The organism is uncultured Allobosea sp., from assembly GCF_945957345.1.
Taxonomy (GTDB): Bacteria; Pseudomonadota; Alphaproteobacteria; order Rhizobiales; family Beijerinckiaceae; genus Allobosea.
The window spans coordinates 1-55,626 of record NZ_CAMFKW010000024.1 but is presented as its reverse complement, the minus strand read 5'-3'; the positions used below and the strand labels follow the sequence as shown (position 1 = coordinate 55,626).

The 55,626-nt window shown below is 66.6% G+C and carries 53 protein-coding genes (1 of these 53 only partly in view); 13 read left to right on the top strand and 40 right to left on the bottom strand.

Annotated elements, in window-relative coordinates; genetic code table 11:
• The 10 genes from Q0Q36_RS13620 to Q0Q36_RS13575 all read right to left on the bottom strand — a co-directional run.
• Positions 1–152, bottom strand: the 5' portion of a protein-coding gene (locus Q0Q36_RS13620) for an ABC transporter permease (RefSeq protein ID WP_293798703.1). The gene continues 727 nt to the left of window position 1, outside the view; the window shows 152 of its 879 coding nt (coding positions 1–152); its start codon is at positions 150–152; its stop codon lies off the left edge, out of view.
• Between the two features lie 40 nt (positions 153–192).
• Positions 193–1,731, bottom strand: coding sequence for an ABC transporter substrate-binding protein (locus Q0Q36_RS13615; protein ID WP_293798702.1), 1,539 nt, complete (start codon positions 1,729–1,731; stop codon positions 193–195).
• A 32-nt stretch (positions 1,732–1,763) separates the two neighbouring features.
• The gene (locus Q0Q36_RS13610; protein ID WP_293798701.1) at positions 1,764–3,278 is read right to left on the bottom strand and encodes a M81 family metallopeptidase; all 1,515 of its coding nucleotides are present in this window, start codon (positions 3,276–3,278) and stop codon (positions 1,764–1,766) included.
• A 167-nt stretch (positions 3,279–3,445) separates the two neighbouring features.
• Positions 3,446–4,405 carry an ABC transporter ATP-binding protein gene (locus Q0Q36_RS13605; RefSeq protein WP_293798700.1) on the bottom strand — a complete coding sequence of 320 codons (960 nt, stop codon included), beginning with the start codon at positions 4,403–4,405 and terminating at the stop codon, positions 3,446–3,448.
• Entirely contained in the window at positions 4,402–5,214 is an 813-nt protein-coding gene (locus Q0Q36_RS13600) for an ABC transporter ATP-binding protein (protein WP_293798699.1), read from the bottom strand. The genes Q0Q36_RS13605 and Q0Q36_RS13600 overlap by 4 nt, the downstream gene beginning before the upstream one ends.
• Positions 5,211–6,065: an ABC transporter permease gene (locus Q0Q36_RS13595; protein WP_293798698.1), complete on the bottom strand. Its 855-nt coding sequence runs from the start codon at positions 6,063–6,065 to the stop codon at positions 5,211–5,213. Before Q0Q36_RS13595 ends, Q0Q36_RS13600 begins: the two co-directional genes overlap by 4 nt.
• Before the next feature lie 8 nt (positions 6,066–6,073).
• Positions 6,074–7,015 (bottom strand): ABC transporter permease, encoded by a 942-nt coding sequence (locus Q0Q36_RS13590; RefSeq protein WP_293798697.1) that lies wholly within the window; start codon positions 7,013–7,015, stop codon positions 6,074–6,076.
• Positions 7,016–7,049: 34 nt separating this feature from the next.
• Entirely contained in the window at positions 7,050–8,645 is a 1,596-nt protein-coding gene (locus Q0Q36_RS13585) for an ABC transporter substrate-binding protein (protein ID WP_293798696.1), read from the bottom strand.
• 215 nt (positions 8,646–8,860) lie between these two features.
• Entirely contained in the window at positions 8,861–10,165 is a 1,305-nt protein-coding gene (locus tag Q0Q36_RS13580) for an alanine racemase (protein ID WP_293798695.1), read from the bottom strand.
• Complete coding sequence (locus tag Q0Q36_RS13575) at positions 10,156–11,616, bottom strand: M81 family metallopeptidase (RefSeq protein WP_293798694.1); 1,461 nt, start codon at positions 11,614–11,616, stop codon at positions 10,156–10,158. Before Q0Q36_RS13575 ends, Q0Q36_RS13580 begins: the two co-directional genes overlap by 10 nt.
• A gap of 186 nt (positions 11,617–11,802) precedes the next feature.
• Between Q0Q36_RS13575 and Q0Q36_RS13570 the strand changes: the two genes are divergently transcribed.
• Together Q0Q36_RS13570 and Q0Q36_RS13565 are read left to right on the top strand one after the other, a co-directional pair.
• Entirely contained in the window at positions 11,803–13,287 is a 1,485-nt protein-coding gene (locus Q0Q36_RS13570; protein ID WP_293798693.1) for a M81 family metallopeptidase, read from the top strand.
• 129 nt (positions 13,288–13,416) lie between these two features.
• Complete coding sequence (locus Q0Q36_RS13565; protein ID WP_293798692.1) at positions 13,417–15,810, top strand: heavy metal translocating P-type ATPase; 2,394 nt, start codon at positions 13,417–13,419, stop codon at positions 15,808–15,810.
• 166 nt (positions 15,811–15,976) lie between these two features.
• Here Q0Q36_RS13565 and Q0Q36_RS13560 read toward each other — a convergent pair whose 3' ends face one another.
• Complete coding sequence (locus Q0Q36_RS13560; protein ID WP_293798691.1) at positions 15,977–16,330, bottom strand: hypothetical protein; 354 nt, start codon at positions 16,328–16,330, stop codon at positions 15,977–15,979.
• A gap of 556 nt (positions 16,331–16,886) precedes the next feature.
• On the opposite strand from Q0Q36_RS13560, the gene Q0Q36_RS13555 reads away from it, so the two are divergent.
• The 3 genes from Q0Q36_RS13555 to Q0Q36_RS13545 all read left to right on the top strand — a co-directional run bounded on the left by Q0Q36_RS13555 (position 16,887) and on the right by Q0Q36_RS13545 (position 20,067).
• Positions 16,887–17,042 (top strand): DUF1127 domain-containing protein, encoded by a 156-nt coding sequence (locus Q0Q36_RS13555; protein ID WP_082009515.1) that lies wholly within the window; start codon positions 16,887–16,889, stop codon positions 17,040–17,042.
• Positions 17,043–17,226: 184 nt separating this feature from the next.
• The gene (trmFO, locus tag Q0Q36_RS13550) at positions 17,227–18,633 is read left to right on the top strand and encodes a methylenetetrahydrofolate--tRNA-(uracil(54)-C(5))-methyltransferase (FADH(2)-oxidizing) TrmFO (protein ID WP_293798690.1); all 1,407 of its coding nucleotides are present in this window, start codon (positions 17,227–17,229) and stop codon (positions 18,631–18,633) included.
• Between the two features lie 123 nt (positions 18,634–18,756).
• Entirely contained in the window at positions 18,757–20,067 is a 1,311-nt protein-coding gene (locus Q0Q36_RS13545) for an MFS transporter (RefSeq protein WP_293798689.1), read from the top strand.
• 18 nt (positions 20,068–20,085) lie between these two features.
• Here the strand turns inward: Q0Q36_RS13545 and Q0Q36_RS13540 are convergent, their stop codons facing one another.
• The 5 genes from Q0Q36_RS13540 to yajC all read right to left on the bottom strand — a co-directional run bounded on the left by Q0Q36_RS13540 (position 20,086) and on the right by yajC (position 24,406).
• Positions 20,086–20,973, bottom strand: coding sequence for a phytoene/squalene synthase family protein (locus Q0Q36_RS13540; protein ID WP_293798731.1), 888 nt, complete (start codon positions 20,971–20,973; stop codon positions 20,086–20,088).
• A gap of 89 nt (positions 20,974–21,062) precedes the next feature.
• Positions 21,063–21,440 carry an MTH938/NDUFAF3 family protein gene (locus tag Q0Q36_RS13535; protein ID WP_293798688.1) on the bottom strand — a complete coding sequence of 126 codons (378 nt, stop codon included), beginning with the start codon at positions 21,438–21,440 and terminating at the stop codon, positions 21,063–21,065.
• 23 nt (positions 21,441–21,463) lie between these two features.
• Positions 21,464–22,423: a protein translocase subunit SecF gene (gene secF, locus Q0Q36_RS13530; protein ID WP_293798729.1), complete on the bottom strand. Its 960-nt coding sequence runs from the start codon at positions 22,421–22,423 to the stop codon at positions 21,464–21,466.
• A gap of 33 nt (positions 22,424–22,456) precedes the next feature.
• Entirely contained in the window at positions 22,457–24,067 is a 1,611-nt protein-coding gene (gene secD / locus Q0Q36_RS13525) for a protein translocase subunit SecD (RefSeq protein WP_293798687.1), read from the bottom strand.
• A gap of 63 nt (positions 24,068–24,130) precedes the next feature.
• Positions 24,131–24,406 (bottom strand): preprotein translocase subunit YajC, encoded by a 276-nt coding sequence (gene yajC / locus Q0Q36_RS13520; protein ID WP_293798727.1) that lies wholly within the window; start codon positions 24,404–24,406, stop codon positions 24,131–24,133.
• A gap of 341 nt (positions 24,407–24,747) precedes the next feature.
• Between yajC and Q0Q36_RS13515 the strand changes: the two genes are divergently transcribed.
• Positions 24,748–25,632, top strand: a complete 885-nt coding sequence (locus Q0Q36_RS13515; protein ID WP_293798686.1) for an ATP-binding protein — start codon at positions 24,748–24,750, stop codon at positions 25,630–25,632.
• Between the two features lie 213 nt (positions 25,633–25,845).
• Here the strand turns inward: Q0Q36_RS13515 and Q0Q36_RS13510 are convergent, their stop codons facing one another.
• The 16 genes from Q0Q36_RS13510 to Q0Q36_RS13435 all read right to left on the bottom strand — a co-directional run bounded on the left by Q0Q36_RS13510 (position 25,846) and on the right by Q0Q36_RS13435 (position 42,813).
• Complete coding sequence (locus Q0Q36_RS13510; RefSeq protein ID WP_293798685.1) at positions 25,846–27,138, bottom strand: LysM peptidoglycan-binding domain-containing M23 family metallopeptidase; 1,293 nt, start codon at positions 27,136–27,138, stop codon at positions 25,846–25,848.
• Between the two features lie 139 nt (positions 27,139–27,277).
• A complete protein-coding gene (locus Q0Q36_RS13505; protein ID WP_293798684.1) occupies positions 27,278–27,739 on the bottom strand; it encodes a hypothetical protein in 462 nt (153 codons plus the stop codon).
• A gap of 57 nt (positions 27,740–27,796) precedes the next feature.
• Positions 27,797–28,459, bottom strand: a complete 663-nt coding sequence (locus Q0Q36_RS13500) for a methyltransferase domain-containing protein (protein ID WP_293798683.1) — start codon at positions 28,457–28,459, stop codon at positions 27,797–27,799.
• A gap of 19 nt (positions 28,460–28,478) precedes the next feature.
• Positions 28,479–29,240: a 5'/3'-nucleotidase SurE gene (surE, locus tag Q0Q36_RS13495; RefSeq protein WP_293798682.1), complete on the bottom strand. Its 762-nt coding sequence runs from the start codon at positions 29,238–29,240 to the stop codon at positions 28,479–28,481.
• A 3-nt stretch (positions 29,241–29,243) separates the two neighbouring features.
• Entirely contained in the window at positions 29,244–30,665 is a 1,422-nt protein-coding gene (serS, locus tag Q0Q36_RS13490) for a serine--tRNA ligase (protein WP_293798681.1), read from the bottom strand.
• Positions 30,666–30,867: 202 nt separating this feature from the next.
• Positions 30,868–31,680 (bottom strand): twin-arginine translocase subunit TatC, encoded by an 813-nt coding sequence (gene tatC, locus Q0Q36_RS13485; protein ID WP_293798680.1) that lies wholly within the window; start codon positions 31,678–31,680, stop codon positions 30,868–30,870.
• The gene (gene tatB, locus Q0Q36_RS13480; protein WP_293798679.1) at positions 31,677–32,393 is read right to left on the bottom strand and encodes a Sec-independent protein translocase protein TatB; all 717 of its coding nucleotides are present in this window, start codon (positions 32,391–32,393) and stop codon (positions 31,677–31,679) included. The genes tatC and tatB overlap by 4 nt, the downstream gene beginning before the upstream one ends.
• A 46-nt stretch (positions 32,394–32,439) precedes the next feature.
• Positions 32,440–32,685: a twin-arginine translocase TatA/TatE family subunit gene (locus Q0Q36_RS13475; protein ID WP_293798678.1), complete on the bottom strand. Its 246-nt coding sequence runs from the start codon at positions 32,683–32,685 to the stop codon at positions 32,440–32,442.
• Between the two features lie 81 nt (positions 32,686–32,766).
• Entirely contained in the window at positions 32,767–33,894 is a 1,128-nt protein-coding gene (locus Q0Q36_RS13470; RefSeq protein ID WP_293798677.1) for an ABC transporter ATP-binding protein, read from the bottom strand.
• Between the two features lie 162 nt (positions 33,895–34,056).
• A complete protein-coding gene (gene scpB, locus Q0Q36_RS13465) occupies positions 34,057–34,752 on the bottom strand; it encodes an SMC-Scp complex subunit ScpB (protein WP_293798676.1) in 696 nt (231 codons plus the stop codon).
• Entirely contained in the window at positions 34,749–35,579 is an 831-nt protein-coding gene (locus Q0Q36_RS13460; RefSeq protein WP_293798675.1) for a ScpA family protein, read from the bottom strand. Before Q0Q36_RS13460 ends, scpB begins: the two co-directional genes overlap by 4 nt.
• Positions 35,580–35,627: 48 nt before the next feature.
• Positions 35,628–36,638, bottom strand: a complete 1,011-nt coding sequence (gene nagZ, locus Q0Q36_RS13455; protein WP_293798674.1) for a beta-N-acetylhexosaminidase — start codon at positions 36,636–36,638, stop codon at positions 35,628–35,630.
• Between the two features lie 117 nt (positions 36,639–36,755).
• Positions 36,756–37,850, bottom strand: coding sequence for an ABC transporter substrate-binding protein (locus tag Q0Q36_RS13450; RefSeq protein ID WP_293798673.1), 1,095 nt, complete (start codon positions 37,848–37,850; stop codon positions 36,756–36,758).
• Positions 37,851–38,080: 230 nt separating this feature from the next.
• Positions 38,081–39,655, bottom strand: coding sequence for an SPOR domain-containing protein (locus tag Q0Q36_RS13445; protein WP_293798672.1), 1,575 nt, complete (start codon positions 39,653–39,655; stop codon positions 38,081–38,083).
• A 102-nt stretch (positions 39,656–39,757) separates the two neighbouring features.
• Positions 39,758–41,524 carry an arginine--tRNA ligase gene (gene argS / locus Q0Q36_RS13440; protein WP_293798671.1) on the bottom strand — a complete coding sequence of 589 codons (1,767 nt, stop codon included), beginning with the start codon at positions 41,522–41,524 and terminating at the stop codon, positions 39,758–39,760.
• Positions 41,525–41,559: 35 nt separating this feature from the next.
• Complete coding sequence (locus Q0Q36_RS13435) at positions 41,560–42,813, bottom strand: deoxyguanosinetriphosphate triphosphohydrolase (RefSeq protein ID WP_293798670.1); 1,254 nt, start codon at positions 42,811–42,813, stop codon at positions 41,560–41,562.
• 86 nt (positions 42,814–42,899) lie between these two features.
• Here Q0Q36_RS13435 and Q0Q36_RS13430 point away from each other — a divergent pair, with 86 nt between their 5' ends.
• Entirely contained in the window at positions 42,900–43,250 is a 351-nt protein-coding gene (locus Q0Q36_RS13430) for an iron-sulfur cluster assembly accessory protein (RefSeq protein WP_293798669.1), read from the top strand.
• A gap of 44 nt (positions 43,251–43,294) precedes the next feature.
• On the opposite strand, the gene Q0Q36_RS13425 is transcribed toward Q0Q36_RS13430, so the two are convergent.
• Complete coding sequence (locus tag Q0Q36_RS13425; RefSeq protein WP_293798668.1) at positions 43,295–44,170, bottom strand: HD domain-containing phosphohydrolase; 876 nt, start codon at positions 44,168–44,170, stop codon at positions 43,295–43,297.
• Between the two features lie 21 nt (positions 44,171–44,191).
• Here Q0Q36_RS13425 and Q0Q36_RS13420 point away from each other — a divergent pair, with 21 nt between their 5' ends.
• Positions 44,192–44,461: a hypothetical protein gene (locus Q0Q36_RS13420; protein WP_293798667.1), complete on the top strand. Its 270-nt coding sequence runs from the start codon at positions 44,192–44,194 to the stop codon at positions 44,459–44,461.
• 90 nt (positions 44,462–44,551) lie between these two features.
• Here the strand turns inward: Q0Q36_RS13420 and Q0Q36_RS13415 are convergent, their stop codons facing one another.
• Complete coding sequence (locus Q0Q36_RS13415; protein WP_293798726.1) at positions 44,552–45,103, bottom strand: cold-shock protein; 552 nt, start codon at positions 45,101–45,103, stop codon at positions 44,552–44,554.
• A gap of 268 nt (positions 45,104–45,371) precedes the next feature.
• Here Q0Q36_RS13415 and Q0Q36_RS13410 point away from each other — a divergent pair, with 268 nt between their 5' ends.
• Entirely contained in the window at positions 45,372–46,001 is a 630-nt protein-coding gene (locus Q0Q36_RS13410; protein WP_293798666.1) for a LysE family translocator, read from the top strand.
• Here Q0Q36_RS13410 and Q0Q36_RS13405 read toward each other — a convergent pair.
• Entirely contained in the window at positions 45,998–46,753 is a 756-nt protein-coding gene (locus tag Q0Q36_RS13405) for a Sir2 family NAD-dependent protein deacetylase (RefSeq protein ID WP_293798665.1), read from the bottom strand. The genes Q0Q36_RS13410 and Q0Q36_RS13405 overlap by 4 nt on opposite strands.
• A gap of 106 nt (positions 46,754–46,859) precedes the next feature.
• Between Q0Q36_RS13405 and Q0Q36_RS13400 the strand changes: the two genes are divergently transcribed.
• On the top strand, positions 46,860–48,044 hold the full coding sequence (locus Q0Q36_RS13400) for an aminotransferase (protein WP_293798664.1): 1,185 nt from the start codon (positions 46,860–46,862) through the stop codon (positions 48,042–48,044).
• Between the two features lie 121 nt (positions 48,045–48,165).
• Here the strand turns inward: Q0Q36_RS13400 and Q0Q36_RS13395 are convergent, their stop codons facing one another.
• The 4 genes from Q0Q36_RS13395 to Q0Q36_RS13380 form a co-directional block, all read right to left on the bottom strand.
• A complete protein-coding gene (locus Q0Q36_RS13395) occupies positions 48,166–48,558 on the bottom strand; it encodes a hypothetical protein (RefSeq protein ID WP_293798663.1) in 393 nt (130 codons plus the stop codon).
• A gap of 95 nt (positions 48,559–48,653) precedes the next feature.
• Positions 48,654–50,183 (bottom strand): UxaA family hydrolase, encoded by a 1,530-nt coding sequence (locus Q0Q36_RS13390; protein ID WP_293798662.1) that lies wholly within the window; start codon positions 50,181–50,183, stop codon positions 48,654–48,656.
• A gap of 203 nt (positions 50,184–50,386) precedes the next feature.
• The gene (locus Q0Q36_RS13385; protein WP_293798661.1) at positions 50,387–50,878 is read right to left on the bottom strand and encodes a class I SAM-dependent methyltransferase; all 492 of its coding nucleotides are present in this window, start codon (positions 50,876–50,878) and stop codon (positions 50,387–50,389) included.
• 292 nt (positions 50,879–51,170) lie between these two features.
• On the bottom strand, positions 51,171–52,385 hold the full coding sequence (locus Q0Q36_RS13380) for a diguanylate cyclase (protein WP_293798660.1): 1,215 nt from the start codon (positions 52,383–52,385) through the stop codon (positions 51,171–51,173).
• A gap of 285 nt (positions 52,386–52,670) precedes the next feature.
• On the opposite strand from Q0Q36_RS13380, the gene Q0Q36_RS13375 reads away from it, so the two are divergent.
• The 3 genes from Q0Q36_RS13375 to Q0Q36_RS13365 all read left to right on the top strand — a co-directional run bounded on the left by Q0Q36_RS13375 (position 52,671) and on the right by Q0Q36_RS13365 (position 54,624).
• A complete protein-coding gene (locus tag Q0Q36_RS13375; protein WP_293798659.1) occupies positions 52,671–53,390 on the top strand; it encodes a L,D-transpeptidase in 720 nt (239 codons plus the stop codon).
• Between the two features lie 88 nt (positions 53,391–53,478).
• Positions 53,479–53,790 (top strand): hypothetical protein, encoded by a 312-nt coding sequence (locus tag Q0Q36_RS13370; protein WP_293798658.1) that lies wholly within the window; start codon positions 53,479–53,481, stop codon positions 53,788–53,790.
• A 156-nt stretch (positions 53,791–53,946) separates the two neighbouring features.
• Positions 53,947–54,624: a L,D-transpeptidase gene (locus tag Q0Q36_RS13365; protein WP_293798657.1), complete on the top strand. Its 678-nt coding sequence runs from the start codon at positions 53,947–53,949 to the stop codon at positions 54,622–54,624.
• 87 nt (positions 54,625–54,711) lie between these two features.
• Here Q0Q36_RS13365 and Q0Q36_RS13360 read toward each other — a convergent pair whose 3' ends face one another.
• Complete coding sequence (locus Q0Q36_RS13360; RefSeq protein ID WP_293798656.1) at positions 54,712–55,302, bottom strand: SCO family protein; 591 nt, start codon at positions 55,300–55,302, stop codon at positions 54,712–54,714.
• Positions 55,303–55,626: the final 324 nt, after the last annotated feature.

Here is a 55,626-nt window from a genome sequence, read left to right as displayed (position 1 = left end):
GCGACGCTCTGCGAGAGCGGATCGAAGGGCAGCACGGTTGCGAAAGCCGCCGCAAGCGCCACCAGCGCGAGGAAGCCGAGCCCCAGGGCCGCACCGCGCCGGGCCAGCAGCCGGCCCAGCAGGCCTTTCAGCCGGGCAAGCGTCTCCGTCATCGCCGGCCGCCGTGCTGGCGCCCGGCCTCGCCACGCAGCGTCATTTGAAGCCGATGGTGCGGGCGACGAAGAGGTTGTCGATATCGAGCGTCACGCCGCCAACCTTGTCGGAGGCGACGATCAGGCCGACATCGTAGGAATTGGTGGGGATGCCGAAGGCCTCTGCGACCATGACCTTGTTGAGATTGTCATAGGCCGCCTTGACCTCGGCCACTCCGCCCGAGGCGCTATCGACCCTGGCGATCGCCGCGACATAGTCGGGATGCGGATGCGGGTCCTTCAGGATTGGGTTGCCCGAGGTGCGGTAGATCGAGTTGGTGGCGACGCGCGACGGGAATTTCTGGACATTGCCGACGGCGCCGAAGGTTGCCGCGAAATCGCCGCCGAGCAGCGCAGTGACGTATTCCGCGCCCTGCCGCATGTCGAGCTCGATGGGGATGCCGACCTTCTGCAGCGAGCCCTGCACGATCTGGCTGATCGCGACGGACGGCTCGTCGCTGCCGTTGACCAGCAACTTCCAGTTCTTCATCTCGTCGGCGGAGAGGCCGGAATCCGCGATCAGCTTCTTCGCCTTATCGAGATCATAGGCATAGGTCTTGGTGTAGCTCTCGTCATAGGCCGGGCTCGCCGGCGCCCAGGGCAGTGCCACGACCTTGCCCATGCCGGCATAGCCGACGCGCAGGATGCTCGCCCGGTCCATCAGGAAGTTGAAGGCCTGCCGGAACGCCTTGTTGCGGAACGGTCCGCGCGTCGAGTTGATGCGGAAGACCTGCACCAGCGGCCCGGGTCCGGCGAAGACCTGGAAGCCGGCATTCTTGAGCCGGACCGCGCTGCGCGACGAGCCGTTATAGACGATGTCGACCGCGCCCGATTCCAACGCCGCGCTCGCCGAGGCGTCCTCGCTGAACACCGTGAAGACGAGATCCTGCGCGATCGGCTGCTTCTCGCGCCAGTATTTCGGATTGGCCTTGAGTGTCAGGCTCTGACCAACCGCGCGGTTGACCAGCGTATATGCGCCCGTGCCGGCCGGCACGGTCTCGACGGTGTCGATGCCCTTGGGATCGATCGGCAGCAGGAACTGCAGCAGGTCGAGGATCTGCCGCTCCGGCACCGGCGCCTTGAAGTTGATCGTCACCGTCGCATCGTCCGGCGCAGACCAGTCCTTGACGATCGACATCGTCGCGAACACGTTCTTGCCGCGCTTGGGATCGGCGCCCTTCTGCAGGGTTGCCAGCACGGAATCCGATTTGAACGGCGTGCCGCTATGGAAGGTCACGCCACTGCGCAGCTTCAGCGTCACCGAGGTCTTGTCGGGCGCGATCGTCCATTCAGTCGCCAGGCTCGGCTCCGGCTTCCCTTCCGGCGTGTATTCGATCAGGCTGTCATAGAGGTTCTTGATGACGTGGAAATTCACCGTCGAGAGCTGCTGCGGATCGTAATTCGCCAGCTCGCTCAGCACGGCGACGCGCAGCCTCCCGCCCTTGAGCTGCTGGGCGGAGGCCGGCAACGCTCCCGCCAGGGACGCGCCCGCCAGCGCGAGGCTGGCCATGCCGAATTGACGTCGCGACAGCTTTGTCATGGCTTTCCCCTTTGTTTTGCTTTGGTTTCGTCTCAGCTCTTCCCCGCTCCCGGCTGGGACGAGTGTGCCCGCCAGTCGCTTATTGTCTCCAACGGATAGACCGGGCGCGGAATCCGCTGCCACGGCAGGGTGAACACGTCCGATTGCCCCGGCCCGCGCGTATCGGCGCGGACGAGCCCGGAGGCGATGCGGTCGAAATACTGGAAGTTCGAGGCCGTCTTGAGCACGGCCATCTTGTAGTCGGAAAGGTCGATGCCGAAGGCCTCGTAGACATCGGGCACATTGCCCGCGACGCCGCGCAGTTCCGAGATCAGCAGAGTCACCGGCCCGACATCGAAGACCGCGACTCGGCCCATGTCGACCTCCGGCTGATGGTTGAAGTTCAGCGGGATCGAGCCGCCGCCGAGCTTCCTGACCTTGCCCGTCACGGTCAGCGGCTTGAAGAAGGCCGTCGCCGCGTCGCCACCGAGCGGCAGCGTCACCTCGGCGCCCTCGCCCGCCGCAGTCAGCGTCGCGACGGCCTTCGGCGAAATCAACGGGATCAGCGCCTTGCTCTTGATGCCAAGCCGCAGCATCGATTCCAGCAGCAGGTTGCTGTCGCCAGCCGCTCCGCCGAAGACGGTGTCGCCGGTATCGCTGACCACGACCATGCCGCGCTCGGCCGTATCGGCCTTGCGCACGGCATCGTCGATAGAGACGGCCTCGCGCACCTGGAAGTCGTCGCGCATCGACCAGGCGAGATCGGCGAGTTCATCCGCCAGTTTCTCGGCCAGCGCCTGGTCACCATCGGTGACGACGATGGTCGACCAGCCGCCCTCGGCCACATCGAGCCAGGGCTGCATCGGATAGTTCGAGGCTTGCAGGACGCGCCGGTCGGCCTCGATGGCGCGGGCCCTGTCGAACCAGATCTTCATCGGCCCCTTCGAGGTCAGGAACTGTTCCTGATGCGAGAGCAGCGGGATCTTGCGCCACGCCATCACCGGCCTGGACTTCTCTGTGAGGATGCGCAGCAGCACCTCGGTCCCGACCTTGCCAGCGTCGAACACGTCATGCGGTTGCGTGCGGTACCCAACGACGGCCGTGGAGTTGGCCATGATCTTGTGGGTGACGTTGGCATGGTGATCGAGCACGAGCAGGATCGGCACATCCCGCCCAAGAATCTTGCGGCAAAGCTCGATCTGCTCGCCTTCGACATCGTCGATGCCCTCGGCCGCACAGGCCCCGTGCAAATGCAGGACGAGTCCGTCGATCGGCCCTGCCGTATTCAGCCCCGCCCGTATCTTCGCCTGGAAGAAGTCGAAGGCCTCGCGCGAGATGCGCCCGCCCGCCACGGCCCAGGCCCGGATGATCGGGATCGTCTCGATGTCGAGCCCGCTCTCCTTCACCGCCGCGTAATGCCCGCCGATCTGGCCGATCTCGCCGAACTGCCGGGCGATCTCCTCGCCCTCGACGAGGCCGAACGCCTCGAAATCGGCGAGCGTCGTCAGTAGCGGATTGAAGTCGTTCGTCTCCTGAACGATGTGGATCAGCGCCAGACGCACAGACATCCTCCCGGATTGCGACCGCTGCTCCGGCAGATGCCGGGCAAAGCGGTTTGTCGGACTTCAGGGCATCGTTCCGGGCCACTTCTTCAGCCCGGCCTCATCGTCAAAAGCGTAGTTGCGTCAAATATTTCGCGTCAAGGATTGCATGTTCCACCTGAAGGAACATCCAGTCACACAGCCGCGCTTCGCTCCTTCGGCCAGTACCGGCAGGAGATACCGTGCCCCGGCGCGACCTCATGCCATTCGGGCGTCCCATCCCGCGCATGATCGGCACCATGAATGCAAGAGCCGCCATCGCCATCGAGAAAGCGCAGATCGGGCGGCGGCCGCCGCAACCGCCCCCGCTGGAGCACGGGATCGGGCACCGGCACAGCGTCGAGCAGGAGCTGCGTGTAAGGGTGCGCCGGGCTGTCATAGACCTGCGCTGCGCTGCCCATCTCGACGATGCGCCCACGGAACATCACGGCGACGCGATGCGCCATCTCGCGGACGATCGCGAGGTCATGCGCGATGAAGAGATAGGACAGGCCGAGCTTCTCCTGCAGCGATTGCAGGAGCGCGACGATCTGCGCCTGCGTGCGCACATCCAGCGCCGAGACCGGCTCGTCGCAGACGACGAAATCGGGATTGACCGCGAGCGCGCGGGCGATAACGACGCGCTGACGCTGCCCGCCGGAGAACTCGTGCGGATAGCGCTGCATCATCGCTGGGTCGAGATTGACCAGCTCCAGTAGCTCTTTGACGCGCTCGCGGATGCGGTTTGCCGGCACCGAGCGATGAACCTGCAAGGGCTCGCTCAGGATCTGCCCGATCGTCATGCGCGGATGCAGGCTGGAATAAGGGTTCTGCAACACGAACTGCATATGCCGGCGCATCCGGCGCAACTCACCGGAGCGCATCGCCATCAGCTCCTGTCCCAACAGCCTGACCGAGCCCTCGCTCGCCTTCTGGAGCTGGAGGATGGCGCGCCCGGCCGTGGTCTTACCCGAGCCGGACTGGCCGACGAGTCCGAGCGTCTGGCCCGGCGCGATCTCGAAGGAGAGGCGCTCGACCGCCTTGACCGGCGGCGCCCCGCGCCGCGCCGGGAACAGCACCGAGAGATCGCGAACCTGAAGCAGCGGCTCCGTCATCGCGCCGCCCCCGCTCCTTGCAGCCGTGGCACCGCATCAAGCAGCGCCCGCGTATAGGCATGCTGCGGCTCGGCGAAAACGGTGTCGACCGGCCCGGCCTCGACGATCTCGCCGCGATACATCACGTTCACCCGGTCGACCATGCCGGCAACGACGCCGAAATCATGGGTGATCAGCATCAGCGCCATGCCACGCTCCTCCCGCAACCGCATCAGCAGGCGCAGGATCTGCGCCTGCACGGTGACGTCGAGCGCCGTCGTCGGCTCGTCGGCGATCAGCAGGTCCGGTTCGCAGGAGATCGCGATGGCGATCAGCACGCGCTGGCGCTGCCCGCCCGAAAACTGATGCGGGAAATCGTCGATCCGCCGTGCCGGATCGGGAATGCCGACGAGAGCGAGCAATTCGATGCTGCGCTCACGCGCCTCCTTCCCCGACAAGCCGAGATGGCGGCGCAGCATGTCGCCCATCTGCGCGCCGATGCTCATCACGGGGTTGAGCGAGGTCATCGGGTCCTGGAAGACCATGGCGATGCGCCGGCCGCGCAGGTCGCGCATCTCGTCCTCGCCGAGCCCGAGCAGCTCCTGCCCCCAGAAGGCGACGGAACCGCCGAGCCCGATCGAGGCCCCCTCGGGCGCGAGCCGCATCAGCGCCTTGGCGGTGACGCTCTTGCCGCAGCCGGATTCGCCGACGAAGCCGACCGCCTCGTCGGCATTGATGTCGAAGGAGATGCCGCGCACCGCCTGGATCACCTCGCGGCGGGTGGTCACGGTCGCGGTGAGGTCGCGCACCCTGAGCAGCGGGGAGGTCATCGCACGCTCCCCACATCGAGAACCTCGCGCAAGCCATTGGCGATGATGATGAAGGTCAGCGTCGCGAAGACGATCGCCAGCGCCGGCCCGACCACCGTCAAGGGCGCGAGCTCCATGAACTGACGCGCTTCCGAGAGCATGCCGCCCCAGTTCGGATCGGGCGGCGGCGGGCCGAGGCCGAGGAAGGAGAGCGCCGTCACCGTGAAGATCGTCTGCGACAACGTCAGGCTCGTCGCGACGAGGATCGGCGAGACCACGATCGGCAGGATATGGCGCAGCACAAGCCGCATCTCGCTCATGCCGACGCTGCGCGCCGCCTCGACATGGTCCCATTGCTTGACGCTGAGCACCGGCGCCCTGACCACCCGCGCCATGGCCGGCGTGTAGACGATGGCGATGGTCAGGATCAGGTTGGGCACGGTCGGCCCCAGCGCCGCCACCACCGCGATCGCCAGCAGCAGAACCGGGAAGGCGAAGACGACATCGAGCAGGCGCATGATGATATCGTCGATGCGCCCGCCGAGATAGCCGGCCGCGAGCCCGAGGATCAGCCCAGCCACCAGCGCGACCAGCACGGCCGAGACCGTGATGAGCAGCGTCGTCCGGCCGCCGACGATCAGGCGGCTCAACACATCGCGCCCGATCGAATCCGTGCCGAGCCAATGCGCAGCACTGGCCGGCGCCAATGAATCCGGCGAGGTGGCCGAAGGACTGTAGGGCGCGAGGAGCGGCGCGAAGATCGTCAACACCAGCATCGCTGCCAGCATGGCGAGACCAAGCCCGAGCAGCAGCCAGCCCTGCGTGATCCCTGCCCGCTTGCGCGCCGCCACGACCGACACGCTGTCCTGCATGGCCCCGCTCACATCTGCACCCGTGCGTCGACGCGGGCATAGGCGATGTCGATCATCGTATTGACGAGGACGACGATGCCGGCCGCGACCAGCACGATCGCCTGGATCACCGGATAGTCGCGGTTGTTGATGGAATCGAACAGGTACTGGCCCATGCCGGGAATGGCGAAGATGGTCTCGACCAGAATGCTGCCGCCGAGCAGCGCCGCGATCTTGAGGCCGGCGGCCGTGATGACCGGCGTCAGCGCGTTGCGCATCAGGTAGTCGCGCAGGATCGCGGCCGGCGTCAGGCCCTTGGCGCGGGCGACCATGACGAAATCCTGGCTGGCGACCTCGAGCACGGCAGCCCGCGTGTTCTCGGCGATCGTTACCGAGACCGCGAGCGCCAACGCGAAGGCCGGCAGCAGCAGGCTGGCGAGATTGCCGAGCGGGCTCTCAAGAAAGGGCGTGTAGCCGAGCACCGTGATCTCCGGGAAATAAAGCCCGAAAAGCAGCACGATCAGCGTCGCCACGACATAGTTCGGCACCGCCAGCATCAGCCCGTTCCAGAGCCGGACAAGCCAGTCGGCCGCGCCGCGCAAGCGCGCCGCCGCGAGCCCGGAAGCGACGCCCATCACGGCGGCAATGACCGCGGCGAGCAGCGTGAGCTGGACGGTGACGGCAAGCCGGCTGAGCAATTCCCCGAGCACCGGCTGCCTGGTGACGAAGGACCTCCCGAAATCGCCGGTCAGCGCAGACCCGAGCCAGTGCAGGTATTGCGCCATCAGCGGCTGATCGAGACCGAGGTCGCGCCGGATCGTCGCCAGGACTTCGGGCGCGACACTCTGCGAGCCTGCCGCGGCGATGGCGAAATCGCCGGGGATGGCCCGCATCAGCATGAAGGCGACGAAGGAGACACCGAGCAGGATCGCGGCCATCCAGGCGAGACGCCCGAGGACGAAGCGCGTCATCGACAGAGCTCCGCCGTGAGGCGGCAGGCCGAACCTATTTCTTCAGCCATGTCGTACGCACGAAAGAGCGGATATTCGCGGCGAGGGGCACATAGCCCTGAACGTAGTTCCACCAGATCTCCCAGCGCAGCGGATACTGGTAGATCTGGATGACATAGGCGTTCTCGGCGATGCGTTTCTGGATCGCCTGGTTCTTGGCTGCGCGCTTGGGCACGTCGAGCTCGGACCGTGCCTCGGCGATCATCTTGTCCAGTTCGGGATCATTCGAGCCCATCGCCTTGCCGTAGCCGCTGGTCGAGGTGATGTACTGGAAAATGCCATCCGGATCGGGCGTCCAGGACAGCGCGACCGAGAGCAGCGTCGGCCAGTCGCCGCTCGCCCATTTGGCCAGGAGCGGCGCGGTCTCCATCGGCACCAGCTTCACGGTGATGCCGGCCGCCTGCCATTGCTGCTGCAGGATCTGCGCGCAGGCAACGTCCAGAGGATTGGCCGCGACGACGATATAGTCGCCGAGATCGATCCCGTTGGGATAGCCGGCCTCGGCCAGCAGCGCCTTCGCCGCCGCCGGGTCGTGCTTGTAATAGGGCAGTTCGCTCACGCCGTCATAGCCGCCGACCTGGCTTTCCGGGATCATCGCACCAACCTTGCCGGCGCCGCCGAGCACGGTGTCGAGGCAGGCCTTGCGATCGGTCGCGAGGCTGAGCGCGCGACGCACCTTCACGTCGTTCAGGGGCTTGGCCTTCATGTTCAGCCAGATCGGGAAGGTCCGCGAGGTCTGGCCGGGCGCCGAAACGAAATTCTGCGAGGCCCGCGCGATCGCGGTCGCGACCTTCGGGTCCTTCACCCAGGTCATGTCGATGGCGCGCGAGCGCAGCGCCGAGGTCAGCGTCGCCTGATCCTTGTAGAACTTGAAGACCACCTTCGCGAGATAGGGTTCGCCCTTCTCGTAATAGCCGTCGAAGCGCGTCAGCGAGAATTGCTGGTTCGGCTGATAGGCCTCGAAAGCGAAAGGCCCTGTACCGACCGGCTGGGTCGCGAGGTTCTCGACGCCGGCCGGCACGATGGCGCCGTTCGGGTTGCTGGCGAGATTGCCGAGGAAGGCCGCATCGGTCGCGTTGAGCTGGAACTTCACCGTGAAAGGATCGACCACCGTCACCGACTCGACGCTGGAATAGAGCGCCTTGAGCCGGCTGCCCGTCGCCGGGTTCATGATCCGGTCGAAGGTATGCTTCACATCGGCGGCGGAGAAATCCTTTCCGTTATGGAATTTCACGCCCTGCCTGAGCTTGAAGACATAGGTCTTCGCATCGGGCTGCTCGTAGCCCGCCGCCAGATCGGGCTCGACCTTCATCTGGGCGTTCCAGCGCAGCAGGCCGGTATAGAGCAGGCTGGTGAAATCGTAGGACGAGAAGGCGTTGACCGTGACCGGGTCGAGCCCGATCGGGTCGGCATCGGCACCGATCGTCAGCGTGCCACCCGCAACCGGGGCCTGAGCCTGAGCCAGGCTGCTCCACAGGCCGGGCGCCAACAACGCCGCGCCGCCCACCGTCAGCAGTTGCAGCAGGCTGCGCCGGCATAGGCCTTCAGCGACATCGGTTTCGTCGGCCATGGGCAATGGCGGTGTCGTCACGAACGATCCTCCCAGCATCCTGCTTGCCGGCCAAGCTGGCCGATTTCGCGCGAAACCGGAGCCGGCTTTCGCCGTGCTTCCCGTCATCGCCGCTTGGCCCGTCTCGTCCGCGCCGCGGATGGCGGGCCTTCCCTCTGTGAGATGCAGGCTAGGAACGGCCTGAATTCACGTCAAGGATTGCAGGTTTCACCAGAAGGAACAGATTCGGAAGCGCGTCAGAAGAAGGTCCGAATTGCGCCGGTGACGGTCCAGTCGTCGTCGACCAGCATCAGCACCGCCCATTTGTCGAAAGTCGTGCAGGGATGGCCGATGCCGAAGGCGACCATGTCGCCGACCTGCAGCGGGCTCTCCTCAGGCGTGCCGAGATGGCAATGCTGGTCGTTGAGCCCGAGCACGGTATGGCCGGCCGGCATCGGCTCCGGCCGCTTCATCACCCCACCCGGCCGATACCAGCGCAAGGGCACCGGCATGCCGGAATCGAACGAGATGTCGCGCTTGCCGACAGTGAGCAGGCTGCGCCCGCGCTCAGGCCGCGACTGGACATAGGCCCAGACTTCGAGCGCCGGCTCCAGCCCGCCCGAAGGCAGCTTCAGGCTGGTCTCCAGCGTGATCCGCCGAAATGCTGCCGAATAGGCCGTCGAATCATGGGTCAAGTAGCAGCCGGAGCGCAGCACCTTGACGATCGGCCGCTTGAAGGCGGCGGCGTTGAACGCCTCGCCGACCCGGTCGAACAGCGAGGTTCCGCCGGCGGAGAGCACCATCGGCTCCGGCCCCAACAACCCCTCGCCCTCCGCAGCCGCCGCAACCGCGACGACCTCGCCGAGCAATCGATCGGCGCCGGCCGTGTCGCTATGCAGGCCCTCGAAACATTCGAATCCGGCGAGCCGCAGGCCCGGCGCGCCCGCGACGGTCCGCGCCACGGCCAGCGCCTCCTCACGAGTCCGCGCACCCGTGCGTCCACCCATGAAGCCGATTTCGACGAAAATGCGCAGCGGATTGGCACCCGCATGCCCCTTCGCCGCCTCCGCCAGCAGGCCAACCCCGGCGACGCTGTCCGCGAGACAATAGAGCTCGAAGCCCGGCTCGCGCAGCGCCTCGAAACAGGCCGTGATTTCCTGCCGCCCGATCGGCTGGTTGGCGAGGATGACGCGCTTGACGCCAAAATGCCGGGCGACAGCCAGTTGCTGCATCGTCGCGACGGTGATCGCCCAGGCGCCATCGGCGATCTGCAGGTCGAAGAGCTGCGGCGCCATCGTGGTCTTGCCATGCGGCGCGATCAGCAGACCATTCACGGCGCTGAAGGCGCTCATCCAGGCGCTGTTGGCCTTGAGCACGCTTTCGCGGATCACCGCGAGCGGCATCGGCATGTCGCCGGCGAGCACGTTCCAGCCCTGCTTGCCGACATCGCCGAGCCTGAGCGACGCACCCGGCGGCAGACCCTTCACCAGCACATCGAGGCGCTGGTGCTCGATCTCTTCGAGCGAGAGGCGCGGGAGCGGGGCGGAAGCAGTCACAGCCATGGATTCGGGTCCAGCGGAGAGAAGGGGCGTTTCACCTTGGTATAGGGGATCTTGCTCGCATCGGGCGGATAGGGTCCACCACTGTCGAGATAAAGAACCTGTGCCGCGATCGGCGCGAAGGCGGCGTGGAAATGGTTGGAGGATTTCACCACCACCACCTTCTTGGTGCTCAGATCGATGCCGAGATTGGTGAAGACCGGCGGGCTGAATGTCTGCGCTCGCGTCGAGGCCAGCACGATATCGAACTGGCCGATCCGGATCGCCGCGGCAGGCCCCAGTGAAACCCAGCTCTGCTCGAAGGGAATGAGCAGGTCCGCGGTCATGCCGGTGACCGTCACCACCGCATCGATCGGCCGTCCCGATGACGGGGCGGCCTTGCCGATGAAGCGCAAGGGAATCTCGGCACCGACGCCGGCCGCCCGGCACAGGCTGACCGCCACCGGGTCCCACATCGCCCCGATCGCCGCCGGCACCTCGGGATGCCGCAGCAACGCCTCGACCATCACCGAGGAATCGCCGGCGACGCCGCCGCCCGGATTGTCCCAGCGATCCGCCAGCACCACCGGCTTGCCGGGCTGCGCCAGTTGGAGAGCGGCCGCGATGCCCTCCTCCGGCTTGTGGTGCTTCGGCGAAGCGCCCTGCCCCCAGCGCAGGATTTCGAGGCCGAGCTGCTTCGCCAATGTCGCCGCCTTGGCCTCGTCGCCATCGGCGATCACCAGCACCTTGGTCCCGACATCGGCGACATCCGCCGCCTGGAAGCCATGCGCGACCGAGATCGAGAGGATGCCGTCCCGACCCTCCATCGCCAAAAGTCGATCGACGAAGCTACGGCCGGGCTCCCGGCTGGTCATGAAGGCGGCAAGCCCGCGGCAATCGAACACCGCACTGACCGGTTTCACCTGCTTGCGCGCAGTCCTTAGGCAGAGTTCCAGCAGGTCCTCGGCCCGCGCCAGGAAATCCGTATGCGGGAACTCCTTGAAGGCGACGATGATGTCGGCGCCCGCGACCATCTCAGCCGTCAGATGGCAATGCATGTCGAGCTCGGCCCCGATAACGCAATCCGGCCCGGCCAGCGCCCTCACCCGCGCGATCAGGTCGCCCTCGCAATCGTCATAGCCGCGCGCAACCATCGCGCCATGCAGGCCGAGCAGCACGACATCGACCGGCAGCGCCGCCTTGAGCTGGTCGAGGATTTCGTCGCGCAGGCTCTCATACCCCTCCTGCGAGACGAGGCCCGCCGGCTCGGCCCAGGTCGCCGTGCCCTCGACCAGTTCGTAGCCTTCGCTGGCGGCGCGGCGGCGCGCCGCGACGGTCGGCGCCGAGCAGAGCGTCGGCGTGTCCGGATGCGTGCCGGGCGGGCAGTAGAAGCCGCCCTCGAAGGCGCTGCGATCGACGAAGAGCGGCGCGAAGGTATTGGTTTCCGTCGCCAGCGACGCAGTGAAAACGCGCATCCGCATGCTCTCTCGATCAGGCGCAGCAGCCGCCTCTTCGGACTGCCTGCCCGTGCCATGAAACGAGGTCGAGGCGCAGCCTGTCAAAGCACCCGCGTTCCCTTAGACGAAACAATGCAGGCTTGATCCGGAACAGATCGGCGGCGGAGATGGATAGGCCTCGCAAGCCTGGAGCTACAATCGGTCATGTCCAGCCACCGCATCCTGCTCGGATCGCTCTTCCACGAGACCCATAGTTTCGTCGACGAGGAGACGACGCTTGCCGACTTCACCATCCGCAGGGGCGCGGAATTGCTGGCCCGCCGCGGCGACGGCTCGACGGTCGACGGCTTTCTCGAAGTGGCGGAAACCGAAGGCTGGGAGGTCCTGCCGACGGTGGACTACTCCGCCCTGCCCGCCGGCACGGTCGACCATGCCGTGTTCCAGCGCTTCCTCGCCGAATTCGACGCCGGACTGAAAGACGCCCTGGCGAATGGCAGGCTCGACGGCATCTGGCTCGCCCTGCACGGCGCCATGGTCACCACCCGCTGCTGCGATCCGGAGGGCATGCTGCTCGCTCATATCCGCTCGGTACCGGGCTGCGAGACGCTCCCGGTCTTCGGCGTCTTCGACCTGCACGCCAATTTCACAGCGGCCATGGCCCGAAATGCCAACGCCCTCGTCGCTTATCGCGAGAACCCACATACGGACGCCCGCGAATCCGCTGTCCGCTCGGCGAAGCTGTTGGCGCGATCGCTCGATAGTGGCGAGCTGCCGCATATGCTCTCCTGCAACGCGCCCGTGATCTGGCCGCCGACCGGCACCGGCACGGCCGACCGGCCGATGCGCGACCTAGAGGCTCTGGCCCGCCGGATAGAACAGGAGAACCCGGATATCTGGGTCGCCAATGTCGTCGGCGGCTATTCGTTCTCGGATGTACCCGAAGCCGGCGTCGCCTTCGCAGTCGCCTTCACCGGCCCGGAAGCGGCGGCCCGCAATGCGCTGGAGCGCCTGACCGCAACCACCACCGAATTACGCGAGTTCGGCCTGCCGACCGAACGGGACATCGACGAAGCCGTCGCTGAAATCCTGCGCTCCTCCGGCGGGCCCTATATCGTGGTCGAGCCGGCGGACAATATCGGCGGCGGGGCGCCGGGCGACGCCACCTCGGTGCTGCGCGCCTTCCTGCGCCACGGCGTCGGGAATTGCGCGGTCGCCATCGCTGATCCGGCCGCCGTCGCCGCGATGGCCGGCGCGAAACAAGGCGAGATCCGCAGGCTCTCGATCGGCGGCAAGGGCAGCGCCATCGCCGAGGGCCCGGTCGAAATCGAAGCCAGCTTCGTCAGTGCCAGCGACGGCGAATTCGCGCTGGAAGACCTCAACAGCCACCTCGCGGCGTCGCAAGGCTCGCATTTCAGCATGGGTCCTTGCGTGGTTGTGCAGGTCGAGGGCGTCACCGTGCTGCTGAGCAGCCGCAAGACCCCGCCCTTCGATCTCGGCCAGCTCCGCTCGCAGGGTATCCAACCAGAGACGCTGAAGGCGATCGGCGTGAAGGCTGCGGTCGCGCATAGGCGCGCCTATGACAAGATCGCCAAGGGCAGCTTCACCGTGACGACGCCCGGCCCCTGCACCAGCCGAATCGCCGGCCTGCCCTACAAACGCCTGCGCCGGCCGGTTTATCCGCTGGATTGAACGACGTCGGCATGCGGCATGGCGGCTCTGAGCCCGCCGCATGCAGAGAACTGATTTTCCCTCTTGAACCTGAAGTGGCTACAGCTTGTAGAGAGATGTCCCGTAGCGAAAGAGAGACGGAGACACGTCATGGCCGCCCGCCCCGAAACCACAGCCCAGACCCTGTCCTGGAAGGTCGGCGGCATGGATTGCGCGAGCTGCGCGTCGAAGATTCGCGGCGCGGTTGAGCGTCTGCCCGGCGTCAGCGACGTCAAGCTCTCGGTGATGTCGGAGACGCTGACGCTCGCACTCGATACCGGCCCAACAACACCCGAAGCGATCGAGAAGCGCGTCAACGGGCTCGGCTACACCACCGCTGCATTGGCTGCGCCGGCCGCCCAGCGGCCGGCGGCCAAGCAGGACGCTTGCGGCTGCGGTCACGATCATGACCACGGCGGCCATTCGCACGACCATGCTCATGATCACGGCAAGCATGAGCACGGCGATGCCTGCGGCGCGGGCCATGATCACGATCACAAGCACGACCATGATCATTCCGGCCACGAGCATGCCGGCCATTCCCATGGCTCGAAGGCCGCCGGCGCCGCCGTTGCGAAGGAGAAGGATCACGGCCACGGCCTCCCCGGCCATGTCCATGAGGCCACGCCGGACGACGCAAGCTGGTACCAGACTAATAAGGGCCGGCTCGTCATCGCGACCGGCCTGTTCCTCGGTGCCGCTTATGCTGCCGGCCTGATCTGGCCCGGCATCGGCCACTGGGCCTTCATCCTGGCTTGCATCGTCGGCGTCGCGCCTGTGGCGAAGCGCGCCTTCGCCGCGGCCCGCGCCGGCATCCCCTTCACCATCGAAATGTTGATGACGATCGCCGCCATCGGAGCGCTCTTCATCGGCGCGGCGGAGGAGGCGGCGCTGGTCGTCTTCCTTTTCGCGGTCGGCGAAGTTCTCGAAGGCGTCGCGGCCGACCGGGCCCGCGCCTCGATCCGTGCGCTCGGCGATCTCGTCCCCAAGACGGCCATCGTCGAGGAAAACGGCGCGACCCGGCAGGTCGATGCCGCGAGCCTCAGGATCGGCCAGACCGTGCTCGTCCGCCCCGGCGATCGCATCCCCGCCGATGGCGAGATCACCGACGGCACATCCGGCATCGACGAGAGCCCGGTCACCGGCGAATCCGTGCCCAAGACCAAGGGCATCGGCGAAACCGTCTACGCCGGCTCGGTCAATCGGGAGGCGGCGTTGCGCGTGCGCGTCGACAAGGCGGCTGAAGACAACACCATCGCCCGCATCATCCGCCTGGTCGAGGAAGCGCAGGAGGCCCGCGCCCCGACCGAGCGCTTCATCGACCGCTTCTCGCGCTGGTACATGCCGGCGATCGTCGGGCTCGCCGTGCTGGTTGCGCTGGTGCCCCCGCTCCTGCTCGGCGCCGAATGGCCGGTCTGGATCTACCGGGCGTTGGCGCTGCTGCTGATCGGCTGCCCCTGCGCGCTCGTCATCTCTGTTCCCGCGGCTATCGCCGCCGCCCTCTCGGCCGGCGCTCGCCAGGGCCTGCTGATGAAGGGCGGCGTCGTCATCGAGACCGCCGCCAAGACCGGCCTCGTCGCCTTCGACAAGACGGGTACCCTCACCCAGGGCAAGCCTGGTGTCACCGATGTCGTGGCGCTCACCGGCAGCGAAACCGACGTCCTGACCTACGCCGCCGCAGTCGAGCACGGCTCGGCGCACCCGCTCGCCGAGGCCGTGCTGGAGCGCACCCGCACGGACGGCATCGCCTACAAGCCGGCGGCCGAGGCGGCCGCGCTGGCCGGCCAGGGCGTCACCGGCAAGGTCGACGGCCGCGCAGTCTTCGTCGGCGCCCCGCGCCATGCCGAGAGCCGCGCGCCCTTCGACAAGCGAGCGCGGATGGCGGCCGAAGAGCTTGAGGCTGCCGGCAAGACGGTCGCCGCCGTCGTCGTCGATGGCGCGCTCGCCGGCTTCATCGCCCTGCGCGACGAGCCGCGCGAGGACGCCGCCGCCACAATCGCCGAACTCAAGGCCATGGGCATCCGCTCGACCATGCTGACCGGCGACAATGCCCGCACCGGCGCGGCCATCGCGGCGGGCCTCGGCATGGAGCACAAGGCGGAGCTGATGCCGGACGACAAGGTAGCGGCCATCAAGGCCTTCTCCGGCGAGACCGCGGTGATGATGGTCGGCGACGGCATCAACGATGCGCCGGCCCTCGCGGCGGCCAGCATCGGCATCGCCATGGGCTCGGGTACCGATGTCGCGCTGGAGACGGCCGACGGTGCCGTCTTGAAGAGCCGCGTGCGCGATGTCGCGGCGATGATCCGGCTGGCGCGGGCGGCGATGGGCAACATCCGCACGAATATCGCCATCGCGCTCGGATTGAAGGCGGTGTTCCTCGTCACCAGCGTGCTCGGCTATACCGGCCTCTGGGTCGCTATCCTCGCCGATACCGGCGCGACCGTGATCGTCACCGCCAATGCATTGCGGCTGCTGCGCTTCGACGCGAGCAAGGCGGGCTGACGGTAGCGCCACACAGTTGTCATTCCGGGGCTTCGCGTAGCGAAGAACCCGGAACCCACGACCAGGCGAGCCGCTTGCAACTGAACAATGCAGTCGCACCTGGTCGTGGGTTTCGGGTTCGCGCCTGCGGCGCATCCCGGAATGACAAGGTGGTTCGAAACGCGTCTCAGACCCGAATATCGGCGAGCGCGCCGGTCTTGCTCTGGCCCTCGCCCTTCGCCTGCATCTGCTTCAGCATCTCGTCGCGGATCTTGCTCATCACGTCGGCCTTCGCCTTCGAGTCGAGCTTGTTGAACTGCTCTTCGGTCATGCCGAGCTTCGCGAGGATCGCGGCCTGAACGCGCTCCTCCGGCGACATCCGCGCGATCTTCAGGAATTCGTCCTCGGCCGAGGGCGAGGTCGTCGAGGTGGCAGCCGTGGCGCTGCTGCCGGTGTCGGTGCTGGTATCGTTCTGCGTGGCCGGCTTCACCGGCGTCGTGAATGGCAGGCTGATCGGCCGGTTCGTGATCGGGTTCGACATGGCTTGCTCCTTTGAGCAAACCGGCAGGCAAGCTCCGGGCCGCCGCCCCCATCTCGCAAAACCACCCGAAAATCAGAGACTTGCCGGAAGGACCATGCGATTCGGAGCTATAGCGGCAAGCGAATCCGGCAAGATCTGCCCGGCAAACGCTGCCGGATTCGAATCGCCACGCACCTCTTGAGGCAGACCGGCAGCCCACAGGATCCGCGGAAAATGCCCGGATGCTGCAACGCGAAATTGCCTCGTCGCCCATACTCGCTATTTAGCAACTGCAACATGCCTACCATGCAGGCAATTACTCCAAGCCGGTTTCCAAAGCGAACCATCTGCACAAATGGCAGGCAGCTAATTTCCTCACTTTTGCCGCAAGCGTTACGTTCAGCGCAGAACGATCCTATGAAAATGACCGGAATCTTAACTCGTCATGCGTCATGCGCATGTCGGAGCTGATCGCGTGCCCCTGTTGGAAGCAGGCTGTCCGGTTTATATGCAGTGCACAACGAAATTGTCGCTGTGGGCACCGTCCCGCTCCGGAATACTCGCAAGGAAGACCACCATGTTCGTCACCATGATCGCCGCTAAAATCCGCGCCTACCTCCGCTATCGCGAGACCGTTCGCGAGCTCTCCCGTCTGACCGACCGCGAGCTCGACGATCTCGGCCTGTCGCGCTCGGAGATCTCCTTCATCGCCCGCTCGCACGCTGCGGCCTGAAGGCTTCGAATGAGAACCGCCGCGCATCGGGCGCGGCGCGTTCCAGGTAGTTTCTCCTGAGGCTCGTGTTTCCCCTCCCCTCGAGCCTCGGTCGAAGAGCGAATGCCCGCCTCACGGCGGGCATTTTGCATTTCAGGCTGCCTTTCGCTTGACCTGCGGCCCGGCTGCGGACACATCCCCAGCCATGGAACCCGTTCATATCATCGGCGGCGGTCTCGCCGGCTCCGAAGCCGCCTGGCAGGTCGCGCAGGCCGGCGTCCCCGTTACCATCCACGAGATGCGCCCCGTGCGCGGCACCGACGCCCACAAGACCGAAGGGCTCGCCGAACTCGTCTGCTCGAACTCCTTCCGTTCCGACGATTCCTCCAGCAATGCCGTGGGCCAGCTCCATTGGGAGATGCGTCGGCTGAGCTCGCTGATCATGGCCAAGGGCGACGCCCATCAGGTCCCGGCCGGCGGTGCGCTCGCGGTCGACCGCGACGGCTTCTCGCAGGCCGTCACCGCAGCGCTCGAAGCCCATCCGCTCGTCACCATCGATCGCGGCGAGATCGCGGGTCTCCCTCCCGCCGATTGGGACAATGTCATCATCGCCACCGGCCCGCTGACTTCGCCGGCACTGGCCGCAGGCCTGCAGTCTCTGACATCCGAGGATTCGCTCGCCTTCTTCGATGCGATCGCGCCGATCGTCCATTTCGATTCGGTCGACATGGATCAGGCCTGGTTCCAGTCGCGCTACGACAAGGCCGGGCCCGGCGGCACCGGCGCCGACTACATCAACTGCCCGCTCGACCGCGATCAGTACGAAGCCTTCATCGACGCGCTGCTCGCCGCCGAGAAGACCGAGTTCAAGGAATGGGAGGGCACGCCCTATTTCGACGGCTGCCTGCCGATCGAGGTCATGGCCGAGCGCGGCCGCGAGACACTGCGCTGGGGCCCGATGAAGCCGGTCGGCCTCACCAACAAGCACAACCCGACCGTGAAGGCCTATGCCGTGGTCCAGCTCCGGCAGGACAATGCGCTCGGCACGCTGTTCAACATGACCGGCTTCCAGACCAAGCTGAAATATGGCGAGCAGGCCGCGATCTTCCGGATGATCCCCGGCTTGCAGAATGCCGAGTTCGCCCGGCTCGGCGGCATCCACCGCAACACCTATCTGAACTCGCCGAAGCTGCTCGACGAGCGCCTGCGCCTCAAGGCCGATACGCGCCTGCGCTTCGCCGGCCAGATCACCGGCTGCGAAGGCTATGTCGAAAGCGCCGCGACAGGCCTGCTCGCCGGCCGCATGGCCGCTGCCGAGCGGCTCGGTCGCGATCTGCCCCTGCCGCCCGCGACGACAGCGCTCGGCGCGCTGGTCAACCACATCACCGGCGGCCATATCGTCACGATCGACGAGGGGCCGCGCTCGTTCCAGCCGATGAACATCAATTTCGGTCTGTTCCCGCTGATCGAGGGCGTGGCGACCGTCGGCCCCGACGGCAAGCGCCTGAAAGGCCCGGCCAAGAGCCTTGCCCGCAAGCAGGCCCTGACGGCGCGCGCCAAGGCCGAAATGGAGCGCTGGGCTGCCCAGCCGGAAGCGACAGCCGCCGCCTGATGGGCGTCATGCGCTTAGCGAACGCCGGAAGACCTTTCGCATAGACGCCACGCTCAGCGAGCATGGGTCGCACCGCCATTGTCGATTACAGCTTTTGGACAATAATCCGGAGGCTCAAGGATAATGGCTACGACGAATATAACGCCCGGCGCTTCAAGCCAGGCGAATATCCGCAAGGCGGTGACCGCGGCGACGGTCGGCACCGTGATCGAATGGTACGACTACGCACTCTATGGCGCGGCCTCCGGCCTGATCATCAACAAGCTGTTCTTCCCGAACCTCTCGCCCACGACCGGCGTGCTCGCTGCCTTCGCGACCTTCGCCGTCGGCTATTTCGCCCGGCCCGTCGGCGGCATCGTGATCTCGCATATCGGCGACAAGTTCGGCCGCAAGCCGGCGCTGATCCTCACCATCACGCTGATGGGTCTCGCCACCGTGCTGATGGGCCTGTTGCCGACCTATGAGACGATCGGCCTGATGGCGCCAGTCCTGCTGGTCCTGATGCGTTTGATCCAGGGCTTCGGCGCAGGCGCCGAGCTCGCCGGCGCCATCGTGCTGGTGGCCGAATACGCGCCGCCCGAGAAGCGCGCCTTCTATACCGGCCTGCCGAATGCCGCGACGCTCGTCGGCATCATGCTGGCGACGCTGTCCTTCCTGGCCATCTCCTACCTGCCGGAACAGACCCTGCTCGGCTGGGCCTGGCGTGTGCCCTTCCTGCTCTCCGGCGTGCTGTTCTTCGTCGCGCTCTATATCCGCAAGCATCTCGACGAGACGCCGGAATATGTCGAGGCGATGGCCCGCGCCGAGCAGCGCCGACATGAGCAGCAGGTGCCGATCGGCGAGCTCTTCCGCGAGAGCCCGAAGGAAGTGCTGTTCGGCTTCCTGTCGGTGACCGCCCACAACGCCAACGCCTATATCCTCAGCGCCTTCTCGCTGAGCTACATGATCAACACGGTGGGCATGAGCCGGACGGACGGGCTGATCGCCGTCACCATCGGCTCGCTCTTCGGCATCGTCGGCGTCGGCTTCATGGGCGCGCTCGCCGACAAGATCGGGGCGGCGGCCGTCTACATCTTCGGCTCGCTGGTGATCGGCGTCCTCGCCTTCCCGCTGTTCTGGCTGTTCGACACCGGCAGTCTGCTCTGGTGCACGGTCGGCATCGCGCTGGGCTACGGCCTCGGCTTCGGCTCGACATCCGGCGCGCAGGGAGCATTCCTCACCAACCTGTTCCCGACGCGCTACCGGTTCTCGGGGCTGGCGATGTCGCGCGAGCTCAACGGCGTGCTCGTCGCGGGCCCGACACCGTTCATAGCGCAGGCACTGGTCGGCGCCGCCAACGGACGGCCGACCTATGTCGCGCTCTATATCATCGCCTGCTGCGTGCTCTCGATCATCGCCATCCTGATCATCAGGAGCCGCTCGGTCCACGTCTGATGACGAATGGCGTCGCGGTCAGCGTTTCCGCGACGCCCGCCACAGCAGCCACTGCCGGCGCCAGGCCGGCAGCGTGATGATGGTGCGGTAGGGATCGTATCCCCTCGCCTCCATCCGCTTGAGATAAGGCTCCACCAGCGCCACCGGCAGGAAGGCCGGCTTCAGGCCGGAGGGAATCGTCTCGCTGAGGCTGGTCAGCTTCTTCAAATGCCCGCGCGCGATCTCGCGCAACTCCTTCAGCGTATAGAGCACGCCCGGCCCGCCGCGCCCGCGCACGATGTCGTCGCGGGTCACGCCGTTGCGGGCGAGGATATCGGCCGGCAGATAGACCTGCCCCTCGGCCGCATGCCAGGGAAAGGCGCGCATCAGCCCGGTCAGCGCATAGGCGACGCCGGCATGGCCGCAGGCCGTCGCACCGCCGGGGTCGCGCCCGCCGGCCAGGATGATGCAGGCGAGCCGGATCACAGCGCTCGCGGTTTCGCCGGCATAGCCCTCCAGATCGCGCAGAGAAGGCATCGGGTCGTCATAGAGGTCGAAGATGCGCGCATCGATCAGCGCCGTCAGCGGCGCGACCGGTAGCCGGTAGCGCTTGATCGTATCAAGCAGCGCCGCCGCGACCGGGTGTCCTTGGGTCTCGCCGCTGGCCTGCCCCTCCAGCACGTCGCGCCACCATTGCAGCCGCACCTCGCCCGGCAGCGGCTCGCTGACAAGCGCCCTCACCCGCGCGATCTCCAGGCTGAAGGCGTAGAGCGCGTAGAGCGCCGCGCGACGGTCCTCGGGCGCGTAGAGCCCGGCGATATAGCGATCCTGGTCCTGCTCGCGGACGAGTTCGGCGCAATGGGCGTAAGCCTCCGGCAGGCGCGCCGGCGCGATATCCTTGCGGTCGTCGGTATTGGTCTGCGGCATCGTCCCGCCTCGGCCCGTCGTCATGCGGCCGTTTCCAATCTTAGGGCAAGCGCCCTGCCCCCGCTACGTATAGCCGGCATGGCCGGCATCTAGTCGACCGCGATCAGAGCCGCGGCCACGCGACGATCCTCGCCGACGAGCACGTTATAGGTCCGCGCCGCAGCGCCGGTTGCCATGCCCTCGACCGCGATCCCGACCTGCTTCAAGGGATCACGCAGAGCGGGCGGAATGAAGGCGATATCCGGCCCCGTCCCGATCAGCAGGAAATCGATCGTCCCGGCCTCGTCGAGCACCGGCTGCAGGCTCTCGATGGTCACCTCGGAAAACCGCGTCACGGGCCAGATGCGGATGCCGGCCGGCGTCGCAATGATCGAGCCCTTGTGGCTCATCTCGGCGAAGCGGAACCCGCCCGCACCGATGGCATCGAGCGGATAGCGACCGGGAATGAAGCCCTCGAAGCGCGGCATATGACTGGCAACTCTGGCCGCGATCAGGCCTTGGCCTTGGCGGCGGAAGACTTGGCTCGCGCCGCCTCCTGCGCCTCCTCACGGGCGCCAGCCGAGCGGACATCCATGTAGAGCAGCACAGGCGTTGAGATGAACATCGCCGAATAGGTGCAGACCACGACGCCGAACAGCATCACCAGCGCGAAGCCCTCGATCGCCGTGCCGCCGAACAGCACGAGCGCCAGCAGCGACAGGAACGTCGTGGTCGCCGTCATCGCCGTGCGCGAAAGGGTCGAGTTCACGGAGAGGTCGAGGAGCTCGGCCACCGGCATGGTCTTGTAGCGGCGCAGCAGTTCGCGCGTCCGATCGAACACCACGACCGTCTCGTTCAGCGAATAGCCGACGATGGTCAGGATCGCCGCAATCGAGGTCAGGTTGAACTCGAGCTGCGTGATCAGGAAGAAGCCGATGGTCAGCACGATGTCGTGCAGCGTGCCGAGGATCGCGCCGATCGCCAGCGGCATCTCGAAGCGGAACCAGAGATAGATCAGCACGCCGACGATCGCGAGCACGACGCCGAGCGTGCCGGCCTGCACGAGCTCGCCGGAAACGCGCGGGCCGACCGTCTCGACACGGCGGAAATCATAGGTCGCGGCGAAGGCCTCGCGCGCCTTGACGACGACCGCCTGCTGCGCCGTCTCGCCGCCCGGCTGCATGCCGAAGCGCATCGAGACCTCGCCGCCGGAACCGAACTCCTGCACCTCGGCCTCGCCGAAGCCGAGCCCGTTGGCCGTATGGCGGATCTGGCCGATATCGACCGCCACGCCCTTCGTCTGCATCTCGATCAGCGTGCCGCCCTTGAAGTCGATGCCGAAATTCAGGCCGACTGTCAGGAAGAGCGTGAGCACGAGGATCGAATAGGCAGCCGACAGCGGATAGCTGAAGCGGCGGAACCAGACGAATTTGAACTTGGTGTTATCGGGAACGATACGAAGCAGGCGCATGCGCATGGCCAATCTCCTGAGGGGTTGGCAGCGTCAGAACGGAAGGTGCTTGGGCTTGGCCCAGCGATACCAGATCGCGATCAGCATCCGGGTCAGCGTCACCGCCGTGATGACGGTGGTGAGGATGCCCAGGATGAACACGACCGCGAAGCCCCGCACCGGGCCGGAGCCGAGCGAGAACAGCGCGACCGCCGCGATCAGCATGGTGACGTTGGAGTCGATGATCGTGGCGAAGGCGCGCTGGAAGCCCGCTTCGAGCGCCGAGACGAGGCTGCGGCCCTGGTGCTCCTCTTCGCGCATGCGCTCATAGATCAGCACGTTCGAATCGACCGCGGTGCCGATGGTCAACACGATGCCGGCGATGCCGGGCAGCGTCATCGTCGCGCCGAGGAACGACATCAGGCCGAAGATCAGGCCGACATGGACGACGAGCGCGATGCTCGCGATCATCCCGAAGACGCCGTAGGTCGCGAGCATGTAGATCACGACCAGCACGGTCGCGATCAGGGTCGCCATCTTGCCGGCATGAATCGAGTCGGCGCCGAGGCCGGGGCCGACGGTACGCTCTTCCACGATGGTCATCTTGGCGGGCAGCGCGCCGGCACGCAGCAGGATCGACAGGTTATTGACCTGCTCGACCGTGAAATTGCCGGAGATCTGGCCCGAGCCGCCGGTGATCGGCGACTGGATGACCGGCGACGAGATCACCTTGTTGTCGAGCACGATCGCCAGCGGGCGGCCGAGATTCTCGGTGGTGATCTGGCCGAAGCGCTGGGCGCCGCGGATGTTGAATCGGAAGTTCACGATCGGCTGGCCCGAGCGCGAATCGAAGGCCGGCTGCGCGTCGATCAGGTCGGCACCATCCACGACGGGCTGGCGCAGCACCGGCACCGTCTGTCCGCCGGCATCCTGCGAGGGCAGCATGTCGACATCGCTGCTGTTGGCGTCGCCAACGAGGCGGAATTCGAGCTTGGCCGTATCGCCGAGGATCTGCTTCAGGCGTTGCGGGTCCTGCAGGCCCGGCACCTGCACCAGGATGCGGTCGAGGCCCTGGCGCTGGATGTTGGGCTCGGTCGTGCCCAACGCATCGACGCGACGGCGCAGCACTTCCATCGCCTGCTCGACAGCGCGACGGATGCGCTCGTTCGAGCCGGCTTCGGTGACCGTGAGCTGGATCAGCCCGTCAGGCTGCTCGGCAATGGCAATCGACTGGTTGCCGGATGGCCCGAAGGCGCCAAGTGTCCCGATTGGCTGCGCGAGCTCGCGCAGCTTCGGCATCACGCGCGCCCGCTCGACAGCGTCGGGAACGCGCACCTGCACACCACGGGGCAGCGTCTGGATGCCCCCCTGCGGCGCGGCGCGCTCGTCGCGCAGGATACGGCGGACGTCGTCACGCAGCTGGACGACCTGGCTGCGCACCAGCTCGGCCCGGTCGATCTCGAGCAGGACGTGCGAGCCGCCCTGCAGGTCGAGGCCGAGCACCACCGCATGGATCGGCAGGAAAGCCCGCGGAATCCAGGACGGTGCGTTGGTTTCGATGGCCTTGCGCGTCTCGGGCGACAAGAGGTTCGGCACGGCGAGCCCGCAGCCGATGAACAGCACGAGCAGGACGAGGATGACCTTGCGGGCCTGGAGACGAAGCATATGCGTGAACAGCCTTGTTGTCGTGCCCGGGCTCCCGCGTCGGGAGCCCTAGCCGCCGCATTCTCAGTTCTTGACCGGCTCGCTCTTGGAGCGGACGTCCTGGATCATGCCGCGCACGATGCGCACGCGCACGCCGTCGGCGATCTCGACTTCCAGTTCGGCGTCATCGACGACCTTCGAGACCTTCGCGATCAGGCCGCCCGAGGTAACGACGGTGTCGCCACGGCGCACGTTCTTGATCAGCTCCTGATGGCTCTTGGCCCGGCGCTGCTGCGGCCGGATGATCAGGAACCACATGATGACGAAAATCAGCAGGAACGGCACAAGCTGGATCAGCATGTCGGCGCCGCCACCGGCTCCCGTGGCCTGGGCGAAAGCGGGGGTGATCACGAAGACGCTCCTCTGGTACGGCGGCGGCACGCCGCCGACCGCGAATCTCTGGTTGAAAGACGTAAGGCCAAAACCATCGCCCGGCCGCAAAATCGCGCGGACTATAGCCAGCAACGCCGTGAAATCAATCGGACGCGCCCGGTCGCCCATGCGCGATCCCTCACCTATGGGCTGGCTGCCATTCGCGCAATGCCTCTTGCGCACCATCCACGACGCGGTTTAGCTAGCGCCCTGAACCGTACCGGACGGTACGGTACGGTTCGACAGGACGAAACGAAGGCCCCGCCGCCATGACCACGACCGAGACCGCCCCCGACCAGACACTGGCCACGCTACTGCGCATCGCCGATGCACTGGACCGCATCGCCCCGCCCCGCCGCAAGGCCGCCGACCTCAAGGTCGCCGATGCCTTCGTCTGGCAGGCTGCGGGTTCCGAACTGGTGCCCGTGCCGAAGGTCAACCGCGTCGCCCTCTCGCTTTTGCGCGGCGTCGACCGCGTCCGCGACACGCTGGCCGAGAATACCGAGCGCTTCGCCAAGGGCCTGCCGGCGAATAACGTGCTGCTCTGGGGCGCACGCGGCATGGGCAAGTCCTCGCTGGTCAAGGCTGTGCATGCCGACACCAATCTGCGCCTCGCCAAGGACGCACTGCCGCTGAAGCTCATCGAGATCCACCGCGAGGACATCGAGAGCCTGCCCCCGCTGATGAGCCTGCTGCGCAACGACCCGCACCGCGCCATCGTCTTCTGTGACGATCTGTCCTTCGACAGCGACGACACCTCCTATAAGTCGCTGAAGGCAGTGCTCGACGGCGGCGTCGAGGGGCGGCCGGACAATGTGGTGTTCTACGCCACCTCGAATCGCCGCCACCTGCTGCCGCGCGACATGATGGACAACGAGCGCTCGACCTCGATCAATCCGGGCGAGGCAATCGAGGAGAAGGTCTCGCTCTCCGACCGCTTCGGCCTCTGGCTCGGCTTCCACAAATGCAGCCAGGACGAGTACCTGGAGATGATCAACGGCTATGCCGGCCATTTCGGACTGAACGTGGCGCCGGAAGAGCTGCGCCGCGACGCGCTGGAATGGTCGACGACCCGCGGCTCCCGCTCCGGCCGCACCGCCTGGCAGTACATCCAGGACCTGGCCGGCCGGCTGGGCAGGAAGCTGGAGGGGTAGACCTCCACGTCATGGTCGGGCTTGTCCCGACCATCCACGTCTTCGCCGATCGAAGGTCGCATTCAAGACGTGGATGCTCGCCACAAGGGCGAGCATGACGAGGTATCACAAACGAAAACGGGGCCGCCCTTTTCTGGGGCAGCCCCGTTCTTTTCGATCGGGAGGGTCTCGCGGAACCGATCGAAGGGTGAAACCTCGTCCGCGGCTCCGGTATCAGTTGTTCAGGTAGGGCGTCGGATCGACCGGCGCCGAGCCCTTGCGCAGCTCGAAATGGAGCTGCGGCGAGGAGACGTTGCCGCTCTGGCCGGAGTTGGCGACGACCTGGCCACGCTTCACGACATCGCCGCGCTTCACCTTGAGATCGCCGTTATGGGCATAGGCCGAGACGTAGCCATTGGGGTGGCGGATCAGGACGAGATTGCCGTAACCCTTCAGCTCGCTGCCGGCATAGGCCACCGTGCCGCCCTCGGCCGCCTTGACCGGCGTGCCCTCGGGAACCGCAATGTTGATGCCCTCGTTGCCACCCTTGCCGCTATAGCCGGAGATGACGCGGCCGCGGGCCGGCCAGCGGAAATCCGCCTTGTCGGCCGAAGAGGCTGCCTCTTCTTCCTGCTTCGGGATGCTCGCCGTGGTCTTCGGCTCCGGAGCGGGATCGGCCTTCGGGATCGCGGTGGGCTTCGGCTCGGCGGCCGGAGCGCTCGCGACGACGACGGGCTTCGCCGGCTGGGCGGCGGGCGCAGCAGTCCTGACCGGCTTCGCTTCCGGCACAGGCTTCACGGCAGCAACCGGCGCCGCGGCAGGCTTGGCGGCCGGCGTCGGCAGGGCCGCGGTCTTGCGGGCATCCGCCTTGGCCTTGGCTTCGGCAGCGAAGCGGGCGCGGGATTCCTTCATGGCCTGAGCGTCAGCGGCGGCCTTCGCCTTGGCCTCGGCGGCCGCAGCAGTCTTCGCCTCGGCAGCAGCCCTGGCCTGCGCCCTCGGATCGACGGCAGCCGGCGCCGCGGGACGCGGGGCAGCGGACGGGCCGGCGACGAAGCGCTGCGTTTCGACCGGCGCCTGGGCAGCCTGGCGCACCGGAGCCGGCGCAGCGGCAGGAGCAGCCGGCGAGGAAGCGGCAGCAGCGTTATAGACGGGGATGGTGATACGTGTGCCGGGCGCCACGTTCGCGTTGTTCAGCCCGTTCGCCGACATGATGGCGGCGCGCGGCACGCCGTAGCGCGAGGAGATCGTATCAAGCGTCTCGCCCTGAGCCAGCACGACCGGAGTGCCGCCCTGGGCCGACCAGCCGGCGGAGCTGCCCGAAACGGGCTGCCGCGGCGGCGCGCTCAGCGCGACGGACGATTGCGGCGCCGGCAGAGGCTGGGAGCGAACCAGAGGCGCAGAGGCCACCGGCTGCAGCGGCGCGCTCGAAACCTGCCCGATCGAGCCGGTCGTGACCGGATCGCGAACAGGAGCTGGCGCCTGGGCGGATTTGAAGGGACTGTCGAAGGGCGTCTCGGTGAAACGCATCGCATCCGACGAGCAGGCACTGACGCTGAGAGCGAACAGGCACACCGTCGACAAACGACGGAGAGCGCGGGGATTGATCGATCCGGCTTGGCTACGCATGAACTGAGTACTCGCGAACGACGCAACTCGATGAACGCGATTAAAGTCCCGTTGAGCTTAATTTCGCGTAAACGACCTCAGAAACTTGGTAAGAGCTGCTCACGGCGCGATCGCCGGACTCCGGCGGATCACGAGAGCCGTTTTCGCTGGGACGCATCCGGTTGCAGGCACATTCCGCATACGTTAACGCAGCGTCATGCTCCGCTTGGCTTTGGCCTGTCTCGTACTCGCTTTCGGTTCGCAGGCCCGGTCGGCCGAGCCGATCCTGAAGCAGATGCACGGCACGTGGCGGTCGGAAAATCGACGGATTCTGATCGACACGGAGAGGATGCTTGGCAATACGGATGACACCCGGCCGTTCCAGCGTGACGCGCTCACTCTGCGGAATATCTCCGGCCGGATGATCGTCTTCGAGATCGGCCGCAAGCGCTTCATCGGCCTCTTCGATCGGAACGAGCTTCGCCTGACGGGCGATGGCATTCCCGATTCCGAAATCCTGCATCGCCGGTAGGCAAGCCCGACGCTGGATCTCGCGGCGATAACGCTTCGCCGCACGGCCTCACAAGGCGCGCGAGCGCCCCGGAATCAAGGGCGGCAGGCGTAGCGCCGGCCCGGTGGCGTGGTCGAACTGCCCGTCTTCGAGATGCGTGACCACCACCCGCCGCGCCGCGCCCTCCACCCGCAACGCCCCGACGAGGCGCCCGCCGGGCAAGAGCCGTGCCAGCAGCGCCTCCGGCACCGCCTGGGTGACGCCGTTGACGAGGATGCGGTCGAACCGGCCGAGCGTCCGGTCCGGCTGAAACCCATCGGCATGGCGCAGGTCGACGACCCCGCCGAAACCGCTGTCGGAGACGCGCTCATGCGCGGCCAGCGCCAGCGACCGATAACGCTCCAGCGAAACGACCTCGGCTCCCATCGCGGCAAGCAGCGCCGAGACATAGCCCGAGCCGGTCCCGACCTCGAGCACCCGCGCGCCGGGCTGCAGGTCGAGCGCGACGAGCAGGTTGGCGACCGTATGCGGTGCCGTCATCGTCTGGCCGCAGGGCAGCGGCACGGACACGTCCTGCCGGGCGAGATCGGCGAAGCGGGCGGGCGCGAAGCGGTCGCGCGGCACGCGCTCCATCGCGCGCAGCAGCGCGAGATCGCGCACGCCGCGCGCGCGGAGCGAAAGCAGGAAGGCGACGGTACGCTCGCCCTCGCTGGCCGGCGCGTCCTCGCTCATGCCCCTCCCCGCTTCCCGCTCAGGCGAACAGCCGCGCGAAGCGCGTCAGCGTCGGCTCATGCGTCAGGTCGAGTTCCAGCGGCGTGATCGAGATGCGCTTTTCCGCCAGCGCCTTCAGGTCGGTGCCGTTCGCCGGTTCCTTGCCGCTGCGCTGGAAGGCGATCCAGTAATAGGGATTGCCGCGGCCGTCCTTGCGCGGTTCGAGCTGCACGATCTCCTGGTCACGCCGCCCCTGCACGGTGACGGCGACGCCCTCGACCTCGTCCGGCCCGGCATTCGGGAAGTTGAGGTTGAACAGCACGCCCTCCGGAATGCCCTCCTCCAGCAGGCGCCGGATGATCCCCGGCGCATGGCTCTCGGCGCAGTCCCAGCGGATCGAGTCGCGATTGCCCGGCATATAGGCCTGGCTCACCGCGATCGAGGGCACGCCGAGCAACGTGCCTTCCATCGCGGCCGCGATCGTGCCGGAATAGGTCACGTCCTCCGCGACATTCGAGCCCCGGTTGACGCCCGAGAGCACGAGATCGGGCCGCGCCTCCTTCATGACCGCGCGGACCGCCATGATCACGCAATCGGTCGGCGTACCCTGCACTGCGAAGCGCTTCTCGTCGATCTGGCGCAGGCGCAAGGGGTTGGACAGCGACAGCGAATGCGCGACGCCCGACTGGTCGGTCTCGGGCGCCACGACCCAGACATCGTCGGAGAGCTGGCGCGCGATGCGCTCCAGCACGGCGAGCCCCTCGGCATGGATGCCGTCATCATTGGTGACGAGGATACGCATGTCTCAGGCCGCCTTCTCGATCCGCGTCACGCCGCGCATATAGGGCACCAGCACGTCCGGCACGGTGATCGAGCCGTCCGCGTTCTGGTAGTTCTCCATCACCGCGATCAGCGCGCGGCCCACCGCCGTGCCCGAGCCGTTGAGCGTGTGCACGAAGAACGGCCCCTTGCCGTCCCTGGTCTTGTAGCGAGCGTTCATCCGGCGCGCCTGGAAATCACCGCAGACCGAGCAGGACGAGATTTCGCGATAGGTCTTCTGGCCGGGCAGCCAGGCTTCGATGTCCCAGGTCTTCTGCGAGGCGAAGCCCATATCGCCGGTGCACAAAGTCATCACGCGATAATGCAGGTCGAGCTTCTTCAGCACCGCCTCGGCGCAGGCGAGCATGCGCTCATGCTCCTCGCGCGACTTCTCCGGCGCCGTGATCGAGACGAGCTCGACCTTCTCGAACTGGTGCTGGCGCAGCATGCCGCGCGTGTCGCGACCGGCCGAGCCCGCTTCTGCGCGGAAGCAAGGCGTGAGCGCGGTGAATCGAAGCGGCAGCTCCTCCTCGGAGAGGATTGATTCCCTTGCCAGATTGGTCAGCGGCACTTCGGCGGTCGGGATCAGCCAGAACTGCTCGCTGGTCTCTGCTTCCTCGACCAGCTTCTGAACGGTATCGAACGCGGAGCCGCCCTGAGGAATCGCCTTATCGAGGTCCTTCAGAATCTCGTTCAGGCGATTACCGCGCCACTCCATGTCCGCCGCCATGAACTGGTCATCGCGGAACTTCGGCAATTGCGCCGTCCCGAACATGACTTCGTCACGCACCATCAAAGGCGGCATTATCTCGGTATAGCCGTGCTCTTCCGTGTGCGTGTCGAGCATGAACTGCCCGATCGCCCGGCTGAGCCGCGCGACCTGACTCTGCAGCACGACGAAGCGCGAGCCGGAGAGCTTCGCCGCCTTCTCGAAATCCATCTGGCCGAGCGCCTCGCCCAGCTCGAAATGCTGCTTGGGGTCGTTGACGCCCTTGAGCAGCCCACGCTCTTCCGGCTTCACACCATGGACATGCAGCACGACATTGCCGTGCTCGTCGGCGCCATCGGGCACATCGTCGAAGGGCGTGTTCGGGATCGCGGCGAGCTTTTCGTCGAGCGCGTCCTTGGCGGCCTTCTCCTCGGCCTCAAGCGCCGGCTGCTGCTCCTTGAGCGCTGCGACCTCGGCCTTCAGCGTGTCGGCGAGCGCGACATCCTTCGCGCCCATCGCCTTGCCGATGTCCTTGGAGAGCGCGTTGCGGCGCTCCTGGGTGGCCTGCGCCTTGGCGATCGACGAGCGGCGGACATCGTCGAGTTCGAGCAGCGAGGACGACAGCGGCGCCAGGCCCCTGCGCTCAAGCCCCTTGTCGAACGCCGCGGCGTTCTCGCGAATCCATCTGATGTCGTACATCGTCGTCCGGCCATGCCATCGCTGCGGAATGCAGCGTTGGATGCTCTAGACCGGGATCGCGCGCGAGGGAACCACCGTTATAGGCATTTGAAGGCCCGACAACGTCATGGTCGGGCCTGTCCCGACCATAACGTCTTCGCCCATCGAGCGTGGCGCTCAAGACGTGGATGCTCGCCACAAGGGCGAGCATGACGGCAACGCCCTACTCCGCCGCATCCTCTTCGGCCTTCGCGGCCTCGCTCTTCTTCTCGACCCGGCGCACCGAGAAGATCGAGAGTTCGTAGAGCAGCAGCATCGGGACCGCGAGCATGAGCTGCGAGATCACGTCCGGCGGGGTCAGCACGGCCGCCACCACGAAGACGAAGACGATGGCGTAGCGCCGCTTTTCCTTGAGGAACTTCGAATCGATGATGCCGGCCTGCCCGAGCAGGGTCAGGATCACCGGCAGCTGAAAGGCGATGCCGAAGGCGAAGATCAGCGTCATGATCAGCGAGAGGTACTCGCTGACCTTCGGCAGGAGCGCGATGCCGGCCTGGGTCTCGGTCGCGGCCTGCTGCATGCCGAGCGAGAACTTCATCAGCACCGGCATGGCGAAGAAGAAGACCAAGAGCGCGCCGAGCGTGAAGAACACCGGGGTCGCCACCAGATAGGGCGCGAAAGCCGCCTTCTCGTTCTTGTAGAGGCCGGGCGCAACGAACTTGTAGATCTGCGTCGCGATCACCGGAAAGGCGAAGAAGCCGGCGCCGAAGGCCGCCACCTTGATATGGGTGAAGAGCAGCTCGAGCGGGCCGGTATAGATCAACTGCGCATTGGCGGCGCTGCCGGCGGCCCAGACATAGGGCTTCACCAGGATGTTGTAGATCTGCGTCGAGAAGCCGAAGCAGATGAAGAACATGATCAGGAAGGCGATCAGCGACTTGATCAGCCGCGCCCGCAACTCGATCAGATGCTCGAGGAGCGGCGCGCGCGAGGCCTCGATCTCGTCCTCGCCCTCGCGAGGATTGGCGACGCTCATGCGGAATTCTCCTCGCCCTTGGCGGTCTTGCGCTTGCGGGCGACGGGCTTGGCGGCTTCAGCCGATGCGGCAGCAACCGCGGTCTTGGGCTTGCGCGCAGCAGCAGGAGCTTTCGCAGCCTTGACCGGCGCGGCCGCAGCAGGCGCCGGAGCCGGCGCTGCCAAGGCAGCCGGCGCTTCGGCAGCCTTGGTGCTACGCTTGCGGACAGGTCTCGCCGGGGGTGGCTCAGCCACGGTAACCGGGGCGACGGGCGCCTCAACGACCGCGGGAGCGGGCTCGATGGCGGCCTTACGTGCCCGCTTCGGCTTCTCGGTGGGCTTCGGCGCCTCGGCTGCAATGTTGACCGGCGGCAGCGGCTCGGGCGGCGGCAGCGAGGCAAGCTTCGCCTCGGCCTCCTTCAGCGCGGCCTCCTCAGGCTTCGAAGCGTCCGGCTTGGCGGGATCGAAATCCTTGGGCGTATCGATCGGCTTGAAATCGTTGTTCAGCGCGCTCGACACCGATCCGCCGACATCCTCGACCTGCTTCTTCAGGTCGGCGAGCTCGGCCTCGCGCATCGCCTCGTTGAACTGGCCCTGGAACTCCGAGGCCATGCGCCGGATACGGCCGACCGTCTGGCCGACCGTGCGCAGGGCCTTGGGCAGGTCCTTCGGGCCGATCACGACCAGCGCCACCGCGCCGATCAGCACCATCTCGCTCCAGGCGATGTCGAACATCGACGGCTCGTCCTCTCAAGCCGGTGCCCCGAAGGGCACCAGGGCATCAGGCCTTGTGCTCGGCCTTGGCCTGGGCCTGGGCGGCGGCGTTGTCGGCCTTGGTCTGGTCGATCACCTTGGGATCGACATTGCCAGCGGTCGGCGCCGGCTCGTCATCCTCGGCCATGCCCTTCTTGAACGATTTGATGCCCTTGGCGACATCGCCCATCAGCTCGGAAACCTTGCCGCGCCCGAACAGCAGCATCACGATGACGCCGACGACGATCCAGTGCCAAATGCTCACGCCACCCATGGCGAAACTCCTCCGAAATTGCGGCGACCGGGGAATGGCCCCAACCAAATCCTTGCCCGGTCGCTTGTTCGGCGGCGGAACCTATTGATCCGCAGCGGGAAACACAAGGACTTCGTCCGACGGAATCTCGACACCGACTTCATCGCCCACTGCGATCTCGTCGGAAAGCGGTGCGCGAACCGAAAGCGCCCTGTCGAAGCCGTCCACCATCACCTGCAGATGGTCGGCCTCCCCCAGGAAGCGCCGTCCCGTCAATCGCCCACGTAGATAATAACCCTTCGGCACGATGCGGACGCGATGCGGCCGGATGCAGGCGACGGCTGCCGCGCCTTCAGCGATCCCCGGCGCCGCGAAACTGCCGAACGGCGTCTCGACCGCCCCGCCCGAAACCCGGCCCTCGATCTCGGTTAGATCGCAGAAAAATCGGGCGGCAAAGAGGCTGTTGGGCCGTCGGTAAAGCTCTTCGCCCGTGCCGATCTGGACGATCCGCCCGGCGCGCATCAACACGATCCGGTCGGCGATGCGCATCGCGTCCTCGGGATCATGCGTGACGATGATCGAGGTGGCGCCGGTCTCTTCCAAAAGCGCGGCGGTCTCGTCGCGCACCACGTCGCGCAATCGCCGGTCGAGATTGGAAAAGGGTTCGTCCATCAGGAGAACACCGGGCCGCGGCGCGATCGCGCGTGCCAGCGCCACACGCTGCTGCTCGCCGCCCGAAAGCATATGCGGGTAGGAATCGGCGAGATCGGCAAGCCCGACCCGCGCCAAGGCCCGCAGGGCGGTCGCATCGGCCGCTGCCGGCGCCTGGCCGCGTAGGCCGAAGCGGACATTATCGCGCACGGAAAGATGCGGAAACAGCGCGTAATCCTGGAAGACGAAGCCGACGCCGCGATGCTCCGGCTCGACGAAGCGCTCGGCCGCCGAAACGTCGCGCCCTTCCAGAAGGATGCGGCCCCCGCTCGGCCGCTCGACCCCGGCGGCAAGCCTGAGCAGCGTCGTCTTGCCGCAGCCGGATTGGCCGAGCAACGCGACGATCTCGCCGGGTTTGACTGAGAGGGAGACATCGGACAGCGCCGTTACAGAACCGAAGCGCTGCGTCACGTTCTCGAAGCCGAGCGCCATCGGGATCGCCGCACCGGCCGTGCCGCGCCGGCCCCAGCCGAGCCATCCTGCTTTGGTCTCGCTCTGCGCCAATTCCGTACTCCACATGTCCAACTATGCGCCGTCATCCCGGGCGACCGAAGGGAGACCCGGAACCATGCCGGAGCTCATCCGGCAAAGGCTCGGGCATGGATCCCGGATCGGCGCCGCCTCGGGGCTTGTCCGGGATGACCCGCGGAGGAACCGGCAGCAGCCCCGGAAGCTCGCCCCTCACCCCTGCGGTCCGCCCTCGCCGTCGTCAAGCGGGCCGAACAGATCGCCGAGCGGGTCTTCGTCGTCGCGCAAGCCCGGATCGTCGTCGGGAACCGGAACGGCCAAGTCGCGCGTCAGGCGTCCTTCGATGAAGCCCGTTCCCTTCAGTTCCTCCAGCCCCGGCAGGTCGTCGATGCGGTCCAGCCCGAAATGGTCGAGGAAGCCCGGCGTCGTGCCATAGGTGATCGGCCGCCCCGGCGAGCGTCGCCGCCCGCGCAGCCGCACCCAACCTGCCTCCAGCAGGATGTCGAGCGTGCCCTTGGCGGTGGCGACGCCCCGGATCTCCTCGATCTCGGCCCGCGTCACCGGCTGATGATAGGCGATGATCGACAGCACTTCGAGCGCCGCCCGCGACAGGCGCCGCGGCGGCTCCGCCTCGGCCGCAAGCAGATAGCCCAGATCAGGTGCCGTCCGGAAAGCCCAGCCGCCGGCAACCTGGCGCAGGTTGACCCCGCGCAAGGCATAGCTCTCGACCAGCCGGGCCAGCACCTGTTCGACCGCGATGCCGGCGGGAATGGCGCGACTGAGCGCCTCCGCTGTCAGCGGCACGGCAGATGCAAACAACAGCGCCTCGACGACGCGCAGCGCTTGCGAAAAGGCTTCCGCCCCGCCATCAGCCTCGATGTCCTCGGGTTCAGCCGCCGTCCCGGTCATGAAGCGTCCTTGGCGGCGAAGGGCAAGCCTTCAGGCCGGGCCGAGCGGCGGCGCACCTGGATCGGCGCGAAAGCTTCGTCCTGTCTAAGATCGATCACACCTTCCCGCACCATCTCCAGCATAGCCGAAAGCGCGGAGGCCCGGACCGTCGCCCGCATTTCCCGCGCCGGCAGGCCGTGCGAGGCCATGTATTGCGTGAGATAATCATCGAGTTCGGTCCAGTCACCGGCTTCCCCAACGAGCCGTTGCAAGGCCTCGCGCGCTTCGACCAGCGACCAGACGGCGCGATGGCCGACCGAGATATGGCCCTGCACCCGCTTCTGACGCTGCTGGGCATAGGCCGCGAGCAGATCGTAAAGCTCCGCCTCCCAGACCGGCCGGGCGCCGGCGACGATCTCCTCAGGCGCGCCACGCGCGAAGACATCGAGCCCCAGCCGCTCGCGCGCCGAGAGCTTGTTCGCCGCGGCGCGGATCGCTTCCAGCCGACGCAGACGGAGCGCGAGCGCTGTCGCGAGATCGGCGGCGCTCGGCTCCTCGCCCTTCGGCGGCTCCGGCAGCAGCAGGCGCGACTTGAGATAGGCCAGCCAGGCCGCCATCACGAGGTAATCGGCGGCGAGTTCCAGCCGCAGCGCCCGCGCTTCCTCGACGAAGGACAGGTATTGCTCGGCCAGCGCCAGGATGGAGATGCGGTGCAGATCGACCTTCTGCCGGCGCGCGAGATCGAGCAGCAGGTCGAGCGGCCCTTCATAGCCGTCGACATCGACGACGAGCGAAGGCTCGCCCGCACGCTCCGCGCGGTCTTCCTCGAATGGCAATTCGGCCGTCATTGAAGGCCCTGCCCCACCTGTCATCCCCGAAGGCGCAGATTCGGCCGTTCAGCCCTGCAAAGCAAGCGCGGCCGCGATCTCGGCGCGGGCGGCCTCCAGATCGACCGGCTCCGGCTCATGCCGGATGCGGCCAAGCGCGGCGTTGGCACGACGCGCACGCGCGCCCGTCATCTCCGGCACGGCCCCCGCAACGGCGATCATCTCTTCCATGATGCCGTGGCAATGCAGGACGACGTCGACGCCGGCCCGGATCGCGGCGCGCGATTTGGCCTCGAAAGAACCCGACAGCGCCTTCATCGAGATGTCGTCGGTCATGATCAGCCCATCGAATCCGAGCTCGCCGCGCATAATCTCGCGTACGATCTTGCGGGAGATCGTCGCGGGATTCTTCGGATCGAGCGCGGTGAAGACGAGATGCGCGGTCATCGCCAGCGGCATGTCTGCGAGATGCCGGAACGGCCGGAAATCATGCACCCGGAGCTCGTCCAGCGACGCGTCGACGATCGGCAGGTCGTGATGGCTGTCGGCCCGCGCCCGGCCATGGCCAGGCATATGCTTGACGACCGGCAGCACGCCGCCGGCGATCAGCCCCTCGGCCGCAGCACGGCCAAGCCGCGCCACCTGATCGGGATCATGGGCATAGGCGCGATCGCCGATCACGTCATGGCTGCCGGCGACCGGCACGTCGAGCACCGGCAGGCAGTCGACATCGATGCCCACGCTCTTCAGGTCATGCGCCATCAGGCGGGCCGAGAGCCGGACGATCTCGCGCTGGCGGATGGGATCGTTGATGCCGAGGAAGGCGTGCGCCGACGGGTATTTCGGCCAGTTCGGCGGCCCCATGCGCTGGACCCGCCCGCCCTCCTGGTCGATCAGGATCGGCGCGTGCCAGCCGACGGTCTCGCGCATCTCGGCGGTCAGCGCCGCGACCTGCTCGGGCGACTGCGTGTTACGCTTGAAGACGATGAAGCCCCAGGGCCGGGCATCGCGGAAGAAGGCCCGCTCGTCCGCAGTGAGGCTCGTGCCGAGGCAGCCGGCGATGAAGGCGCGCGATGTCATCGTATGGGGTTACGGCATCGGCCCAAAAAGGGAAATGCGGTTTTCGGACAAGGCCGATGCGAGAACACAAAAAGCGGCGCGGGCGCGGTCAAGAACGATCCGCGCCCGCTCATTGCGTTACTTCACCTGCTGGTAGTTCTGCGCGTTGAACGCGTCGAAGGGCAGCTCGGCGATGCGGAACCAGAGCTGCTCCTTCTTCCAGTACGGCAGGAAGGAATCGTAGAAGGTCTTGAAATTGGCGTTGCTGGCGGCGAGCTCGCCATACATCGCGAAGGCCTCCTTGAACGCCGCCGCCATCACCTCCTGCGGGAAGGGCCGCAGCTCCGCGCCGGTGCCGGCGAGGCGAATCAGCGCGTCGGGATTGTTGTGGTCGTATTTGGCCACGCAGAGCATGTTGGCCTCGGCGCAGGCCGCTTCCACGATCGCCTTGTAGGAGGCCGGCAGCTCGTTCCACTTGTCCTGGTTGGCGAGGAAGCTGACATTGGCATTCCCCTCCCAGAAGCCGGGATAATAGTAGTACTTGGCGACCTTCACGAAGCCGAGCTTCTCGTCGTCATAGGGGCCGGAGAACTCGACCGCGTCGAGCGTGCCGCGCTCGAGCGCCGGATAGATGTCGCCGCCGCCGATGGTCTGCGGCACGACGCCCAGCCGCGCCATGATCCGGCCGCCGAGGCCGGCGATGCGGAACTTCAGGCCCTTCAGGTCCTCCAGCGACTTGATCTCCTTGCGGAACCAGCCGCCCATCTGCGCGCCGGTATTGCCCGAGGGAATCGTGTGGATGTTGTAGGTCTTCATGAAGGCGCGGCAGAGCTCGAGCCCGCCGCCCTGATAAAGCCAGGCATTCTGCTGCCGCGTGTTGAAGCCGAACGGCAGCGAGGTCTCGAAAGCAAAGGCCGGGTCCTTGCCGATATAGAAGCTCGACAGCGTGTGGCTGCACTCGACGGTGCCGTTCTGCACGGCATCGAGCGCCTGGAGCGCCGGCACGATCTCGCCCGGCGCGAAGACCTGGATCTGGAAATTGTTGTCGGTCGCCTCGGCCACGCGCTTCGCGACATGGGTCGAGATGCCATAGAGCGTGTCGAGGCTCTTGGGGTAGCTGGAGGTCAGGCGCCAGTTGATCTTCGGCTGCGACTGCGCGACGGCGGGCGCAGCGATGACGGCGCTGCCGGCGGCACCGGCACCGGCGACCTTGACGAAACTGCGGCGATCCATGGGGTTACCTCCTGCTGGCCCGGGTACTTTGCCCGGAGCGAATTCACGCCTTGTGCCGTTCGAACGGCACAAGGTCCGCGGGCAATATCGCCCACGATTCGCGCGGCAGGCTACAGGCAGATGCGCAGCAGCGGAACCGGGCGCATCTCGCGCGCCTATGCACCAACCACAATGCGAAAACGGCGGCCCCGAGGGACCGCCGTTCGATCAGACCGGCAATGGCCGGGAGATCAGTTCTTGGCGATGAAGCACTGCCCGCCGGCCGCCTGCAGCCCCGAGCACATCGAGGTCGCATCCTCGCGGGAATAAGGCCCGACGCGGAGGCGGAAGACGGTCTTGCCGCCGGCAAGCTCGGTCTTGCGGACGATCGGCGCCTGGCCGCCGAGTTGCTGCGGGTACTTGCGCTGGAGCGCCGCAAAGGTGGCGCGGGCTTCGGCTTCGCTGCCGGGAGCGCCGAGCTGCACCACGAAGTCGCCGGTACCGGCACGGACTGCAGCCGCAGCAGGGGCCGAAGGCGCAGCGGCGGGAGCCGGCGCTGCGCTGGCGACACGGGTCGGCGCGGCCGGCGTGGTCGCTGCCGGCGGTGTGGTGGCGCGCGCCTCGGCCTTCGGAGCGGCCGAGGGGAGCTGCATCGGGCGCGACAGGGCCACGTTCGCCGCCTGGTTGGCAAGCGAGCGGGTGGGCGCCGAACCGGTCGCGATCGGCTGGTTGCTGTCGACGGCGACGGGATTCTGCGCCGGCGTGCCGTCCGGACGGATCGCGACGGTGCGAACCTTGCGCGGCTCGCCGAGGCCCGGCACGGGCGGCATCGGCGTCAGGCCGGGCTCCGGCGGAACGATGCTGCGCTCGGGTGCGCTCGGCGCGGCGGCGAGAGCCGTGCCGCCGCCGGAATTCGGACCGGGCGCGACGACGCGCGGCGCCATCGAGCGGGCGGCCTGCTGGACGTCGACCGGCTGCTCCTCGTTGTTTACGACCTTGGTCGGTGCCGTCGGCGTGTCGGGGCTGCGCTCGTAGATCTGCTTGTTCTGGTTCGGGATTTCCGCGCCGCCCGGATTGGCGGGAGCGACCTTGACCGGGCCGGAATCGGCCGCGATCATCGGTGGCTGCCCGTCCTTCGTGGTGGTGCCGCCGCGCAGGGTGAAAGCCGCGCCGACGCCGACAAGCCCGACGGCGATGACCGCAGCGGCAGCCCAGAGCCCCTTGCGCGAACGGCGCGGCTCCAGATCCGGCATCTCCTCTTCGCCGTATTCGGGCGCCTGCATCGCCTGCTGGGCATGGCCGTAATCATAGGCAGGCTCTTCCGTCGCGTAGGCGGCCGGGGCCTGGCGATACTGCGCGCCCTCGTCGAGGTCGCGCGGCGGGGCAGCGCCCTGGATCGCCGCCGGGCGGGAATAGGGCAGCGGCTCCGGCAGATCGTAATCGGGCTCGAATGCGGGCTGGGGCGCAGGCCGCGCCTGCACCGGCGTCGGAGCTTCGGCCCGGCGCGGCTCGGTGCGGCGGAGCAGCGCCTCGAACTCGTCGAGCGCCCCGCGCATCTCGGCCGGCGGCTGGCTTACTTCGGGGACGGCCGGCGCCGGCTGCTGCGGCACCACCTCGAAGCTCGGCTCCTGACGCATGGCCGGGCGCGACGGCTGGCGCCGCTCGGCGAAGATATCCTTGAGCGGATCGTCCTGCCCGACGATGCGGGTCAATTCCGCAAGCGGGTCGGCCTGCTGCCCCGGGCGGGGCGCCTGCCCTGCTCCGCGCAGCTGGCGCTCGAGATCTTCGAGATCGAGCGCGAAACGGTTCCTAGCTGGCTCACTCATGGTACGATCCATTCCAGCACAAGCCGCTTCCTCCTATGGAAGAACCGGGAACTCTGTGCGGTCAACCTGACCTTGTGCGCGCCGCCGGAAATCCTTTTTCCGTCAGCGCATCTCTTCCGGCGCCGCAACTCCGGCGACAGCCAGACCGGAAGCAAGGACGCTGCGCACCGCGTGCACGAACGCCAATCTCGCCAAGGTCGACTTTCGATCAGTTTGATTAACGAACCGTAATTGCGGCGAGTCTTTGCCCTTGTTCCAGAGCGAATGGAAGGCGCTCGCCAGCTCATGCACGAAGAAGGCCACGCGATGCGGCTCATGCGCCGCCGCCGCGCCCTCGATGATTCGCGGATAGGAAGCGAGCATCTTGACGATGCCGACTTCGGCCTCGTCGGTCAGGATCGAAAGGTCTGCACCGGCCAGCGCCGGCGTCGACAGATCGAGATCGGGGAACGCCTCGCGCGCCTGTCGGAAGATCGAGGCGCAGCGCGCATGCGCGTACTGGACGTAGAAGACTGGGTTGTCCTTCGACTGCTCGACGACCTTGCCGAGGTCGAAATCCAGCGTCGCGTCGTTCTTGCGGAAGATCATCATGAAGCGCACCGCGTCGCGGCCGACCTCGTCGATGACCTCGCGCAGCGTGACGAAATCGCCCGAGCGCTTGGACATGCGCACCTGCTCGCCATTGCGCAGCAGGCGCACGAGCTGGCACAGCTTGACGTCGAGCGAGCCCTGCCCGTTCGTGACGGCCTTCACGGCCGCCTGCATGCGCTTGACATAGCCGCCATGGTCGGCGCCCCAGACGTCGATCATCTCCGGGAAGCCGCGCATGAACTTGGAGCGATGATAGGCGATGTCGTTGGCGAAATAAGTGTAGCTGCCGTCCGACTTCAGCAGCGGCCGGTCGACATCGTCACCGAACCTGGTGGCCCGGAACAGGGTCTGCTCGCGATCCTCCCAGTCCTCGTCCTTCTGGCCCTTCGGCGGTGGCAGGCGACCTTCATAGACGAGGTCGCGCGCGCGCAGATCCTCGATGGTCTGGTGCACGGCGTTGGAATTGCCGTCCCGCCCCTGCAGCGAACGCTCCGAGAAGAAGAGCTCGTGGACGACGCCGAGCGCAGCGAGATCGTCGCGGATCATCGCCATCATGCCGTCGATCGCCGCCTGCCGGACGAGCGGCAGCCAGTCCCATTCGGCCTTGTCGCGCAAGCTATCGCCATACTGCTCGGCTAGCGCCTTGCCGACCGAGACCAGGTAGTCGCCGGGATAGAGCCCCTCGGGAATCGCGCCCATATCCTCGCCCAGCGCCTCGCGATAGCGCAGGAAGGCGGAGCGGGCGAGCACATCGACCTGCGCCCCGGCATCGTTGATGTAGTACTCGCGGGTGACGTCATGACCGGCGAAGGCGAGCAGGCTCGCCAGCGCATCGCCGAACACGGCGCCGCGGCCATGACCGACATGCATCGGCCCGGTCGGATTGGCCGAGACATACTCGACATTCACCCGGGGCTCGGGCTTCGGCGTGCCGCGCCCGTAATCCAGCCCCGCCTCGATCGCCGCCTTCAGGACCGCCGTGAACACGGCCGGCTGCAGCGTCAGGTTGATGAAGCCGGGGCCAGCGATCTCCGCCTTGGTGATCTCCGGGTCCTTCGACAACTCCTCGACCAGCAGCGCGGCAAGCGCGCGCGGGTTCGTGCCGGCATCCTTGGCCAGCACCATCGCGGCATTGGTGGCGAGATCGCCATGGGCCGGGTCCTTGGTCGGCTCGACCACGACGCGCGCGAGATTGAGGCCGGCCGGGAGCGCGCCTCGCTCGGCGAGGCCTGAGAGCGCGGCATGAAGACGGGCGGAATAGATCTCGAACAGGTTCATTGCGGCCACGATTGCGGATGGAAAGCCGCCCGGCCCTATCGCAGCGAGGGGGTGGCGTCAAACAGGCGGCGATGCTCGTCGAGCGCGTACCAGTCGGTCATCCCCGCGATATAGTCGGCAATGCGCCGGGCGCGGCGGTGCTCGTCGAGCGGATCGCAACCCGCCGCCCACTCCTCCGGCATCGCCGTCGGATCGGCGCTGAAGCGCTGGAACAGATCGCGCACCACCTGTGCGGCATCGGCCCGGATCGGCGCGATCCGCGGGTGGCGATACATGTTGGGATAGAGGAAGCCCTTGATGTCGCGGTCGGCCGCCTCGATCGCCGGCGAGAAGGCAATAACGGGCGCGTCCGCCCGCCGGATCGCATCGGCATCATCTGGCGCCAGCGCCGTCAGGCGTCGCTGCGATTCCATGATCACGTCCTCGACGAAACGCGTGATCACCCGCCGCACCAGCTCGTTGGTGGCGCGCGACCGCTCCAGGCCCGGATGCAGCCGCTCGATCTCGTCGAGCAGTTCGGCCAGGAAGGGCACGGCCCGCAGCTCGGCATGGCCGAACAGCCCGGCCCGCAACCCATCATCGATGTCATGGGCGTTATAGGCGATGTCGTCGGCCAGAGCCGCGGCCTGCGCCTCAGCCGAGGCGTAGCTGTCGAGCCAGAGATCCTGGCGCTGCTGATATTCGACGATCGCGACGGGAATGCCGCTCTTCGCGTAACGCGCCGTCGGCCGGCCCTCGTGGTCGAGCAGCGGGCCGTTATGCTTGACCAACCCCTCCAGCGTCTCCCAGCTCAGGTTGAGTCCGTCGAAATCGGCATAGCGCCGCTCCAGCCGCGTCACGATCCGGAGCGTCTGGGCATTGTGGTCGAAGCCGCCGAACCCGGCCATGCACTCTTCCAGTGCATCCTCGCCGGTATGGCCGAAGGGCGTGTGGCCAAGGTCATGCGCCAGCGCCAGCGCCTCGGCGAGATCCTCGTCGAGGCCGAGCGCGCGCGCCAAAGCACGGGCGATCTGCGCCACCTCGATCGTATGGGTCAGCCGCGTCCGGTAATGATCGCCCTCATGCGAGACGAAGACCTGCGTCTTGTGCTTGAGCCGCCGAAAGGCGGTCGAATGGATGATGCGATCGCGGTCGCGCTGGAATTCGCCGCGCGTCGCCGAGGCCGGCTCCGCCACGAGGCGGCCGCGACTCGTCGTCGAGCGGCAGGCATAGGGCGCGCGCCAGCGCTCGCCCGGCTCGGCGCCGGGTGCGAAGGAAAAGCCGGAAGGCGAGTTCTGTGGATGCGGCATGGCTGCCCCGTCGCGCGCCTATCCTTGTGGAGGCGCTGCCGGGCCATTACCTTCCCGGGTAACCAGGGTGCAAGGAGCATCTGCCCATGTCGACCGATCTTGCGGTCAACCCGCGCGGCATCGCGGTGACCGCAAATGCCGCAAAGCGCATTCTCTCGGTGATGGCGAAGGAGCCGCCGGGCTCGATGCTGCGCGTCAGCGTCGCCGGCGGCGGCTGCTCCGGCTTCCAGTATATTTTCGACGTCGACCAGGAAAAGGCGCCGGACGATCTCGTCATCGAGCGCGACGGCGCGACCGTGCTGATCGACGAGACATCGCTCGACCTGCTCGAAGGCTGCACGATCGATTTCGTCGACGACCTGATCGGCCAATCCTTCCGCATCACCAACCCGAACGCGACCAGCTCCTGCGGCTGCGGGACGTCTTTCGCGGTCTAGCCTTCGGCTCGGCAGGCGATTTCCTGCCCGAAGCACCGGCGGTGTCAGGCGGCATGCCCGGCTGCACGCTTCAGGATCGGCCTGCCGTACTGGCCGAGCCGCATGATCTCGGAATCGAGCACAACCTCCCCAAAGACCCTGACGAGATCGCGATCCAACTTCCCGCCCATAGCGACGAGCGCCGCATAGGCGTCGCCGGGCGGCATGGGCGGCTTGTAGCTGCGCCGCTCGATCAGCGCGGCATAGACGTCGCAGATGGTGATGATCCGCACCACATCGGGGATGCCGTCGCCGCTCAGCCCATGCGGATAGCCCGAGCCGTCGAGATATTCGTGATGCGAGAGCACCGCGGTCAGGACGATCGGGGCGAAGCCCCCTTGCGCGACCAGCATGTCATGGCCGATCCCCGGATGCCGGCGCATGACCTCCCGCTCCGCCGGCGACAGGCTCTCGGGCTTGCGCAGGATTTCGAGGGGAATTTGAACCTTGCCGATATCGTGCAGAACCGCCGCCTCGGCGATCAGCCGCCGGTCGGCCTCGCGGAAGCCGAGGCGCTGGGCGAAGGCCGCGGCCAGGCCGGAGACGAGCAGGCAATGCTGATAGGTCGCATCGTCATGGCGCCAGACCATGTCGAGCCAGGCATTGAGATCGCCGCCATCGGCCGCGCGATTGAGGGCGGTGACGCTGTCCTCGATCGCCTGCAACGGCAATCCGGCGCCGGCCTCAGCCGCCCCCATCAGATCCGAAAGCGCTGCAGAGGCGGCCACGAAGCGCCGCCCGAAGGCCGCCGCATCCTCGGACTGGCTCGGCGGGGCCAGCAACAATCCGACCCTGTCGAGCAGCACGGCGGTCGAGACATCGGCCGGCAGGATCTCCGTCGCGCCGAGAGCATTAGCCTGAATCTGGCAACGGCTCGACATGTCGCGGAGCAGGAAGATGCAGTGCAAGCCGGCCTGCCGGTGCGGCGCAAGCGCCGCGCGGGCCGCCTCGATGTTCAGACGTTCGGAAAGATCGAGATCGACGACGAGAAGACGACCGGCCGCATAGGGAGCGCCGCCGTTACCGCCGAGCGACAACGCCGCGCACGGACCCCAGACAGAGAGAATCCGCTGCAGCGCCTGACGGCGTTCGTCGTGGTCACTGAACAGAAGAACGATGACGAGGCCTCCGAAGAAGCCTCAATCATAAGCGAGCGAGTTGAAGAAGCGTAAAGCCCGGTGCCGAAATCCGGGCGCATGTTTGCAAAACTGACTTAGCTCAATGTCCGCGACGATGCCGCCTTCGGCACAAGTCGCGGTCAGTCAGTGCGCGACGGTAGCTCCGCCACCCTGCTCCAGGTGGATTTCAGCAGCCATCAGCCCCTTCGGTCCCGGCCCGTAGCGCACCAGCACGGTCTGCCCCGGCACCAGCTCGACGAGGCCGTAGCGGCGCAGCGTCTCCATATGCACGAAGATGTCGGGCGCCCCCTCGCCCTTCGAGACGAAGCCGAAGCCGCGCAGGCGATTGAACCACTTCACCACCATGCGCTCGAGCCCGCTGGTCGGCGAAACCGCGACATTGGTGCGCGCCATCGGCATCTCGGACGGGTGGCGGCCGGATGTCGTGTCGATCGAGAGCACGCGCACGGCTTGGCGGCCCCGCGACTTCTCGACGGCTTCAAGCACGATGCGAGCCCCTTCGGCTATCGTGTTGAATCCGTCGCGCTTCAGGATCGTGACGTGGAGCAAGACATCAGCGCCGCCCGCCTCCGGGACGACGAAGCCGTAGCCCTTCGAGACATCGAACCACTTGACGTAGCCGGTGACCTCCACCGGCACTTCCGACGCGTGGCTACCCGGTCCATCGAGCCGCATGACTCGATTGAGTGACTGGATGGGACCCATCGGTGGCCGCCCGCTCTCACCGAATTCGTCGGACATGTGCCGCTCACCCCCACGCGCAACGCTTGATTCGCATTGTCACGATACCATTGCTGCCGATTCAGGATACAGCCCCCAAAAATTCGTCCACATCATCATGGCGGGCCGATCAGCCGAGCGGACCGCCCCTTCGGGAGAAGCATGGGGGTCGCGCCCCCGAAGCATGGCATGCTGGCGGAACTCCTCCTGAACAGGATTCGCCATGCTCGACCTGCCCACGCTCGCGCTCTTCACCGCCGCGGCGGCGGTCCTCACGGCCACGCCGGGTCCGGACATGCTGCTGATCGCTTCGCGCAGCCTCAGCCAAGGGCGGATGGCGGGCCTCCTCACCTATGCCGGCATCGCAGTCGGCAGCTACCTGCAGGCCTTCGCCGCAGCTTTCGGCCTGTCGCAGCTCTTCATTCTCGTGCCGACGGCCTATGACGCCTTACGCTGGCTGGGCGCAGCTTATCTCGCCTATCTCGCCTGGACGACCTTGCGCTCGCAGACGCCGCTCTTCGCGCCCGGCCAAGTGCCTGCCGTCCCGCTGCGGCGCATCTTTCTGCAAGGTCTCTGGACCAACCTGCTGAACCCCAAGATGGCGCTCTTCATGCTGGCGCTGCTGCCGCAATTCCTGAAGCCGGAACAGGGCTCGATCGCACTTCAGGTCGTCGTTCTCGCGACGATCCTGAACGCCATGGGTTTCCTGATGAACGGCATCGTCATCCTCGCGGCGAGCCGCATCGGCCAGGCGCTGGCGAACCGTCCAGCGCTGGCGCGCCTACCGCAGCGCTTGATGGGCGCGGTGTTCGGCGGCCTCGCAATCAGGCTGGCGCTGGCCTCGCGGGGCTAACCCGGCAAAGCCCCCAGAACCGCCCCGCTCTCGGCGCGGATGACGAGATCGGCGATCGGGTCGAGTTCCGTGGGTTCGCGGTTGAGGATGACGAGCTTCGCGCCCTGCCGCTTGGCGATCACCGGCAGGGTCGCCGCCGGATAGACGACAAGCGACGAGCCGACGACGAGGAAGAGGTCGCAATCCAGCGCCAGCGCCTGCGCCCGCTTCATCGCCTCCTGCGGCATCGCCTGTCCGAAGGAGATGGTCGCCGACTTCACCGGCCCGGCGCAAATCATGCAGGCGGGCGGCTCGCCGGTCGCCTCGAAGGCGGGCCGGATCGCATCCAGTTCGTGCCGCCAGCCGCAGGTCAGGCAGGTCGCGTAGGTGCCGTTGCCGTGCAGTTCGATGACCTTGTCCGCGGGCACGCCGGAGGCCTGGTGCAGCCCGTCGATGTTCTGGGTGACGATGGCCGGCGAGCGCCCTTCCGCCACCAGCCGGGCGAGCGCCCGGTGGCCGCTATTGGGCGCCGCCCCGCGGTAATGGTCGTCCATCGTGAACTTGCGGCGCCAGGCCTCGATCCGGACGTCGCGGCTCTGGACGAAGGCGTCGTAGGGGATCGGCTTGTTGACCATCCAGGGCGAGCCGGGCGTGCGGAAATCCGGCACGCCCGATTCCGTCGAGATGCCGGCGCCGGTGAAGCTGATGATGCTGTCCGCCCGGTCGAGCAGCGCATGCAGCGCTGCGATGGCATCCTCGGTCTCGTCCTGCATGCGCCCGTCCGATCGCTGGATTGGAAGTCCTCCAGATATGGCGCGGGTTTGCTGCGCTTCCAAGGCGATTGACGCAAACGTCCGCACGCAGCAAACCAGTCAGACCATGCCGACGACCGTCAAAGCCGCCCTCAATCCCGATCTCATCGATACCGGCACGCCGCCGATCCCGGAGGCGCAGGGCTGGGCGCGCGCCTATGGCGGCGCCCGCGGCCCGCTGATCGACCTGTCGCAGGCGGTTCCCGGCTCCCCGCCGCCGGCGGCCCTGCTGGAAAAGCTCGCCACTGCGGCGGCCGAGCCCGGTAGCACGCGCTATGGCGGCATCACCGGCGACACCGCCCTGCGCGAGGCCTATGCCGCCGAGATCTCCCGCATCTACGGCACCGCCTTCAAGCCGGCCGAGGTCGCGATCACCTCCGGCTGCAACCAGGCTTATGTCGTGACGATGATGGCGCTGGCGCGGGCCGGCGACAACGTGCTGCTGCCGACGCCCTGGTATTTCAACCACGAGATGACGCTGACCATGCTCGGCATCGAGGCCCGCCCGCTGCCTTGCGCGCCGGAGGCCGGCTTCGTGCCGGATGTCGCGACCGCCGAGGCGCTGATCGACGAGCGCACCCGCGCCATCGTCCTTGTCACCCCCAACAACCCGACCGGCGCAGTCTATCCGCCTGAGACCATCGCCGCCTTCGCCGCGCTCTGTGCAAGGCGCGGCATCTGGCTCGTGCTCGACGAGACCTATCGCGATTTCCTGCCCGCTGACGTTGCCAGGCCGCATGAAGTCTTCGCGACAACGAGCTGGCAGGATTCGGTGATCGGCCTCTACAGCTTCTCGAAGGCCTATGCGATTCCGGGGTGGCGCCTCGGCGCGATCACGGCCGGCGAGCCGGCGCTGGCCCAGATCGGCAAAGTGCTCGATTGCGTGCAGATCAGCCCGGTCCGCGCCGGACAGGCGGCAGTCACCTGGGGCATCGACGGCATCCGTGATTGGCGCGAGCGTAACCGCGCCGAGATCAACGCCCGCGCCGATCTCTTCCGCCAGGCGATGGCGCCGCTCAACGGCTGGCGCGTGCTCTCGGCCGGTGCCTATTTCGCCTATGTCGCCCATCCGTTCGCAGGCGTGAAAGCGGCCGAGGTGGCGCGCCGCCTCGTCGAGGATTGCGGCGTGCTCGCCCTGCCCGGCCCCTATTTCGGCCCCGGGCAGGAAAACCACCTGCGCATCGCCATCGCCAATGTCGCGGCGGACAGGATCGAAGGGCTGTGCGAGCGACTGACGGGGTTCTCGCTCTAGCCGACAAACCGTCATGCTCGCCCTCGTGGCGAGCACCCGCGTCTTGAATGCAAGCCCCGACCAGCGAAGACGTGGATGGTCGGGACAAGCCCGACCATGACGCGAGAGTGGGCCGCAGGACTTACCGGAACAGCGCCGCGTAGCGGTCGCGATAGGCCCAGACCAGCATCGAGCCGAGCACCACGAGGATCGCGGCGACCGGCAGACCCTGCGGGTTGATCGTGATGTGGAACAACACGATCACAGCCATGACCGGGGCGATCAGCGCGAGCCCGAAGGCCGGCACGACATTCGAGATCAGGCTCAGCGCGCCGGTGAGGTTGACGGCCTTGATGAAGGGCCAGAGAAAGCCGGAATCCTGCAGAGCCGTCTCGAACACGACGCCGCGCGGGCTGGTTGGCGGATGGATCAGGTTCGCGCCGGTGGCCAGCCACCAGAAGCCGTCGACGGCGCTGATCAGGAAGATCACCCCGAGCAGGACGCGCGGGACGGTGACGAGGAAGAAGGTCTTCATGGAAATCCGGGCCGATAAAGGAATGGCCCCGGCAGCGCCGGAGCCATCCTTGGTCGCCTCGGTCGCGCGCCGGGTTCAACCGGCGCACTAAAAAACTACATCGTCGCGCCGATCTGCCAAGGCACGTATTCGGCGTCGCCATAGCCGAGCTCTTCGGATTTGGTCCGCTCACCTGAGGCGACCTTGAGCAGCTTCTCGAAGATCTCGCGGCCCTTCTGCTCCAGCGAGACGCCGTCGAGCACGTCGCCGCAATTGATGTCCATGTCGTCGATCATCTTCTCGTAGATCGGCGTATTGGTCGCGAGCTTCACCGAGGGCGTCGGCTTGCAGCCATAGGCCGAGCCGCGGCCGGTCGTGAAGGCCAGGATGTTCGAGCCGCCAGCGACCTGTCCCGTCGCCGCGACGGGATCGTAGCCGGGCGTGTCCATATAGACGAAACCCTTCTCCCTCACCGGCTCGGCATAGTGGTAAACCGCCGAGAGCGTCTTGGTGCCGCCCTTCGCCGCCGCGCCCAGCGACTTCTCCAGGATGGTGGTGAGCCCGCCCGCCTTGTTTCCCGGCGAGGGGTTGTTGTTCATGCTCATCCGGGCGCGCTCCGTATAATCCTCCCACCATTTGATGATGCCGACGAGCTTCTCGCCGACCTCGCGCGTCGCGGCGCGGCGCGTCAGCAGATGCTCGGCACCGTAAATCTCGGGCGTCTCGGAGAGGATCGCCGTGCCGCCATGCTCGACGAGGATGTCGACGGCCGCACCCAGCGCCGGATTGGCGGTGATGCCGGAATAGCCGTCCGAGCCGCCGCATTGAAGGGCCAGCATCAGTTCGGAAGCCGGCACCGTCTCACGCACCGCCCGGTTGGCGATCGGTAGCATGGTCTTCAGCGCATCGATGCCGGCGGCGACGGCCTTCTTGGTGCCGCCGGTCTCCTGGATCGTCAGCGTGCGGAAGACGTCGCTCTCGGTGACGCCATAGGCTTCCTTCATGCGGCTGATCTGGAAGCCCTCGCAGCCGAGCCCGACGACCAGCACCGCCGCCATGTTGGGGTTGCAGGCATAGCCCCAGGTCGTGCGCTTCAGCACCTCGAAGCTTTCGCCATTGTAGTCGATGCCGCAGCCGGTGCCGTGGGTCAGCGCGATCACGCCGTCGACATTGGGATAATCGGCGAGCAGCCCGGAGCGCTTCACCTCCTCGGCCATGAAGCGCGCGGCAGAGGCCGAGCAGTTCACAGAGGTCAGGATGCCCACATAGTTGCGCGTGCCGGCCTTGCCATTGGTGCGGCGGAAGCCCTCGAAGGTCGCCTGCTGCTCGACCGGCAGCACGAACTCCGGCTTGGCCTCCTGCGCGAAGGCGTAGTCGCGGTCGAAGGCATGGAAGCCGGTATTATGCTCGTGCACCCAGTCACCCGGCAGGATATCGGCCGTCGCGAAGCCGATGATCTGGCCGAACTTGCGGATAGGCTGGTCCTTGGCGATCGGCGCGATCGCCATCTTGTGCCCGCGCGGGATGCGTTTCAGCGCCTCGACGCCGGCCGCGGTCACGCCGAGATCGACGGGATCGACGGCGACGACGACATTGTCGGCAGCATTGAGCTTGAGCGTGCGGGGCGGCGCGGACTTGTCGAGCATGGCGGGGACCGGAACCTCTCGGCGCCGCGACGGCGGCGCACGCCCTAGAGATGCCCCCAACCGGCCGCATTTTCAATCGGTTCAAATCAGGAAACGGCTATGCGCCATCATAAGACGGGACGGAGGAAGCAGATACGATCCTGCTCGCCCTCGCCTCAAAGCTGCCGCCCGCGCTTCCGGGAAGGAAGCTCGTCGCCGGTTTCTCAGCCGGCGCGCCGATAGGCGAAATACCGCCCTTCCGGGATGCCTTCGGGCAAGGGAAGCACTTCCAGCGCGTCGTGCTCCAATGCCCAGCCGCTCACGATGATCGCCCCGGGCATCGCCAGCGCCGCGACGCGGGCCGGCAGCCAGGCGAATGCGATCTTGTCCCGTTCGGGAACGCCGGTGGTGACATCGACATGGATCAACGCCGCAGCCGCCCCGTGCTCGCCTTCGAAGACGGGGAGCGTCTCCGCCATATCCCCGACGACGAGGAAGCGTGCGGGCGGCCTCGACAGCGGGTTGGGATGCGGATCGCGCTCGAACACGTAGATCTCGCGGCCCGGCAGCAATTCCCGGAGGTGGTCATATGTCCGCCCGTTGCCGAGGCCGAGTTCGAGCGCAAGCCCGCTCCGCCCCTGGATCGAGGCCGCGGCCCAGTTCAGGATCGTGCGCTGCGCTTCGAGGCGACGAATGAAACTGTCCAGCCGGCTCATGGGCTCCCCGTCATCGAACGGCCTGTGCTGGAGAGTGGCCTCTGCGCTGCCGGCAGGAACGGCACCCTGCCGACCAGCGCTCTCCAAGCCCAGAGCAGCGAAGACCCTGTTGGCAGGAATTACCCGCCGGATCAATGCTGCCGGGCGGGCTCGCACCTGGAATAGTCCAGCGGCAGCTTTCGACCCTTGGCGGAAATTAAGGCACGCCCCAAGCGCCGGCTTAGGGTGCGGCAAACTGCCCCAACGCGGGCGGCAGCCGAGGACTCCGAGATCGAGCGCCGATGCGGGCAACCTAGACCGGCGCAGATGCGCTTGGCTTTATGAACTCAACGCCGATGTCCTTGTGCCGCCGCCACCGCAGGCGGACTCGCTGACGCTCGCCTTGGTAGGACAGCAGCAGGTCGAATTCATCTGGCAGCATCAAGCTATCGGTAATCCGCAACCGGGCCCCGCTGCGCGACACATCAAGGACAATGCATTCGACGGATGCATTCAGATGATCCAGGAAGAACTTGGCTCGCCTATGGACCGACTGACGTTCTCCGCCGCGGCGTTCTGCATTCCGCCTCTTGCGACGAACCAACGAATATCGCAGCGGCAAACCATCGATCCCTGAGCCGCCAATATGGTAGCTCACCTGCCTGGCGATTGCTTCCTTGAGCGATGCGTCCGCCCGTTCCACGGCGGATAGGGCCTCCTCCGCAATGCTTGGGTCGCAAGCCCCGGTCACGCATTCGATTCTAAAATCGAGATCGCTCACCGTCGCCAAGAAGCTGACTTCGTTTGCGATCTGACCGATCTTCATTTCGAGCGCGGCAGTCGTTGCGACGGCATTCAGCGCGACCACGAATGTTGAGTCCGGCCTTCGGCAAAAATATCCCGACTCTGAAATCGCGAGGAGGAGCCGCTTTGCGAACTCACGCGTCAATTCTTCGACGGCAGCGAGTCCGAATTTCCGCGCGAAATAGCCGACCTCGACGATTTGTATGGAAAGAACGCCGATCGTCCCCCTCGATTGGCGCATATTTTCATCGATTTTGTGCAGTAGGTCTTGGGGAGAAAGGAGTCGCGAACTCTGCTCCCAAAAGTCAGAGGCATGATGGCTGGATAGATCGCGTTTTTTTCTGATCCTCTCGATCGCCTCGCCAATCTCCGCCACGCAAGCGTCGTCCATGAGCACCACGTCGCTCATGCCGCGTCGAAATCCCTGGATCACGGCATTCTGGTGGCGACTTGGCGCGACTAGAATGATGGGGACACGACCTGCCACGCAAGACTGGACCTCATCGATGAGCGGCAGGGCGCTTTCAGCGTTCCCGCCCATGCAAATGATGGCTTCGAGAGGTTGGCGCTTAATGATCGCGTCCAACTCCTGAAGATCGCCGACGATCGACGCAAAGGTCCCTACATGCCTTTCAAGACCGCTCAACAGTTCCGCCCCTGCTTGGCTTTCGACCGAAAACACCGCGACGCTGGCGCCAAGAACTGGGCTGTTGGATTGACTCATGCAGGGTACTCACCGCGGCAAGCCGGCCGATCATTACCCAAGGTAGCCCATCCATCCCTTGATACAAATCAAAAGCATGTCCGGCCGCTGATGAGGCTGCCTACAGCCCTAACATCGGCGCAACGGCTTCCAACTCCCGCATGTCCGCTTCGACCCTTTGCCGCCGTTGGAACGCCTCTCTCCGCCGCCCCTTAACGATCTGTGACCAGCACCCGGATCAAGGGTTCACCCAACAGTAACCATCCAAGCCGATGTATCTCCTCAGGACTGCCCGAGAGATACCCGATGCTGACGCGCCGCTCGTTCACCTTCCCCGCCCTGTCCCTCACGGCGGCAAGCCTGGCCGGCTGCGGATCGCGCAGCATCGTCGCGTTGCCCGAGCTCAACACCAGCCCGGTCGCCCCAAAGCCGCAGGGCCTCGTCACGCGCACGCTAGCCCGGCCGAACTATGCCGATATCTATGCCGATTATCCCGGCGAGCGCTTTCCGATCTCGGCGATCGACTATCAGCGCATCGATCCCCGCTTCCTTCGGCAGACGGTCGCTTTTCCGCGCGACGACAAGCCGGGCTCCATCGTGGTCGATCCCGCCGGCTATCATCTCTATTTCATCGAATCGCCGCGCGTCGCGACGCAATACGGCGTCGGCGTCGGGCGCGAGGGCTTCGGCTGGTCGGGCGCGGCCCGGATCAACATGAAACGCGACTGGGCCGACTGGGTCCCGCCTCCCGAGATGATCGCGCGCGATCCCGAGATCAGGGCCCAGCTCGAGCAGACGCCGCGCGGACTCGGCGTGCGCGGTGGCTCGAAAAGCCCGCTGGGTGCACGCACGATGTATCTTTTCGGCGAAGGCCGGGATCTCGGCTATCGCATCCACGGCACCTTCGAGCCCTACACGGTCGGCACGAACGTCTCGTCGGGCTGCATCCGCATGATCAACCAGGACATCGCGCATCTCTATGCACGTGTCTCGCTCGGCACGCCCGTGACGGTGCTGCCCGTGTGACTGCCGCCCAGATGAACGGCAGACAACGAAGCGGTTCACGTTCCGTTGAGCATCCCTGTGATTTGATGAGTATCGAAAGGAGTTTGCCATGCGCAAGCTGTTGATTTTCGCCACGATTGCAGCCGGGAGCGCGCTGGCCGCGCCGGCCATGGCCTCCGAGGCCCTGCCGAAGAGCCTGGCCGAACGCCTCGACAAGGCGCCCGCCGAATATTCCTGGTCGGCTGCCGCCGAGCGGCGCCACATGATCATGGAAGAGACCATGCGCCAGCAGCGCTATGGCCGCGGTTACGGCCCGCCGCGCGGCTACGGTCCGCCGCCCGGCTACGGCCCCGGCCCCGGCTGGGGTCCGCCCCCGCCGCGCTACTATGCTCCTCCCCCGCCGCCCCCCGGCTGGTGGTAATCCCCAGAGCGACGGGCAACCGTCGCTCTTTTTATGATAGGCAGACACGCTTGCCAGCCAGGCCATCTGGCGGCAATCTCCGCCCGGTTAAGACATCAAACAGTGCATGCCGGAGCAGAGCCTCGTCGGGCAGCAGGACATGGGAAGTCCAAGATCATGATCATCGATGGTAGGAATGCCGATGCCCGTCGGTCGGGCCTTGTCGACCGCCGGTCGTTTCTGGTCGGCTCGGCCGTCAGCCTCGGCGCGTTGGGTCTCGCCGGCTGCGCCGGCGACGGCATGAGCCTCGCCGAAGCGCAGCAGATGTACGGGCCCGTGCCCGACAAGAAATTCGCGATTCCCGCCGCCGACATTACGAAGGTCGACCGGAAATATTGGCGCCGCACCGTCCGCTACGAGAGCAAGGAAGAGCCGGGCACGATCGTCGTCGATCCCGCCAATTACTACGTCTATCGCATTGAGGGCGGCGGCAACGCCACCCGCTACGGCGCCAATGTCGGCCGCGACGGCTTCCGCTGGAGCGGCGATGCCTATGTCGGGCGCAAGTCGGAATGGGCGACCTGGACGCCGCCTGCGGAAATGATCAAGCGCCAGCCCGAAGCCGCCAAATACGCGCGCGGCATGCCGGGCGGGCTCGACAACCCGCTCGGCGCCCGCACGCTGCATCTCTACCAGAACGGCAAGTACACGCTGTACACGATCTATGCGTCGAGCGATGAGGAATCGATCGGCTCCGGCATCACCAGCGGCTGCGTCGGCCTGCTCAGCCAAGACATGATCGATCTCTACGATCAGACGCCGGTGAAGACAAAGGTCGTCGTCCTCCCGGCCTGAGGTCGCGGAGGAGTTGCACCAGCCTACCGAAAGCCCGGTCTCCGACCGGGCTTTTTTTATGTCGTACCAGGCTTTCGACGATCGCCCTCAGCGCAGCAACATCCGCAATTTGGCCAGCGCGGATGAATCGGCCTCGTGATAGTCGATCATCGTGCGGTAGGCCCCGTCGCCGGTCATGAGGTAGACGTTGGCCGTATGGTACATGGTGTAGCCACCATCGACAGGGACCTTCTTCGCATAGGCCTTGTAGGCCTGCAGCGCCGCATCGATCTGCGCCTGCGATCCCGTGAGACCGATCACGACGGGATCGAAGGATTGCAGATAGAGCGCGAGTTGCGCGGGCGTGTCGCGCTCCGGATCGACCGTGATCAGCAGGATTTTCAACCGCGCCGCATCCGTCCCCAGTTGCCGGGTCAGATTATTCAATCGCAGCAGCGTGGTCGGACAGACTTCCGGGCAATGAGTGAAGCCGAAGAACACTGCGAGCGGGCTGCCCCGGAAATCGGCGTCGGTCACCGCCTTGCCGGTGTGATCGACCAGGCTGAACGCGCCCCCGATCGCGGGCGGCAGCTCCGTCCGGGAGCGATCCGATACCCACCAGCCCATCAGGATCGAAGTGGAAACGAAGCCGACGATCAGGACGAGCGCCCAGGCTGCATAGCGCACGAATTTCAGCATGCTTGATCCGGCCGGTGGTTCACGCAGCCTTGGCCGGCACGGCCGGATAAGCGGCAATCTCGATCTCGAACAAAACGCGGTCTCCGGCTCAGTGCGATAGCAGGACCTCTCGTCTACAAGCTGAAGCCACCCGAGCTTCAAGTCCCAATCGGCGCACCCACCGCCCAACGAAAAACCCCGGCCTCGCGGCCGGGGTTCTCAAAACGCAACTGAACTCACAAAGCCTCGGCGGCCTATCGGCCGCCGGCCGAAATCACGCCTTCGGAGCGGCCGGGACGGCCTTCGAGACGATGCCTTCGAACGGCTTGTAGGCGTCCTTGGCGA

What these genes read in the sequence shown, in the direction of transcription:
- Q0Q36_RS13615 (WP_293798702.1), bottom strand. Translation starts at nt 1,731, where the DNA reads ATGACAAAGCTGTCGCGACGTCAATTCGGCATGGCCAGCCTCGCGCTG.
- Q0Q36_RS13610 (WP_293798701.1), bottom strand. Translation starts at nt 3,278, where the DNA reads ATGTCTGTGCGTCTGGCGCTGATCCACATCGTTCAGGAGACGAACGAC.
- Q0Q36_RS13605 (WP_293798700.1), bottom strand. Translation starts at nt 4,405, where the DNA reads ATGACGGAGCCGCTGCTTCAGGTTCGCGATCTCTCGGTGCTGTTCCCG.
- Q0Q36_RS13600 (WP_293798699.1), bottom strand. Translation starts at nt 5,214, where the DNA reads ATGACCTCCCCGCTGCTCAGGGTGCGCGACCTCACCGCGACCGTGACC.
- Q0Q36_RS13595 (WP_293798698.1), bottom strand. Translation starts at nt 6,065, where the DNA reads ATGCAGGACAGCGTGTCGGTCGTGGCGGCGCGCAAGCGGGCAGGGATC.
- Q0Q36_RS13590 (WP_293798697.1), bottom strand. Translation starts at nt 7,015, where the DNA reads ATGACGCGCTTCGTCCTCGGGCGTCTCGCCTGGATGGCCGCGATCCTG.
- Q0Q36_RS13580 (WP_293798695.1), bottom strand. Translation starts at nt 10,165, where the DNA reads ATGGCTGTGACTGCTTCCGCCCCGCTCCCGCGCCTCTCGCTCGAAGAG.
- Q0Q36_RS13575 (WP_293798694.1), bottom strand. Translation starts at nt 11,616, where the DNA reads ATGCGCGTTTTCACTGCGTCGCTGGCGACGGAAACCAATACCTTCGCG.
- Q0Q36_RS13570 (WP_293798693.1), top strand. Translation starts at nt 11,803, where the DNA reads ATGTCCAGCCACCGCATCCTGCTCGGATCGCTCTTCCACGAGACCCAT.
- Q0Q36_RS13565 (WP_293798692.1), top strand. Translation starts at nt 13,417, where the DNA reads ATGGCCGCCCGCCCCGAAACCACAGCCCAGACCCTGTCCTGGAAGGTC.
- Q0Q36_RS13560 (WP_293798691.1), bottom strand. Translation starts at nt 16,330, where the DNA reads ATGTCGAACCCGATCACGAACCGGCCGATCAGCCTGCCATTCACGACG.
- Q0Q36_RS13555 (WP_082009515.1), top strand. Translation starts at nt 16,887, where the DNA reads ATGTTCGTCACCATGATCGCCGCTAAAATCCGCGCCTACCTCCGCTAT.
- trmFO (WP_293798690.1), top strand. Translation starts at nt 17,227, where the DNA reads ATGGAACCCGTTCATATCATCGGCGGCGGTCTCGCCGGCTCCGAAGCC.
- Q0Q36_RS13545 (WP_293798689.1), top strand. Translation starts at nt 18,757, where the DNA reads ATGGCTACGACGAATATAACGCCCGGCGCTTCAAGCCAGGCGAATATC.
- Q0Q36_RS13540 (WP_293798731.1), bottom strand. Translation starts at nt 20,973, where the DNA reads ATGCCGCAGACCAATACCGACGACCGCAAGGATATCGCGCCGGCGCGC.
- Q0Q36_RS13535 (WP_293798688.1), bottom strand. Translation starts at nt 21,440, where the DNA reads ATGCCGCGCTTCGAGGGCTTCATTCCCGGTCGCTATCCGCTCGATGCC.
- secF (WP_293798729.1), bottom strand. Translation starts at nt 22,423, where the DNA reads ATGCGCCTGCTTCGTATCGTTCCCGATAACACCAAGTTCAAATTCGTC.
- secD (WP_293798687.1), bottom strand. Translation starts at nt 24,067, where the DNA reads ATGCTTCGTCTCCAGGCCCGCAAGGTCATCCTCGTCCTGCTCGTGCTG.
- yajC (WP_293798727.1), bottom strand. Translation starts at nt 24,406, where the DNA reads ATGCTGATCCAGCTTGTGCCGTTCCTGCTGATTTTCGTCATCATGTGG.
- Q0Q36_RS13515 (WP_293798686.1), top strand. Translation starts at nt 24,748, where the DNA reads ATGACCACGACCGAGACCGCCCCCGACCAGACACTGGCCACGCTACTG.
- Q0Q36_RS13510 (WP_293798685.1), bottom strand. Translation starts at nt 27,138, where the DNA reads ATGCGTTTCACCGAGACGCCCTTCGACAGTCCCTTCAAATCCGCCCAG.
- Q0Q36_RS13505 (WP_293798684.1), bottom strand. Translation starts at nt 27,739, where the DNA reads ATGCAGGATTTCGGAATCGGGAATGCCATCGCCCGTCAGGCGAAGCTC.
- Q0Q36_RS13500 (WP_293798683.1), bottom strand. Translation starts at nt 28,459, where the DNA reads ATGAGCGAGGACGCGCCGGCCAGCGAGGGCGAGCGTACCGTCGCCTTC.
- surE (WP_293798682.1), bottom strand. Translation starts at nt 29,240, where the DNA reads ATGCGTATCCTCGTCACCAATGATGACGGCATCCATGCCGAGGGGCTC.
- serS (WP_293798681.1), bottom strand. Translation starts at nt 30,665, where the DNA reads ATGTACGACATCAGATGGATTCGCGAGAACGCCGCGGCGTTCGACAAG.
- tatC (WP_293798680.1), bottom strand. Translation starts at nt 31,680, where the DNA reads ATGAGCGTCGCCAATCCTCGCGAGGGCGAGGACGAGATCGAGGCCTCG.
- tatB (WP_293798679.1), bottom strand. Translation starts at nt 32,393, where the DNA reads ATGTTCGACATCGCCTGGAGCGAGATGGTGCTGATCGGCGCGGTGGCG.
- Q0Q36_RS13475 (WP_293798678.1), bottom strand. Translation starts at nt 32,685, where the DNA reads ATGGGTGGCGTGAGCATTTGGCACTGGATCGTCGTCGGCGTCATCGTG.
- Q0Q36_RS13470 (WP_293798677.1), bottom strand. Translation starts at nt 33,894, where the DNA reads ATGTGGAGTACGGAATTGGCGCAGAGCGAGACCAAAGCAGGATGGCTC.
- scpB (WP_293798676.1), bottom strand. Translation starts at nt 34,752, where the DNA reads ATGACCGGGACGGCGGCTGAACCCGAGGACATCGAGGCTGATGGCGGG.
- Q0Q36_RS13460 (WP_293798675.1), bottom strand. Translation starts at nt 35,579, where the DNA reads ATGACGGCCGAATTGCCATTCGAGGAAGACCGCGCGGAGCGTGCGGGC.
- nagZ (WP_293798674.1), bottom strand. Translation starts at nt 36,638, where the DNA reads ATGACATCGCGCGCCTTCATCGCCGGCTGCCTCGGCACGAGCCTCACT.
- Q0Q36_RS13450 (WP_293798673.1), bottom strand. Translation starts at nt 37,850, where the DNA reads ATGGATCGCCGCAGTTTCGTCAAGGTCGCCGGTGCCGGTGCCGCCGGC.
- Q0Q36_RS13445 (WP_293798672.1), bottom strand. Translation starts at nt 39,655, where the DNA reads ATGAGTGAGCCAGCTAGGAACCGTTTCGCGCTCGATCTCGAAGATCTC.
- argS (WP_293798671.1), bottom strand. Translation starts at nt 41,524, where the DNA reads ATGAACCTGTTCGAGATCTATTCCGCCCGTCTTCATGCCGCGCTCTCA.
- Q0Q36_RS13435 (WP_293798670.1), bottom strand. Translation starts at nt 42,813, where the DNA reads ATGCCGCATCCACAGAACTCGCCTTCCGGCTTTTCCTTCGCACCCGGC.
- Q0Q36_RS13430 (WP_293798669.1), top strand. Translation starts at nt 42,900, where the DNA reads ATGTCGACCGATCTTGCGGTCAACCCGCGCGGCATCGCGGTGACCGCA.
- Q0Q36_RS13425 (WP_293798668.1), bottom strand. Translation starts at nt 44,170, where the DNA reads ATGTCGAGCCGTTGCCAGATTCAGGCTAATGCTCTCGGCGCGACGGAG.
- Q0Q36_RS13415 (WP_293798726.1), bottom strand. Translation starts at nt 45,103, where the DNA reads ATGCGGCTCGATGGACCGGGTAGCCACGCGTCGGAAGTGCCGGTGGAG.
- Q0Q36_RS13410 (WP_293798666.1), top strand. Translation starts at nt 45,372, where the DNA reads ATGCTCGACCTGCCCACGCTCGCGCTCTTCACCGCCGCGGCGGCGGTC.
- Q0Q36_RS13405 (WP_293798665.1), bottom strand. Translation starts at nt 46,753, where the DNA reads ATGCAGGACGAGACCGAGGATGCCATCGCAGCGCTGCATGCGCTGCTC.
- Q0Q36_RS13400 (WP_293798664.1), top strand. Translation starts at nt 46,860, where the DNA reads ATGCCGACGACCGTCAAAGCCGCCCTCAATCCCGATCTCATCGATACC.
- Q0Q36_RS13395 (WP_293798663.1), bottom strand. Translation starts at nt 48,558, where the DNA reads ATGAAGACCTTCTTCCTCGTCACCGTCCCGCGCGTCCTGCTCGGGGTG.
- Q0Q36_RS13390 (WP_293798662.1), bottom strand. Translation starts at nt 50,183, where the DNA reads ATGCTCGACAAGTCCGCGCCGCCCCGCACGCTCAAGCTCAATGCTGCC.
- Q0Q36_RS13385 (WP_293798661.1), bottom strand. Translation starts at nt 50,878, where the DNA reads ATGAGCCGGCTGGACAGTTTCATTCGTCGCCTCGAAGCGCAGCGCACG.
- Q0Q36_RS13380 (WP_293798660.1), bottom strand. Translation starts at nt 52,385, where the DNA reads ATGAGTCAATCCAACAGCCCAGTTCTTGGCGCCAGCGTCGCGGTGTTT.
- Q0Q36_RS13375 (WP_293798659.1), top strand. Translation starts at nt 52,671, where the DNA reads ATGCTGACGCGCCGCTCGTTCACCTTCCCCGCCCTGTCCCTCACGGCG.
- Q0Q36_RS13370 (WP_293798658.1), top strand. Translation starts at nt 53,479, where the DNA reads ATGCGCAAGCTGTTGATTTTCGCCACGATTGCAGCCGGGAGCGCGCTG.
- Q0Q36_RS13365 (WP_293798657.1), top strand. Translation starts at nt 53,947, where the DNA reads ATGATCATCGATGGTAGGAATGCCGATGCCCGTCGGTCGGGCCTTGTC.
- Q0Q36_RS13360 (WP_293798656.1), bottom strand. Translation starts at nt 55,302, where the DNA reads ATGCTGAAATTCGTGCGCTATGCAGCCTGGGCGCTCGTCCTGATCGTC.